Raw genomic sequence first — 57,458 nt, 5'->3', positions numbered from 1 at the left:
CCAAAACCAGCCAGGAACCCGCCGGGAATGCCGCACCGGCCGCTGCTCCGGGCTTTGCCGCATCCGAAACCGCCCGTGTCGCCGACCCTGCGCTGCGCCAGGAACTCTCCCAGGTCAGCCGGGAGTTTGCCGCCACGGTCACGGCCAAAACCATGGCCCGTTTCGGCAGCAAGGCCGGCAAACGCCGCCTTGACCTGCTGCACGCGCCGTCACAGTCCTACCGCGACGTCGTGCGCGCCGACGCCCTGGACCGCCTGAGAGCTGCCGGGGCTGACCTGTCCGTGAGCCAGTACTTTGTCTACGCCGACCGGAACCCCTCGACCCAGCTGATTCTCCTGGCCTTTTTCGACGCCGCCGGACAACATGTCGTCCTGCTCGGAGCCGACTTTATTTCCTCGGGCAAGCTGCGCCCCGGGGAAGACTCGTTTATTACCCCGGTCGGCGTCTTTGAACACCTGCCAGAGAACTGGGGCTATCGGGCCGAAGGGACCAAAAACAGCAAAGGCTGGCGCGGCCTTGGCGCACGCGGCAGCCGGGTCTGGGATTTCGGTTACCAGCAGGCCCCGCGCCAGTTTCGCCAAGGGGTCTACGACAGCCAGATGCGCCTTTTAATGCATGCAACCGACCCCGACCAGGGCGAACCCCGTCTGGGCGGACCGGACTCCAAGGGCTGCGTGCGGGTCTCGGCGGCGGCCAATGCCTTCCTCGACCAGCATTCCATCCTCGACCGGCATTATGAGTACATTGCCGCGACGGAGAAAGCCCGCGACATGTGGCTGTTGCGCCCGGATCGACGCCCGGTGTCGCTCCCCGGCAGTTATCTGGTGGTTGGCGACTCGGCCATGGGCAACGCCTCGCGCTGAGATCAGGCCTCAAACACCTCGCCCGGCTCCGGGAGCAAGGCCCGGATCGACGCCGCCGCCAACTGCCGGGCGATCTCCGCCCCTCGCTCCCGGCGAAGCTCCCGACGCACATGGACCACGGCCAGGGTGTTGGCCCAGGCCGCCTCGGCCATCTCCACCGCCTCAGCCACCGAGCCATGCCCGGCCATGCCCGGCAACATCCCATACCCTTCCTGGACCACCAGGGCGCAGCCCGAGGCCAGTTCCCGGCAGGCCGGCGTCGGCGCGCCGTCGCCGCCGTAATACAGAATCCCGAACTGCGTCTCCAAGCGCAGCCCCAGGCAGAGCGCACCATGCCCGGTCACAGCCGCCCGGGCCGAAAATCCGGCAATCACCAACGGCGCATCCGGTCGGGCCTCAAGACACACCACCTCGAAATCCAGCCTGTCCCGCAGATTCGGATAGGCTAGCTCGACAACCTGCCACACCCGGTTCGCCACGCCCTCGCCGCCATGGATGCAAAGCGGCTGCGCCCGCCCCTGCTCCTGCATCCGGGCCAGCAGATAGGGCAGACCGAAATAGTGGTCGCCATGAAAATGGGAAAGCCAGACCGCGTCCGGGCCGTCGCGGCGGTCGGCATCAGACAGGCTGGGACAACCGAAAAAGGCGGCCGCCGCCGTGAAGCCGCAGTCCAAAAGCACCGTTCGCCGCGACTCGCCGGTCATGCCGGCCACAAACAGACTCGTATTGGGCAAACACTCGTCAAATGCCTCGCCAACGCCCACAAACGTCACCCGCATGACCGATTTCCCTCCCGAACCTTGCAATATGTCCGGCTTTTCGCCACAACAAGAGCATTCCGGCGGCCAAAGGCGCATCTGATGCCGCCCGCGCCCAGCCCCACCCACAACCGACCAAAGGAATCCCCATGCAGCGCCGCGTCACCCAGATCGAGAGCATCCGGGTCCTGGCCATGTTCGGCATTTTTTTCTACCATCTCTGGACCGTGCTGCCCGACGGCGGCGCGCAAAACCCCTTTGGTCCCATTCTTGGCGACATCATGAGCCAGGGCTACCTCGGCGTGGTGGTCTTTAACGCCATCACCGGCTTCGTGCTCACCTTGCCCCACGCCAATCCCGGCGGCAAGCCGCCCCTGGCCTACTTTGACTTTTTCCGCCGCCGCTTCGGCCGCATCACCCCGCAATACTACCTCTCCCTGGCCCTGTGGAGCGTCGTGGCGCTGATCGCCGGGGCCATGCCCCTGGCCGCCCTGGGAGCCTGCGTGGCCGAAAAGCTCTTTTTCGTGCAAACCTTCGATCCGGCGCGCTTTTTCTGCCTCGAACCGGCCCTGTGGTGGATGGGACTCCTGGCCCAGTTCTACCTGACCTTCCCGCTGCTCCTGCGCCTTTTTACCAAGTACGGCCCGGCCCGGACCACCATTGGCTGCCTCGCCAGCGGCTGGGGCCTGTGGATCGTCCTGTCGCTTTTGGCCAAAGTCAGCACCACCGCCGCCCTGTTCGACTACATGCTCTACTTCAATCTGCCCTACCGGCTGCCCGAATTCGCCCTGGGCATGGCTTTTGCCCTGGTCTGGAAAGCCCGCGCCGCCGCACTCAGGGATGGCGACCCCGAAACCGGCATCCCGACCTCCTGGCTGGTCGGCTTCCTGGCCGCAACCTACCTCGCCCTGCCCCTGGCCATCGTCTTCAAGGCCCACCTGCCGGCCATCCTGGCCCATATTCTCCTCACCATCGTCTGCCTGGGACTGGCCGGTTCGCTCTTCTCCTGGCCGGCCATGGCCCGACTCGGGGCCAAACCCGTCGTCTCCCTGGCCGCTGCCACCTCGTACAGTTTCTACCTGCTCCACCAGCCCATCCTCGGCTACGGCGCAAACCTGCTCAAGAGCTTGCCCCCCTTTGCCGCCATGTGCCTGCTCGCCGTGGTCAGTCTGCCCGTCTCCTACACCCTGTCCCGCTGGCAGGACCGCATCGTGGCGAAATTCGAAGCGCGGGGGAAATAGGATTGGATGAGAAGAGGCCTCCGGCGGCCGGGGGCCTGAGGCCCCCGGACCCCCCAACGGGAAGAGGTTTTTTAAGGGGTTTTTGACGGGGAGTGTCAAACGGGTCAGTTGTGGTCAACCTGTCTGCCCGTTGGAATCCCCTCCTGGAGGGAGTTTGATTTGACCGAGTACGCTGCCAAATCGGCGGGCGGAAGTTCGGCAAGAGAAGAGGGGAAAAGAGGCGGGGCCGTACCATGCGGCGTTTGACCTTGACGAGAACCACCATTGCCCCGGCGACCGGGGGAGAGCCTCGCCCCGGGCAAGGCGAAGTGGAGTTGGAGTGGAAAAATGACCGACGGCAGGAAGCCGCTGATGGGACGCGCTGGGCAGCGATGCTGCCGCGTACTGCGCAGCAGGCCTAACGGCCTCGCCCCAACCCCCAACCGGCCCCCGGTTCCCGGGAGAACTCCCCGATTGTCTGCCCGACGCCGCTTTTCCCCCTACCCCAGCAGGTCGATCAGCCGATGCTTGCGCTCCAGGGCAAATTCACTGACGCGCGGGCTGATGCGGCCAAGATTCTCGGTTTCCGGCGTCAGAAAACTGGAGACTCCTGCCGTTTTAATGTCGCTGACAGCCGTTTTCCAGGCCGGGATAAGGCTGGTTGCCCCACCGACCAGAGTCCGGGTGGCGTCGCGCGGGTCGGTTGCCAGGTGTTGCCAGAAGCGGTCGTTTTGCACCCAGAGCTGGTCATTGCGCCTTGTCTTGGAAAATCCCAGGTCGGACAGACCGGACCAGTTGTCGGTAACGGGCCGCGACAGGGCGTCGGACAGCGATGTTGTAAAAAATCCATTATTTGCACTGAGATACTTGCGGACATCATTGTAGCTGGTCACCACGTCGCCCAGGCGCTGTTGCAGGCTGTCCAGGGCGCGGGTGACGGTCAGCGGCAAAACCGCGCCGGTATCGGCCGACGTTTCCAAGACCAGACGGCCGGAGTCCAGGGCGTAGGCATTATTCTCCGAGGCCAGGGACACGCCGTCTACCTGGATTTCCCCGTCCTGGCCCGGAAGCGTGGCATCAAGGCCCAGGCTGGCGAGCAGACCGGATGCGCCGTCGGTGAGGACGAGGCGCTCGCCCAGGCGGCGATTTACAAGCGTGAGCGTAGCGGCCCGGCCGGCCAGAGTCAGGCTTTTCCCCGGGACGGCCGCAGAGGGGAGTGTCTCGGTGATGACGCCGCCGGCCACCCGGCCGCTGGTCATGGGAATGGACCGGGCCACGGCCCCGAGGACATCGGCTGCGGTATCGTCCTTGCGCACGGCCACATTGACGGTGGTTCCCGTCAGCTTGGTAGTCAGGCCCAGGGCGGAAAGGATGCCGCCCTGGGTATCGGTGAGCGTCAGGGCCTGCCCTTCGGAACCGGCGGCGGTGGTCACGGTGAGTTGGCGCGCCCTGGTATTGGCCGTGGCCTCGGTGCTCGATGGCACGGACACCGCCCGGCTGACGGCGGTGACTCCGGGGATGGTGTAGCTCGGGGCACCGACGAGTTCCACGGCCGTCTTGGAGGCGTTCCAGGTGGACACCGCCTGGGCGTTAATTTGTCCGGCCACGGCATTTTGCACGTCGCCCCAGGTCCAGCCGGTTTTAACGGCCACGGACAGGTCGCGGACGGTTTCGCCCATGGCCACGCGAAAGCCGTACGTTCCAGCGGCGAGGGTGGTCGCGGCCTCCGGGTCGCGGGCCGTGGACACGTAGGAAGTCGGTTGAGCAGCGCTCCCCACGGCATAGGCGAAGGTATGCAAGCCGGTTGCCAGCGTGGCGGCCGCGCCGGGATCGTAGCCAGTGGTATGAAAAGAGGTCGGCTGGGCCTGCCGCGTTGCCCCCACCATGCGGGTGCGGGCCTCGGCCGGAGCATTGGGGACGGCGGCGGCGCGCATCCCCAGGGCGTGGAGCAGGTTGCCGGAGGTGTCGGCGACGCTGACGGCCTGGGCCGTGCGGGCCGGGTTGACCGACAGGGTCAGGGCCGAGCCGACGCCGGGCAGGGCGTCATCCAGGGCAAAGGGGGACTGCTGCAGGGCCACGTTGGCCTGGACGCTTAACGCCTTGGAGCCGTTGACAGCCTCGGCCACCTTGCCAAGCACCGTGCCCCAGGTGTCGCTTTTCCCCACCGAAACGGCAAAGGTCTCGTGCTGGCTGCTTTGCCCGCCCGGCCCTTGCTGGGTGACGCGGAAGGCATAGTCCCCCGCGGCGATGCCCGAGGCGGCAATGGAGGTTTTGGCGCTGGAGAGGAGCTTGTTGGGATTTATGGCCTGGCCGGAGGCGATGGTGCGGGCCGAAACCGCGTTTTCCAGGCTGCTGTCACGCACCACGAGGCGGGAGTTTTGCCAGGGCGCATCCACTGTCGGCCAGTTGAAACGGGACAGGGCGCGCTCGAAGCGCGACAGGCGAAGCGACAGACCGGCGGTGAGACCCTCCCCGGCATTTTCGCTGCTCGTCCAGGCGTCGCGGGCCAGATGGGTCGAGGCCCCGGGCACGCTTGGCACGGACGCAGCCGAAGATGCCTCGGCAACGGACTCACCCTTGGCCAGCCTCAGGCTGGTGAAATAGATGTCGCTTATGCCCCCGGCCATCCGATGCGTACTCCACCGCATGCAGGCAAAGCCCGCAAGCCGGAGCGGTCCCCGGCGCAAGGCTTCTTTGCCCTTTCGTCAGAACCGATCGGATATCTTCAGGGGAAACTTTACCGCGCCCCACGGCCACCAGCGCGCCCATGAGGTTTCTCACCATCTGCTTCAAAAAACCCTCGGCCCGAAACTGCCAAACCATCTCGTGCGCGCAGGCCTCCGGCAGCCGGGTCACGCCATGGACATGGCGTACCGTGGTGTTGACGATCGTGCCGATATTTTGAAAGGCCGCGAAATCGTGGCTGCCGGCAAAAAGCGCGGCGCACGCGTCCATGGCCGCCACATCAAACGGCCCAAAACGTCCCATGTCCCAGACGTAGGGCCGCCGCCAGGGCAGGACGTAACCGGCCCCGGTCCACAGGGTGTAGCGGTACTCCTTGCCCACGGCATCAAACCGGGAATGGAAATCCGGGGCAACCTCGCAGGCGTCAAGGACCGCCATGTCCTTGGGGAGCAAGGCGTTAAGCCCCTTTTGCCAGTGGAAGCCGAGGCGCGATTTGGGCACGTCGGCATGGGCCACCTGGCCCAAGGCATGCACCCCGGAGTCGGTGCGCCCGGCCCCGTGCACCCGCACAGGCGCGGCGCACAGGCGCGAAAGCGCCTCCTCCAGGCAGCCTTGGACCGTGCGGCCAAAACCGGGAGCCTGCACTTGCCAGCCGGCAAAGGCCGTGCCGTCATAGGCCAGGGTCAGACGCAGCCGGGGCATATTACATGGCGCCCGGGCCGGCCCCGTCCTGGGGCGGCAGCTGGATCTTGGTCAACATTTCGGTCAGTCCGGCCGCTTTCTTGGCTTCCATGTTGTTGAGCACGTCGCCGGCCTGACGACCGCGCATCCCTGCCAGAATTTTGACTGCGATGCCGTTGTCCAGGGTTTCAAGAACCTTGGCCGCCTGCTTGGCGTTCATGTTGGAATAGACGTCGATCAGGTGCTTGAGCTTCTGGTCTTTGACGCCCTTGGCCTCTTCGAGCATGCCCTTGATGCTCGTCTCCATCTCCTTGAGCTTGGCCACCCGGGAGTTGAGTTCGGCCTCAAGGCTTTTGAGCGCCTGTTCGCGCTGATCCAGCTCATCCTGGCGTTTGAGCAGGGCATTGGAATCGGGTGCGCCGGAGGTATTGGCCGGAGGCGTGGCACTTGGCGGCACGGTGGCCGGCGGCAGGGGATTGCCCGGCTTCTGCTGGGCCAACACCGGCGTCGGGCCGGCAAAGGGAGCCGGCAGGATGGAACGCTGGGCCACCTGGACCGGCGGATCGGGCAAGAGCAGATCCAGCCCCATAAAGACCAGGATGCCAAGCTTGATGGCCGCCAGCATGACGAAAATACCGAGCACCTTGGTGGCCCGGGGGGCAATGCGGCCGGAGACGCGCTCAAGCCACGACAACGCACCCTCGCCGATGTCAGAGAACCGGCGGCTGATAGCGGATGGACGCCATGTCGTCGTTTTCGTTTTGCTCGGCGAGACGTTCTTCCTGGGCATGGCGTTCGGCCTTATTGGATTTGAGTTTATCAAGGAGTTTCTTATCTTTGGCCCGAGTCACCAGGGTACGACGACAGCGTTCCCGGACCTCGTCCAGTTCGGCCAGCTGCACATGGGCTTGTCTGATGTCGTCCACCAGCCGGGTGCGGTAGGCCTGCCACAACCAAAGCTCCTCGGGAGTCACCACGGCTTTCTGGGACATGGAGGATTCCCGGGCGTTCTTCTCGTTTTCCAGGCGGTGGATCTGCTGCTTTTTCTCGGTGCAGGCAGCCATGGCCTTGCCAAACTCCATCTTGGCCCGCTCCTCCAATTGGGTGCGGACGTCCAGGACGCGCTCAAGATTGAATCGAAAAGGCTTGGCCATATGTCCCCTGCCGGTTTTCCGTCGGTCGCAGCCATACCAGCAAGACCCGGGCCACTTGTTACAGCAGTCCCCCGGCCAACACAGCCAGTTCGCCGCCGACAATGGCCGCGCCCAGAAAATCGCCGTTGACCCCGCCGTTTTGCCGGGCCAGCCGGGCCAGCCGCCAGACGACCAGGGCGCAAAGCCCCGTCCCCGTCACGGCCGCCCGCATTCCGCCCGCCGCCAGCAGGCAGGCCAGACCAAGACCGACCGCAAAGGCCGTGTTCCCCCAGGTCGCCCCCGGCAGACACAGCGACCCAAGGCCCGGCCGGGGAATATCAAAGCAGGCCCGCATGAGCGCCACTGCCGCCGACCGCCCAACCACGGGTGCGGCCGCCAACAGCCACACCGGCCCCCCCGAGAGCAGCTCAGCGCCAAAACAGGCCTGCCCGGCCACAGCCACCACCAAGGCCATGCCGCCAAATGCGCCGATACGGCTGTCCTTCATGATGGCAAAAAATCGGTCGCCCCGGGCCATACTGCCCCAGGCGTCGGCCACGTCGGCAAAGCCGTCGAGATGCAGCCCCCGGGTGAGGGCCAGATTGGCCACGGCGTAGGCAAACGAGCCGGCAAGCGGATGGCCGCCAAACAGGCCAAGCACCAGCGGCAGCGTCAGGACAAGGCCAAGGGTTGCCCCCACTGCCGGGAAAAGCGGCACACAGCCTGCCATGTCCGGATCAACCGCAACCGGTCCCAGGCGCGTCAAGAAACCCAGCGCCGCCAGATAATTCCTAATGATTTTCATGTAATCCCGCCGGCAACAACAATTCCAACCCCTCGCCCCGCGACAGACCCAAGACCGCCGCTGCCGATCCGCCGTTCACGGCCAACTCCAGATAGCCCTGGCTGCCGACCAACAGCCCGACCTCCCCAGGACCGATGTCCGCATAGGTCACGGCCCGGACAAGCCGCCGCGAAACCGGCACAACCAACTCCGTCCGCCCCCAGCCTCCGCCAACAGTCCCGTCGTCGCAACTCGTGACCACATTGCCAAACCCGTCCACGGACAACACCCGGGCCGAGACAAGATTCCCTTGCCGCTCGGCCGACAACCCCGGCAATACTGTTAACTCGCCAAGGGACAGGACATAGCCGAGCGCCGCAACCGTCTCGCCCATAGCCAGCCGAGCCGCCAGCGGCGCAAAGACGTCCCGGCCGTGAAACGTTGCGCTGGCCGGCGTCACCCGGGGCGTCACGTCATAGGCCCGCACCCCCTGCCCCCGGGCCAAGGCCAAGGTCAAAAGGCCATTGTCCGGAGCCACCACCAGCCGCGAGTCCATCTCTGCCACGACTGCCCGCCGCGACGTGCCCACCCCGGGGTCCACCACCGCCGCCACCACCGCCCCGGGCGGCAACCACGGCAGCGTCGCCGCCAGGAAAAACGACGCCTGCGCCACATCCCCCATGCCCACCCCATGGCTGATGTCCACCACAGGCACCCCGGGCGCGGCCGACAACAGAACCGATTTCATCTGGCCGACATACGGGTCGGCCAGGCCGAAGTCCGTTAGCAAGGCAATGAGCGGCGCGGTCTGCATGGCGGGGTTGGCTCCGGCTTGGGTGTGGGAGGACGACGGTTGGGGGAACGTCCAAACTTGGACAGGCAAGCTTAGAATTCAGGGCCAAGTTCGGTCAGCGTGACCACGGCAACACTGCTGTCGCGTTCCCTGGCCCAAACTTTCAGGGCTTCCAGGGTTTCGCCGTAGGGATGGCCTATGGCAATGGCCCGGCCGTTTTTGATGGCGTTTCGTTCGGCGGTTTTGAGCTGCCCCAGGATGGTCCGGACGTTGCGGACGTTGTCGAGGAACACGGCGCGGCGATAAAACGGCACGCCGGCCCTGCGGGCGGCCTCCGGAGCGGCGCTGACGGCAGAGGTGACGGAATCCAGAAAAAAAAGGCCCTTTTCCTTGAGCACATCCATGACGGCGGCCATGCCTTCGGGATAGCTGGTAAAGGTGGAGCCCATGTGGTTGTTGATGCCTTTGACGTGCGGCGCTTGGGCGAGATTGTCGCGCAGGATGGTTTTGATGTGTTCGGCGTCCATATCCGTGAAAAGCGCCCCGGGACCGGGGTTGACGCGCGGATAGCTGCCGGGCTGCATGGGCTGGTGCAGGATGATTTCCACACCCTGGGCCACGGCCATGGCTTCCACGGAGCGGGTTCTGGGCCGGTTGGGCAGGATGGCCAGGGTGACGGGAAACGGCAATTCCGTCAGGTTTTTGGCCATAACCGGGTGATCGCCAATATCGTCGATGATCACGACCATGCGGGGAGCCTTGCCGGCGTCACGGGCCAGGGGATGCGCCTGCGGGTCGGGCGGAGCAGGATCGGACGCGGCAAACTGGGCCGGTGGTTCGACCCGACCGCGCACTTCATGGCTGGAGCTCTCGTTTTCGGGCTGACCGGCCTGGGCCGGGAGATGTTCTTCGTAGTGGACAGCCGCCTGTGTTGCCGGCTGGGCCGCAGCCTGCGCCTGGGCTTTCGCCTGGGCCTGGGCCAGAGCCTCGGCGAGAATCTGTTCCGGGGTCTGCGCCTGGGCCTGTGACTGGGGCTGTGCCTGCGACTGGGGATGGGGCTGCGGCTGGAGATGGGGCTGCGGCTTAGCCACTTCGCGTTTCTTTTTCTCGGCCGCCTGTTTGGGCGCCGTTGCCTTGACCGCCGGAGCAACGATGCGTTCCCAGGGCGGCGACGGAAAAGGCCCGAAGAGCATGGACGCAAGCACGACGAGAGTGGCAGCCAGGGCCAGACCGGCCACGGCTGTCAAAACAGGTTTGCCGGAGAGAACAATATGTTTGTTCCCTCCGGCTCGTGAGCCCTTGGGAGCCTTGCCCGGTCCCTTGGCGGGTTTGGCGGCTCCCTTCTTGGCTGGGCGCTTCTTAGGGGACGTAGGTTTTGATGGGGAAATACTTCACCAATTCCAGAGCGAGTTTGAGCTGATTGTCCCGGGCAAGCTGATCGAGCATCTTCTGCTTGGGATCATCGGTTGCCTCGGACGCCTTCTTTTTCTTGTTTTCCAGGTGCCGGGTCAGGTCGCGCTCACGGAACTGGTGGTTGGCCGAGAGCTTGTCTCGATCAGACTCGGTATCCTGGATGGGGACCATGAAGTCGGGTTCGATGCCTTCGGCCTGGATGGAGCGGCCGCTTGGCGTGTAGTAGAGAGCCGTGGTCAGCTTGATGCCGGAGCCGTCGGAAAGCGGGATAACAGTCTGCACCGACCCCTTGCCAAAGGTCTTCTCGCCGACGAGCAGAGCGCGCTTGTGGTCCTTGAGCGCACCGGCCACGATCTCCGAAGCCGAAGCGGAACCGGAATTAATGAGCACCACTAGGGGCGACGCAACGTCAGCGCCGTCGCCCTTGGCCGAAAAAATCTTTTCCTGTTCCTGATTCTTGCCCTTGATGGAAACGATCTGGCCGCTGGGCAGGAACACGTCGGACACGTTGACGGCCTGTTCGAGCAGACCGCCGGGGTTGTTGCGCAGATCAAGGATGGTGCCTTTGAGCTGCTTGCCGCCCTTCTGATAATCGGCCAGGGCCTGTTTCAGCTCGGCGGTGGTATTCTCGTTGAAGCGATTGAGGCGAATGTAGAGGTAGCCCGGTTCGACTTCATTGGCTTTGACGCTGATAATCGGGATGGTGTCGCGCACCACCTTGACCTTGAAGGGCTTTTGCTGATCCTTGTGCAACAAGGTCAGGGACACGGCCTTGCCCTTGGGGCCGCGAATCTTCTGCACGGCGTCGACCAGGGTCATGTCCTGGGTGGACTCGCCTTCGATCTCCAAAATGACGTCGCCGGACTTGATGCCGGCCTTGTCGGCCGGCGTGTCGTCAATGGGGGAAATAACGGTCAGGCGGCCGTTTTCCATGCTGATCTCGATGCCGATGCCGCCAAATTCGCCAGAGGTGCTGACCTGCATCTCCTTGAATTCGTCTTTGGACAAAAAGCTCGAATGGGGATCGAGTTGTTGGAGCATCCCGACAATGGCCCCATCGATCAGTTCATTGCGGGTCACGGGCTTGACGTAATGATTTTCCACCAGATCCATGACCTGGCTGAAGCGCTTGAGCGGTGCAAACCGGTCTTCCTCAGGTTTCGCAGCGGCAAAGGCAGCGGAGCCAAGGGCCAGGCAGACGGCCAGGGAACACGACACTTTGGTCAAAAAACGCATACCATCTCCTCCACGAAACTGACGGACCTCGAAACGGCCGGAGCTGTGGGTAAATCCCACGCCGCCGGCCAGAAGCAAGCCCTAGCGCCTGACGGCAAGCCACTCCGCCGGATTAAGGGCTTTTTCCCGAAAACGCAATTCGAAATAGACGCCGGAAGCCCGCATCTGGTTGCAATAGCCGCTGCTCCCGAGGGAAGCCCCGCCGGACACGGCTTCGCCGACGGACACCGCGCTGCTGTCGAGGCAGGCGTAGACCGTATGGCAGCGATCGTCATGGGTCAGGATGACCACTCGGCCAAGACCGCGCAATGTGCCGGTAAAAACCACCCGGCCGGCCGCGGCGGCAACCACGGGCGAACCCTGTGGAGCTGCAAGAACCATACCCTGGCGGTAAGCCTGGTTGGCGGCGGCAAAGGGGACGAGCACCTTGCCGGGCGTTGGCCAGGACAAGCCGCCGGACGGCGGGGCAAAAACAGCCGGCCCGGCATCGCCCCCGGCCCCCGGGGCCTGCGGATCGCCTGGAGGGATCGTCGATTCCAGGGCCTGTCCGAGCAGGATCGCGCCATTGTCCACCCGATACCCTGGGGCGTTTTCCAGCTCGCGCACCCGGGTGGCCACGGCATCGGAAAAGGCCCGATCCGATTCCTTCTGGCCGGCCAGCAGGCGCAGGGCCGCATCGTCCCGGGCCAGACGCCCCTGCCGGGCCTTGGCCGCAGCCGCGTCGAAGGCCTGCCGGGCTGTGAGCGCTGCTTCATAGAGCGACCGGGTCCAGACGTAGCGGCGATCGGATGCGGCCCAGTCGCTGCCGGCAGGCCCGCCGGCGGCCAGACTCTCGGCCCGAAGGGGCCACAGGGCGGCCAGCAAAGAGGCCAGACGCCTGCCCTCGCCGTCGCGGGCCGCCTCCAAGGCCGCCAACTGCCGGGACAAGCGCCGGGTCTCGGCCTCGCTGGCCGCCACCCTGGCCCGGGCCTCGCCCAGGCGCGCCCGGGCCTCGGCCGGGTCGGGCGCAACCGGCTTGCGGGCCAGGGCCGGACCTGCGGTCAGAGTCAGGGTCAGGCCCAGGGCTCCAAGAAGCGCCAGACAAAAGCAGACGGCCCGGCGGGTCACGGCAAAAACCGGCCCAGGGGACAGGCGTCGCATTTGGGCGCGCGCGGGCGGCACCAGCCATTGCCCACCCGCACGAGCAGGGCATGGAATTCATTGTAGAGCCCGACGTCGACCGGCAGCGCGTCCATAAACAGTTCGCGCAATTCATCATAGGAGGCGTCTTCAGGGACAAGCGCGTGCCGGGAGCAAATACGCGCGGTGTAGGCATCCACCACAAAGCTCGGCAGACCCAGGCCATAGAGCAGGATACTGTCGGCGGTCTCCGGCCCCACCCCCTTGACGGCCAGCAGCCGCTCCCGGGCCGTCTCCAGCCCGGCGTCGGCCAGGGTGAGGATGTCGCCGCCCAGATCTTCGACAATGAGCGCCAGGAGATTTTTAAGTCGACCGGCCTTGAGCCGGAAATAGCCGGCCGGACGCAGCAATTCGGCCAGCTCGCCGTCCGGCAGTTCGTAGAGGGCCACAGGATCGAGCCGGCCGGACAAACGGATGTTGTCCATGGCCCGGGCAGCCCCCTGCCAGTTGGTATTCTGGGTGAGGATCGCGCCCACGGCCATCTCAAAGGGCGTCTTGGCCGGCCACCAGCCGCTGGGTCCCAGGGCGTCGAGCATGGCGCTGTACATATTGAGAAACAGGGTGTGGCGCTTCATGATCGGAAACGATGCATCCTTGGTTGCGGGACTGCTGCAACTCCCTAGCAAATTGTCTACCAGTGGCGCAACCATGCCTGCAACCAAGCCGCCCGGCAAAGGCCTCAGACGTACTGGCGAGGGTTGAGCCCGAGCAGGCAAAAGACCTCGTAGGGAATGGTCCCCCACCACAGGGCCAGTTCGTCGGCGGTAATCGCCCCCGGGCCGTCGCCGCCCAGCAGATGGATCTGGTCGCCGGGCGTGACGACGTCAAGGCCGGTGACGTCCACGGCGGTCAGCTGCATGCACACCCGGCCAAGGATGGGGACGCGCCGGCCGGCCAGACACATAAAACCCTTGTTGGAAAGGCCCCGGCTGTAGGCGTCGGCGTAGCCGGCAGCCACGATGGCAACCCGCATGTCGCGCTCGGCCACGTAGGTGCGACCGTAGCTGACGGACGCCCCGCGCGGCAGGTCGTGGACCGACACAATGCGGGTCGTGGTCTCCATGGCCGGCAACAGGCCCAGGCCCAGGCCCGCACGACTGGTGCCGGCAAAGGGATTGACGCCGTAGAGGGCAATACCCGCCCGGCGGGCATCAAAGCCGATGCTGCCGGCGTGGGCCAGGATGCCGGCGGAATTGCACAGCGAGGCCCGAAACGACAGCCCGCCGTGGCGCAGGGTCTGGCAGATGCGGGCAAAACGCGCCCCCTGCTCGGCCACGAAGTCAAAAGCGGCCGGATCATCCGCCGTGGCCAGATGGGAACTGACCATGGCCACTTCCAGGCAGGGCGTCTTGCCGAGCACCTCCGCGAGCCTTCCTGCGTCGGCCTCGGTAAAGCCCAGGCGAGCCATGCCGGTGTCGAATTTGAGCGCCACCCGGGCCGTGCGCGACAGGGCCGTGCAGGCGGCGGCCAGCCGATCGAGTTGGGCAAAGTCGTGGATAAAGGGGACGATGCCCTTTTCAATAGCCAGGGTGTCGTCTTCCGGGAGGACCGGCCCGAGCAGGGAGATGATCTCGGCGGTAAGGCCCGCCTCGCGCAGGGCCGCGCCCTCGGCCACCGAACCGATGGCAAAGGCCTGACACCCGGCGGCGGCCAGGGCCGCAGCAGTCTCCGCCAGCCCATGGCCGTAGGCGTCGGCCTTGACCACGGCAATGATCTGGCCGCCGTTTCGGCACAGCAATTCATAGTTCCGAACGATATTGGAGACCCGGACCAGGGTGCGCAGGTAGTTGTGTTCGATGGGCATAAAACGCTCCTTTACGGTGACGACCCGCCCGTACCTACGCCCATCGGCAGCGGTTTTCCAGCCGAATCAGCCGGCTGGCAGGGCGGGTTGAAAAGGCGTATAAACGGACCATGTCAAACGCCACGACCCATCGCACCATCCGCATCCTGCCGCCGGAACTGCAAAACCAGATCGCCGCCGGCGAGGTGGTGGAACGCCCGGCCAGCGTGCTCAAAGAGCTTATGGAAAACAGCCTTGATGCCGGAGCTTCCCGCATCGAGGCCAGCATCGAGGGCGGTGGCCGCACCGCCCTCATCGTCAGCGACGACGGCGGCGGCATGACGCCCGAAGAGCTGCCCCTGGCGCTCACGCGCCACGCCACAAGCAAGATCACCTCCATGGCCGAGCTGGAAACCATCGCCAGTTTCGGGTTTCGCGGCGAGGCCCTGCCAAGCATCGCCTCGGTGTCGCGCTTCCGCATTGCCTCGCGCCATGAGGCCTTTGAGGAAGGCGCGTTTGTGGCCGTGGAAAACGGCCGTATCCTGGAGCGCGGTCCGGCCGCGTTGGCCAAGGGGACACGCATCGAGGTGCGCGACCTGTTTGCCGCCGTGCCGGCCCGGCTCAAATTCCTCAAATCCGAGGCGGTCGAGACCAAACGGGCCACCGAACTTTTTGCCCGGGCGGCGCTCACCCGCCTGGACGTGGCCTTCAAGCTCACGGTCGGCGGCCGCACGGTCCTGCGTTTTCCGGCCGGCCAGACCCTGACCGCCCGGCTCGCCGGCCTGTGGCCGCCGGCCATCACCGAGGATCTTTTCGACGTGGCCTACGCTGCCGACGGCGTGAGCGTGACCGGGGTACTCGGCAAGCCGCTCAAGGCCCAAGGCAAGGCCGACCGCATGTATTTCTACGTCAACGGCCGCCCCGTCCTTGACCGGGTGCTCCTGGCTGCCGTGCGCGAGGCCTACAAAGGCCGGCTGCTGGCCCGGGAATACCCACAGGTGGTCATTTTCCTGACGATTGACCCGCAGGACCTCGACGTCAACGTCCACCCGGCCAAGACCGAGGTGCGCTTTCGGGACGAACAGACCATTTTTCTGCACTTGCGCCGGGCTGTTGGCGCGGCGTTGGACAAAGCGCTGGTCCTTCGCACCGTGCCGGCCCCCCAGCCGTGGGTCAAAGCCGACGGCGAAGCGCCGAAATTCGCCAGCCGCCGAGATTTTCTCGACGAGCTGGTGCGCGTCGACGCGCCGTCGCCCCATGAAACCACGCCGTCGGCCGCGTCCCTGCCCGACGGGTCAGGCTTTGGGCGCACCTCGTTTGCCGAAACCCTGCCGCCCCTGCCAGGGACCCCAGGAGCCGGCCGACCGGCTTCCGGGGTGGCGGAAGCCCCGGCCGCCCTGACCCGGCCCGGCCAGTTCGGACAGGCCGGGCAGCCCGGCTCGACCGGACAAGCGCGCCATTATGATCCACCGGCCGTGGCCCGCCGGGCAGCGGCCGCCCGGGACGCTGGCGACGCCGGCTATGCCGCTGAAGAAACGGCGTTGCGCGCCCGCACCCCTGAAGAACTGGAATCGGCCCTGCCCCCGGGGCTGCGCTATCTGGGCCAGTTCGACGACACCTATCTCATTGTGGATTTCGGCCGGGAGCTCGTGCTGGTGGACCAGCACGCCGCCCATGAGCGCGTCATCTACGCCGCCATGGAGGCCAGCGGCAGCCGGGGCCACAGCCGGCCGCTCGGGATGCCGGTGGAAATATCGCTCCATGCTTCGGAGCAGGCCCGGCTCCAGACGCTTTTTACCGAGCTTCGGGCCATGGGCTTTGTGGTGGAAACGCCGCGTCCGGGCATGGCCGCCATCACCGGCGCGCCGCCGGGGCTCACTGTTGGACAAGCCCGGGAATACCTTGGCGCGGCCCTGACCGGGCAGTCCAAGTCATTGCAGGATCTGTGGGTGCTCATGAGCTGCAAGACGGCCATCAAGGCCGGCACGCGGCTGACCGACGACGAGGCCGTCGCTCTGCTGGCCCAATGGGCCAAGGCTCCGGAACGCGACTACTGCCCCCATGGCCGGCCGGTGACGGTGCGTTTTGGCCGGCGCGAAATGGAAAAGATGTTCAAGCGCAAGTAACAGCCGGGAGCGGCTATGCCCCTCCCCGGCCCCAAAATCCGATTTCTTGGCAGAGGCTGGTGTCGTCTCCGCGAGATCCATGCCCGCAGAATGCAAGGCAACCACCCGGAAGACAACACTGTTTCTGGAAAAATGCCCGTACGTTGTCTTGTGAGGCACGCGGCCTAGAAAATCAGGATGCTGTAGCCCTCTTCGCTGTAGCGGGCCATGCCCGGATGACCATGCATATCGTCCAGAAGGACCATCCCCTCGGCCACGCAGGCTTCCTGGCTGCCAAGGACATGGGAGCAGGCCCGGCACACCCCGGCAAACAGCCCGAGCGCCTTGGTCTTTTCAAACAAGGCGTGCATGGGGTTGTCCGCCTTGGCCAATTGGGCCACAAGCTTCGTTGCCTCCCCTTCCAGCACCACTTTGGCTTCGTAGCCCTTCTCCCGGTAGTCAATGGCGTTTAGGAGCACGTGGACAAAGCACGACACGTCGCCCCGAAAGGCGAACAGCACGACTTTTTTCCCTGTTTTTTCTGCTTGTTCCATGGATTCTCCCTCCTTTGCCGGCCCTGTCGGCCGGTTTTTAGACCTTGCCCACCGGAGCCAGATAGATGGTGAATTCGCTCTCTCCATCCAGACCCAGAAGCGTATCGCAGGCTTCCTGGTCATAAGCGGCGATGGCGCAGGTCCCTGCCCCGATGGCCTCACAGGCCAGATAGAGGTTCTGGCAGACATGACCGGCGTCCAGGGCCATGACCTTGTAGGAGGCCTCGGCGTAACGCCATTCCATGCGCTCGGGCACGGCCGTCCAAAAAAACGTGACCGCGCCCCGGGACACAAAGCCCTGGTTGAAGGCGGCCAGGGCCACCTCCTCATCCAGATGTTCGATGCGGGCGGTTTCGACCAGGGCGTGCTCCACCGGCAGGTAGCGGTACAGGGCCGGCTCAAGCCCCCGCACCCTGTAGATGGCCAGATAAGTCTCAAAGGCGTGGCGGCAGCCGGCGGAGGGCACGGTGCGCAGTCCGCCGGCCAGCCCCGGAGCCTGGCGCAGCCCCTGGGTGGCCCACAGGAGAAAAGACAGTTCGTCCAGGGTCAAAAGCTCCCGGTGAAAACTGCGATGGGATTTGCGCCGGGCAATGGCCTCGGCCACCGACACGTCGCCAATGCCGGCCCACTCGCCGGGCCGGGGCAGGGCCAGCAAGGCCGCATCGGCCGGATACGGCTTTTGCAAGGGCGGGGGCGGCAGTCCCTGGTTCTGGGCGGTCTGAGAAAAGTCCACCATCTTGCGGATGCTGTCTTTCAAGAAAAACTTTAAGTCTCCGTCCATGCCCTGTACTCCCGGTCCGTTTCGCCCTCTTGCCCAGCGGCGATAGCGCCTGCGCCTCCCGGTCTGGTCTGACGCCCTGTCCGCCCGCCGCCTTGCAAGGCGCACCGTTCGATCAGACTTCCCCAGTCGGAACTCCAAAGAGCGCTGCCCGTTGGCTGCCGGAGCAGCCGTGGTTCCTGTCACGTCCCAACTGCGGCTGACTCCGTCGATCACCGACTCAATTGCCAGTCAGCCCCAGGAATCCCTTGAAACGAGTTTCCCATCAAGGGGGTCCGGGGGGGATTATCCCCCCCGGCCGCCGGAGGCATCTTTTCCTTCGTCCCCGGCCGCAGAGGCACTCTTCCCTCTTTTAACTACGCATAACTTTCCAAAATATCCCTTAAAACTGCCATATTCGGCTCGGCTGTGGCCAGGGGGGCCTTGGGTGTGGGGCCAAAGGGCGGCCGGTCGCTTTTCCAGAGGATGCCTATGGGGATTTTTTCACCCCACTCCAGGGCCTTTTCCAGGGCGGCGCGGCGGTCGGCGGGGTCATGGTCATTGCCGAGGCGGTAGCAGCGTTCCTTGTACCAGGCATACGTATTGACCTTGTTAAAGGAGACGCAGGGCTGGAGCACATCGATGAGCGCAAATCCGGGGTGGCTGACAGCGGCCGCGATCAATCCGGCCAGATGTTCGATATCGCCGGCAAAGCCCCGGGCCACGAAGCCCGCGCCCATGGTCACGGCCACGGCCAGGGGGTTAAACGGCTGGGAGGGCGCGCCGTGGGGCTGGGTCTTGGTTTTCTGGCCCAGGGGCGTAGTCGGGCTGGCTTGGCCTTTGGTCAGACCGTAGATCAGGTTGTCGTGGACGATGTAGGTCAAGTCGATATTGCGGCGGATGGCGGCCAGGAAGTGGTTGCCGCCTTCGCCGTAAGAGCAGCCGTCGCCGGATTCGGCAAAGACGGTCAAATCGGGATTGGCGAGCTTGATGCCGGTGGCGGCCGGCAGGGACCGGCCGTGCAGACCATTGAAGACATTGACCCGGATATAATGCGGGGCCTTGGCCGCCTGACCGATGCCGCTGGAAAAGACCACCTTGTGCGGCGGCAGTTTGAGTTCGGTCAGGGCCGCAACCACGGCCTTTCGGATGGAGAAATTGCCGCAGCCGGGACACCAGGCCGTTTCGAACTCGCCATACGGCGTTGCCGCGCTCATCGGGCCACCTCCAAAAGCTTGTCGACAATGAAACCCGCCGTAAACGGCAGCCCGTCGTAGCGGGCCACATGGGCGTCAAAGACATGGCCTGTTTCCCGACGGATGAGCTTGGCCAGCTGGCCGCCGAAATTGCCTTCCACCATGACCGTGCGCCGGGCCGCAGCTAAAAGCGGCACAAACGTGTCCGGCACGAGGGGATAGACCTGGCTGAAATGGAGCACGCTGGCCGGCTCGCCCCGCTCCCGCAGCATTTGCGCCGCTTCCAGGGCTGCCCCCAGGGTCGAGCCCCAACAGGTAAGCAGCATGGTCCCGGCCGCCTCGCCGTACAAGTCAGGCGGCAGGGCGGCCTGCATCATGCCGCCGAGTTTTCGCATCCGCTTGTCCTGCATGACCACGCGCACGCCCAGGTCTTCGGTCAGATGGCCGTCCGGGGTGTGTTCGTCGCTGTCGAGGACCACCGTCGTGGCGGCAAATCCCGGCACAAGGCGCGGCGAAACACCGGACGGGGTCACGGCGTACCGCTCGTAGCCGCCGACGTCAGCCACGGCAGTAAGCGGCCGGGGCACAGGCGGCAACTCGGCCAAAGCAAAGGGCTCGGTATCGCGAAACGAATCGGCCAGAAACTGATCGGTCAAAATGAAAACCGGCGACTGGAACTGCTCAGCCGTGGAGACCGCCCGGTGAGCCAGTTGAAAGCACTGGGACAGGTCGCCCGGGGCGAAGATGGCCCGGGGAAATTCGCCGTGTCCGGCGTAGAGGACCAGATCGAGGTCGGCCTGCTCGGTGCGGGTGGGCAGTCCTGTGGCCGGGCCGGGGCGCTGGGCCACGACAATGACCACCGGGGTTTCGAGCATCCCGGACAGGGACACGCCCTCGACCATGAGGGCGAACCCGCCGCCGGAGGTGGACACCAGGGCGCGTCCCCCGGCGTAGGCCGCGCCGAGGGCCATGATGACGGCGGCAATCTCGTCTTCGGCCTGTTCCACCACCACGCCCAGGGCGTCGGCATGGTCGATGACCGTCTGCACCACGGAGGTGCCGGGCGTCATGGGATAAAACGAACAGAAATTGATGCCGGCAGCCAGTGCGCCCAGGGCAATGGCTTCGTTGCCGTGAAGCAGAAGGCGTTTGCCCTGGTGCGTCGGCGGAGCCAGACAGGCAAAAGCGGCCTGCTGGCTGGCGGTCCAGTCCATGGCCGCAGCAAAAACCGCCAGATTGGCGGCCACGACGTCCTCGCCCTTCCTGGCGAATTTTTCCCGGACAAGGCCGGTGATCCAGGCCGGATCGAGACACAACAGTGCGCCGAGCACGCCCAGGGCGGCCATGTTCTCGTAAAGCGGCTTGGGACAAAGATCCTTGTAGGGGATGGCCAGTCCGGGCAAGCCGTCCAGGCCGGCGGCGGCATCGGCCAGGACCAGAGCCCGGGGCGTCAGGCGGTCTTTGTGGATAGCCAGGGTGTCGGCGGACAGGGCCACCAGCAGATCAATGGAATCGGTCGGGGCTAACACGCCCTTGGCATCCACGCGGATGGCGAAGGTGTTATGCCCGCCCCGGATACGCGACTGGTAGTCCTGGGTGACGACGAGGGCGTAACCGGCCCGTGCCAACGCCCGGGCCAGAAACTCGCCCACCGTGACCAGCCCCTGGCCGGCCTCGCCCCCAATGACAATGTTGACGGATGACGCAGCCATGAAAAACTCCCTTGGACGAAAGGAGGGCCGCCCACGACGGGCGCGGGCGGCCTGAAGCGTTGGTGCGCCGGGCATGGCGCAGGGGCTAGGCGTTGACCGGCGGCGTGAAGACCCGGGTGGCCAAGTCTTTGTCGAGCATGAAGGCGCCGCCCGAGGTCTGGTCCACGAGCTTGAGCTTGGAAATCACATCGGCCACGTTGGCTTCTTCTTCCACCTGCTCGTCGATAAACCACTTGAGGAAGGAAGCCGTGCCGTGGTCGCGTTCCTCCAAGGCCAGATCCATGAGCTTATAGATGCGCGCCGTCACCCCTTCTTCGTGTGCCAGGGCGTCCTCAAAGACGGCCAGAGGCGAGGCCCAGTCATGGGGTGGAGCTTCTATGGCCTGCAGGATGACCCGGCCGCCGCGTTCCACGATGTAGTTATAGAACTTCTGGGCGTGAAACTTCTCTTCCTGGTCCTGTACATGCATCCAGTTGGCAAAGCCCATCAGCCCCTTGTCCTCAAAATAGGTGGCCATGGATACGTACAGGTACGCGGAATAGAGTTCCCAATGGACCTGATCGTTGATGGCCTTTTCCATGGTCTTGGACAGCATACGTTAATCCTTCTTCCACAGACCGTGAAGATTGCAGTACTCACGCGCACTGACCGTGGCCGCCTCGATGCAGAACCTGGCCTCGGGAGCCTGCCCGGGTTTGAGGAACTGGCGATACGCCTTGCCGTCGGCGACAAGCTCAATCCACTCGATATAATGCTTTTCTTCCATGGGGTGGGCCACGGCCCCGACCTTGACCAGATAGCCGCCGTCGATTTTCTCGATCACCGGGACATGCTTTTCCTTGGCCGCGTCCACGGTGTTCTCGGTCATAAGCTTCATGGGCGCGCCGCAGCACACCAGTTCGCCGCCGCCGGCATGGAGGACTTCAACGATATTGCCGCACAGTTCGCACTTGTAGATTTCCAGTTGCTCAGCCATGTCTTATACTCCTTTATAGGTCCCCGATGGATCTGACCGCTGACGGCCGGGTCGGGGAGACCCAAGCCGGCGGGGACAAGCAACACCTTGTATTTCCATAAAACACTTCTTGGGCTGTTAGGCAACCCCCGGACGCAAATGGAGAGGAAAGGACCGTAAAGATTTCGCCGGATCGACCGATGATCCTGGCACGGGGAGAGTCCCGGGGAGGAAATCGCCATGTCCGCTATCCGCCTGTTTCCGGCCGTCCTGGCCGTCTGTTTTCTGACTGCGGCAGCCGATCCCGGGCTGCCCGGCGAGGCCATGGCCGGCACTTCCGCTCCCATTCCGACCACACTGACCATCCGTGACGTGAGCGAGCCGCCGACCCCGTCCACGCCGGCCAAGCCCTTTGTTCCCCGGCCGGCCAAACGCAAATCGCGCCGGGCCAAGCCGCACAGACGGCAGCCTGCGCCGCCCAAGGCCCAGGCCCCGGCTCCCACGAGCCGCAATCCGGCCGCTCCCAGGCTTGAGCAGCGCTACGAGGCGCCGACCGAATCCATCTATCCCCTGGACCCGGAACCGGCCAAGGCCCCGGCCCAGACACAGGGCCAGACTCCGGGCAAGACGCCGGAACCCAAGCCCGCGCCGGCGACCTTCCCGCCCGAACCGGCCCCGAAACCGGCGCCGACTCCGGCCCCGGCCGCCAAATAAGGAGACCATCATGAAGACCAGTCGCTTAATGGGCCTTATGCCCCTTCTCCTGGCGGCAGTTTTCTCGCCGCTGCTCATGGGAGCCTTGTGCGGTTCGGGCAAAACCCCGCCGCCGATACAGTATCCCGACGTGGCCATGGCCATGGCCGCCGATCTCGACCGCCAGCTTGGGCCGCGCCTGGGCATGGGCAGCCCGGACAACAGTCGGGGCCTTTACTGGCTGGTCATCACCACCCCGGCCGATCTCAACAATCTGGAACGGGCCTCGCCGCTTTCGCGGCTCATGGGCCAGGAACTCTATGCCGCCTTTGTCGGCATGGGCTACAATGTCCAGGAAATCCGCAAGGCCAGCGACATCATCTTCAATCGCAGCCAGGGCGAGTTCGTGCTCACCCGGGACACCAAGGCCCTGGCCACCAAGCGGGCCACGGCCACCCTGGTCCTGGCCGGCACCTACGCCGTGACCCCGGCCGGGGTACGCTTTTCCCTTGAGGTCATCGACGCCCGCAACAACAACATCATCGCCGCCGCAAGCCGAACCCTGCCCATGGACGCCACCGTCGGGGCCATGGCCGGGGTGAGTCCCACGGCCTTTGTCGCGCCGACGGTCTCCACCACCGACCCGGCCACGTTTGAACGGGAAATGACCCCGTATATGACCCGCCACTGGTAGCCACCCGGCCGGATGGGGCGACCCGTCCGGCCTTCTTGCCAGGATCGTCGCCATCCCCTATTGAGCAGGCATCACCTCAAAGAGATAAGGATGGCAGCATGACCGATCACCGCCACGTCCTCGTTGTGGAGGACAGCCGCGTCCAGGCCAAGATCATCTCCCAGCATATCGCCGGCTGTACGCCCTTCCCCACCATCGTGGCTCACTCCCTGGCCGAAGCCGAGCAGGCCATGACGGCCCGGCGCGAGTCGATTTTCGTGGCCATCCTGGATCGAAATCTCCCCGACGACCCGGACGGGCGCATCGTCCCCCTGGCCAAGTCGCTCGGCATTCCCTCGGTGGTCATGACGGCCAGTTTCTCCGAGGAGGTGCGAAAACTGCTTCTCGAAGACAATGTCGTGGATTATTTCATCAAGACCATGGCCGAAATGGAGGCCATGGAACGGTTGATCGAACGGTTGTACAAAAACCAGTTCGTGCGCGCCCTGGTGGCTGACGACTCCAAACTCTTCCGGGCCCGGCTCTCGGGGCTGCTTACAAATCTCAACATCCAGGTGCTGGAAGCCGAAGACGGCCGCCAGGCCCTGGATGTCCTGGCCGCAAACGACGACATCCGGCTGGTCATCACCGATTACAACATGCCAAATCTCGACGGGTTCGGGCTGATCGAGGAGATTCGGGCCGGCAAACCCAAGGATAAATTGGCCATCATCGGCGTCTCGGCCGAAGGCGGCCACCAGACCGTGCGGTTTCTCAAGGTCGGGGCCAACGATTTCCTGGTCAAGCCTGTGGAGGTCGAGGAATTCACCTGCCGGGTGCACATGCAGCTCGACATCCTCGACTTGCTGCAGCATTGCCGGGAGTTGGTCGCCAAAGCCAACGCCTAGTCATGGTATTCGGTTCAGTGGTCGGTCTGTCGCTTCGCCGCTGGCTGGCGGCCCTGGCCTGTGCGGCAGGTCTCGCAGCGGCCGGGCTTGTGGCCGCCCGGTACGCCCCCCTGCCCTTTCCCCTGTCCGCGCTGACGCCCCCTCCCTCCACGGTGGTTGCGGCCCGAAATGGCCAGCCCCTTCGCCTGTTTCTGGCCCCGGATGAGGCCTGGCGCTTTCCGGTGCGCCTGCCGACGGTGTCCCCCATCCTGCCGCAGCTGGTCATTGCCGCCGAGGACCGCCATTTCTACAGCCACCCCGGGATCAACCCCCTGGCCCTCTTCCGGGCTGCGGCAGCCAACCTCGCGGCCGGGCGGGTGGTCTCCGGCGGCTCGACGATCACCATGCAGCTGGCCCGGCTGGCCCGGCCCCGGGAACGCACCCTGGCCGCCAAGTTGGACGAGAGTCTGGCCGCCTTGGCCCTGGAACGCCGGCTCTCCAAGGACGCCATCCTGGAGCGCTACCTCAACATGGCTCCCTACGGCGGCAACATTGTGGGCGTCGGCGCGGCCAGCACGCTCTATTTCGGCAAAACGCCCGACCGGCTGTCCCTGGCCGAGGCCGCGCTGTTGACTGTTCTGCCCCGCTCGCCCCTGCGCCTGGACCCCGTGCGCCATCCCGAGGCGGCCAAGGCGGCCCGCAACCGGCTCTTGGCCGCCATGGCTCGCCTGGGGATCGTGACCGACGCAGCCGCCCGGGAGGCAGCCCAGGCGCCGGTGCCCCACGCCCTTGTGCGCCTGCCTTTTGACGCGCCGCACTTCAGCCAGATGGCCCGGGAGCTTGGCGGCGACGCCGCGCGCATCGACACGACCCTGGACCCGGGCGCGCAAAAGACCGCCACGGACATTCTGCGGTCCAGGTCGCGCTGGCTGGCCGGCCAGGGCATCGGCAGCGTGGCCGCCGTGGTCCTCGATCCGGGCAGCCGCGAGGTCCGGGCCATGGTCGGCGGCACGGACTGGTTCGGCGACGCCCGCTTTGGCCAGATCAACGGCGCAACCATCCGCCGTTCTCCCGGCTCGACGCTCAAGCCCTTTCTCTACGCCCTGGCTATGGACCAGGGGTTGATTTTTCCCCAGAGCCAGCTGCTCGACATTCCCACCAGCTTTGCCGGGTATACCCCGAAAAACTACGACGGACTTTTCCTTGGCCGGGTCAGTGCCGAGCAGGCCCTTATCACCTCGCGCAACATTCCGGCCGTGCGGCTGTTAAACGAGGTCGGGCCGACCCCATTTTTGGAGCTGCTGCGCCGGGGGGGGCTTGCCACGCTGGATAAGCCGGCGGCCCATTACGGCCTGTCGCTGATCCTTGGCGGCGGTGAAACCACGCTCCTGGCCCTGACCAATTGCTACGCCGCCCTGGCCGACGACGGCCGCGCCCTGCCGCCGGCCATCCTGGCCAAACGGCCGGCCGTGCGCGGCGACCGGCTCTTTTCGCCTGAAGCCTGCGCCTTCGTGACGGGCATCCTCACCCGCCTGGAACGCCCGGATCTGCCCACCTCCTGGGAACGCGCCCTGGCAGTGCCGTCGGTGGCCTGGAAGACCGGCACATCCTTTGGCCACCGCGACGCCTGGGCTATCGGCGTAAGCGCCGAACACGTCATCGGCGTGTGGGTCGGCAACATGGACGGCACGCCCATTGCCGGCATTTCCGGCGCGGTCCAGGCCGGGCCGATTCTCTTTGAACTGTTTCGGGCCTTGGAACCGCGCGGGTCCAAACCAGCCGTCAAAGCGGGCCTCAACATCACCGAAATCGAGGTCTGCGCCGACAGCCGGCAGCTGCCAGGCCCGGACTGCCCCAGGCGCGTCACGGCGACCATCATCCCAGGCCGCACCCGCCTTGGCCCCTGCCCGGTTCACCGACGAATGCTGGTCGATGCGGCCACGGGCGAACGCCTCGGCCCCGACTGCCTAGCCGGGCGTGAGGCCAAAACCGTGGCTGTAGCCGAATATCCGGCCGAATTGGTCAGCTGGTGGCGAAGCGTGGGCATCCCCTTCGAGACGCCCCCGCCGCCGGCCCCCGACTGCGCAGCTGCCGCCGGCGACGGATTGCAGATCATTTCGCCCAGTCCGGCCACGGTCTATGCGGTGCGCCCGGACATCCCGGATACGTTCCAGCAGATTGCCCTCACCGCCGACACCCCGGCAGCGGCCACTCGGCTGTCGTGGTACGTGGACGGGGTGCTGGCCGCCCAGGGCGCTCCCGGACAACGGCTTTTCTGGCATCCAACCCCTGGCGCGCACCGCGTAGCCGTGGCCGACGATCAGGGCCGCAGCCACGCCGTCACCGTGCACGTCGAAACATTCGCCGCGGAGAACCAACCATGAGCACTATTCTGGATTTTTCGATCTTCCCGCTGGATAAGGGCGAAAATCTGTCGGCCTATGTGGCCAGGGCCATCCGCATCGTGCGCGCCTCCGGCCTGCCCTACGTCTTTTCCCCCATGTCCACGAGCATCGAGGGCGAATGGGACGAGGTCCTGGCCGTTGTCACTCGCTGCAAGGAGGAACTGGAGAAAGATTGCGGCCGCATCCATATCGCCATCCGCATCGACTGGCGCTCCGGTCCGGCCGGAAGGATCACGGCCAAAATCGAAGCCGTGGAGGAAAAACTGCGCCAGGATTGACGACGCCTGCCGATCAGGTGCGGAATTGCTGTGCGGCAAAACGGTTCCACCCGTTGCCAAGCAACGTCCCCAAAGGTACAAGGTAGACCGATCACAACGGTTCCCGACCCCCCGGACCGAGAGTCGGCCCGGGGGGTCGGCCACCACGCATGCACCGAAACGCCGAGGAGTGGACCATGCTCGACCAGCTCGCCCAGATCAACATGAGCATATATTTCCAGACTGTCGTCTTTATTGCCCTCATGGCGATCATCATCCGCCTGCACTGGAAAATTGGTTCCGTCGCCCATATGATCCTGTTCGCCGTCAAATACTTCGTCTTCATCCTTATCTTCATCTATCTGTTTCTCAACTGGGCCAGCGACGTCAATCCGTCGCTTCGCAACAGCAGCATTCTCATCATGACTTTGATCAATCTCTATATGCTCTGGCAGGTTGTCATCGCCGCCGTGGAACTGCCCTATCGCCGCGCCCTCAACAGCTGTGTCGAAGGCGTGTGCACGGCTTCGGATATGGAACAGGCCTTCATTACGGGCAAGCGGTTCTACAAGGTCCGCTACCTCTTCGCCTCTCTGACCAGCGGCACGGCTCCCTGGCATTTCCTGCGCGGCATCGCGGCCGAGCGCACCCGGGACGATCTGCACCGCGTCTTTATCGGCGTCGATACCACAGCCTCAGTGTTCGGCTCCAAGCTCTATTACCATTTCCTGCGCAACCAGATCGCTGCCGATAAATCCATGCCGGCCGACAAGCGTTCCGAGCGCCTGCGCGCCGTGGACACCCTGGCCCGGGACCAGTGGCTGACGGAAAAGACCAGTGTTTTCCTGAACAATCTGTTGACTGCCCCGGAAGATCTCCTCGACGCCGGGCTCAAGGATTCACTGATTGACGAAGGCAAGATGGTCTGATCCGCCCTCCTTCGGCTTGAGCCTTGTCCTGATCCGGGACCGGCTTCATGGCCCCGGGCCAGGGCCGGGACAGCCCGCTCCTTCGTTGCGACCAGCTTGTCACCGGCCGCCGACCATCCCCGTTTTGCCCGGAGCGCCGGGCAAAACGGGATAAGGACGCCGCGCCATGCCCCTTCGCCGCCTGACGCCATTGCCCCGGCTTCTCCTGATCCTTCTGGCCGTTGTCCTGGCCGAGAGCGGAATACTTTGGGCCGGCTGCTTGCCGGCCACTCTGGGCATTGCCGTCGACGCCGGACACGGCCCCAGGCTCCCAGGGGCCACCAGCGCCTCCGGCGTGGCCGAATATCGCTTCAACGACCGGCTGGCCGGCAACGTCGTGGCCGCCCTCAGGGCGGCCGGCTTTCCCAAGGCCTTTCGCATTGACCCGACCGGACTTGATCTGTCCCCGGCCGGCCGGGCCAAGCAGGCCAACGCGGCCAAGGCCGGCCTGCTCATCTCCATCCACCATGACTCGGCCCAGCCGCAGTTTTTCACCAGCCACACGGAAAACGGCAAGACCATGCGCTTTTGCGACCTCTTTGCCGGCTATTCAATTTTCTATTCCGGCCGCAACCGACACCCCGACGACAGCCTGGCCCTGGCCCGGCTCATCGGCCGGCAGATGCGCCGGGAGGGCTTGCCCTTTACCCGCCACCACGCTGCCGACATCCCGGGTGAGCGCCGGCCTCTGGTGGATGATCAGGTGGGTGTCTACCGCTACGACGGATTGGCCGTGCTCCACGCCGCAGCCATGCCGGCGGTGCTGGTGGAGGCCGGGGTCATCGTCAATCGGGCTGAGGAAACGGCCCTGGCCGGCGAGGAGCGCCAAACGCAAACAGCCCGGGCGATTGCCCGGGCTGTGGTCAACTGGTGTGCGGGCTTGCGCCCGTAATCAGGCGCTGATGGCGGCCAGACGTTCCCAGGCCAAGGCCCGGGCCTTCTCGGCCAGTTGGAGCATTTCCGGCTTGGACACCTGATCGTCGGCTCCGACGGCCTCGCCCTTGTGGCGCAGGCTGTCGGTGATAAGCGAGGAGAAAAGGATCACCGGCAACTGCTTGAGCACCGGGTCTTCCTTGACTTTCCTGGTCAGGCTGTGGCCATCCATGGCCGGCATCTCGATGTCGGACACAAGGACATGCACAAAATCGGTGATGGGCCGATTCTCGGTGGCCGCCGCCGTCTTCCACTCGAGCAATTGATCCCAGGCGATGCGGCCGTTTATGGTGCGCGTCACCTCAAAGCCGGCCTTTTCCAGCGACGTGCCGATCATGCGGCGGATGGTGGTCGAGTCGTCGGCAATAAGCGCCTTGAAGATCATGTCCTTGTCCGGCAGCTCTTTTTGCCGCTCGACAAAGACTTCCTCGTCAAGTTCCTTGAGCGCCAGTTCCGGATTGAGATCGGCCACGATCTTTTCCATGTCCAAAATAAAGACCACCCGGGTATCGAGCTGGACCACGCCGGTCACGGAATTGCCGGAATAGGTCTGGACCTGGATGCTTGGCGGCTCGATCTGCTCCCAGCTCAGACGATGGATACGGGTGACGCCGGACACCCGGAAGGCGCTGACCACCCGGTTAAATTCCGTCACCACCACCTTGTCCGAGGCATTGTGCGAACGGTCCTTGCCAAGCCACAGACTGAGGTCCACCAACGGCACGACCTTGTTGCGCAAGTTAAACGTCCCCAAAACGCAAGGATGCGGCGTCTGCGGCATCTCTGTGACCTTGGGCAACCTGATGATCTCCAGCACCTTGGCAACGTTGACCCCGTAATAGCCAACGTAAGTCTTGCCCGACGACGTCGGCTCCTCCAGATAAAATTCAACGATTTCGAGTTCGTTGGTACCGGATTCAAGGAGGATATTGGTATTGCTGCTCATGCGGGCGGATCTCCCCTTCGCACTCAGGGCTGGGTGGAATTGACGATCAGTGTCACTTTGTTGATGTATGCCGTTCGTTTCAAAAAAAGCAAGAGCTCCGTCGGGGATGCGGCTATTTGACAGCAGATTATTTTTCCGCGATACAAAGAAAAATGGAGTGCCCTTCCCTCTGTGTAACAGCGCGTCGACGCGGGAACATGCCATGTCCAGACGTCTGTTGTGTGCCATTTTGGCTTCATTGGCCGCCTTGGCCTTCCAGTCGTGGCCGGGGCCGGTCCTGGCCGGTGAATCAATCCATCCTGTGACAGTGCTCGTATTCCATCGCCCACCCTATTATCTGCTCAACGAAGGCAAGGCTGCTGGGGGTTTTCTCCTCTTGGCCGCCCTGGAGGTCTTTGACCGGGCCAGGATTCCCGTCACGGTGCGGGAAATGCCGCCGGGGCGCATCGTCGCTACCGTCGCCGACGGCAAAAGCCAGGTCTGCGCCGTGGGCTGGATCAAAACCCCGGAGCGCGAGGCATTTGCCCGCTTCAGCCTGCCGCTGTACCGCAACCAGCCGGTGGCAGTGGCCATCAGCCGTACCCTGCCTATGGCGTCGGCCCCGCCGCCGAACCTGGCCGACCTACTTCGCACGGAACTGCACTGGGGGCTTCGCGAGGGATTTTCCTATGGGAAGCATTTCGACAAGGCCTTTGCAGAACACCCCCCACGCTCCGTCAAACGCTTTTCCGACACCACCCATCTGGTGGAGCTTGTCGCTCAGGGCCGCCTTGACGCCATGCTGGTCGATCCTGAAGAACTGGCCTGGATAATCAGCCAAAAGCCGGAGCTTGGCGCCCACATCCGGCTGCTCCAGTTGGCTGATGCGCCGCCCGGGGTTGAGCGCTCCATCATGTGCAGCACGGCCGTCCCGCCCGAAACAATCGCCCGCCTCGACGGCGCCGTCACCGAATTCCTCGCCACGGACCAATACCGCGACATGACCAGCCTGTCCCTGCCGCACTGAGGCCGAGGCCGGGAGTCCCCGGTCAGAACTTGCGGTCAAGCAGCAGATGGGAAAAGTAGCCGAGCACCGTGGCTACATAGTAGGGAATAAACGGCTTCCAGGGCAGCCCGAGCAGGAGCATGGGGGCCAGCAGGACGGAGCTGGGGATTAAAAGGGCCGCCCACCAGGAATGGGTCCAGCCTCGATGGGAGCCTATGGCCGGCAGCAAAGCGCAAAAACCCAGTACCGCCGCATAGCGGTACTGCTCACGAAAGATGAGGAATCCGTCCACGACCAGGGCTGCGCCGTAAAAAAAACGCCGCCCCTTGGAGTCGGTGTCCACATCGGGGAACAGCCCGCCCAAAACGGAAAAAAGCCCGAGGCAAATCGAGGTCTCAAACCCGGGGCGGTAAAACCCAAGCCATGACGCCCCGGCTACGGCCGCCCCGGTGACCGCAGCCGCACCGGCAATGTGCATCTTGTATCCCGGCATGGGAGGCTCCCTAGCATCGCCGGCCCGACCAGGCAACCGCCGGAGACGGGCAATTGTCGTCTTGACGCGGCCTGCTTCCCCCGGCTAGGACCAGTGATTGCCAACTCTCAAACCGGAAGCACGCCATGCCCCGTACTCGTTCCCTGACCACCCGCACCCTTCCCCTGGCCCTGGCCATTGCCCTGCTCCTGGCCGTCGCCCAATTCGCCGCCGCTGGTCCCGTCGTGGAGCTTTATGTCACCAGCTGGTGCCCCTACTGCACCAAAACCAAAGCCTACTTTGACGGCAAGGGTATCCCCTACACCGTCTACGACATCGACAAGGACCCGGCCGCCAATATGCGCTTCAAGCGCTATGGCGGGCGCGGCGTGCCGCTGGTCATGATCGACGGCGCCGCCATTGCCGGCTATTCCGTGGCGGAATTTGAAAAGGCCCTGGCCGCCCCCAAAACGGCCCAGTCCCATCCCAAAATCGCCACCCCGTAGGGCTCACTCCGGTTCTTCCCGTTCTGGTTTGCCGGGAACTGCTCCTTTATAATGGAATGTTTCATTGCATGAAAAACTGCGTTGTTTTTGATGCATCCGACATACATTTTTTGTTCCCGTTTCCTGCCGCCACGGGTCTGGTCTTTGCACAGACCCGACCTTTTCCCTTGGAGTTGCCGTGACCAGCCTGCCATATTGTTTCAGCCAACGTGCCCACAACATCAAGATTTCCGCCACCAAGCTCATGCCCATGCTGGCCAGCGAGATCGGGGGCTGCGTCTCCCTTGGCCAGGGCGTGCCGTCCTTTGCCACCCCGCCCCACGTGGTCGAGGCCGTGTGCCAGGCGCTAACCGATCTGCCCTCGGCCGGGAAATATTCCCTCCAGCCCGGAACCGTGGAACTGCGCCGGGCCGTGGCCGATTTGCTGGCCGCCGAAAAACAGCTGCTGGCCGATCCGGAACGGGAAATCGCCATCACCGTGGGCGGGATGGAAGCACTGTTGTGCGCTGTCTTGTGCCTATGCGAACGCGGCGACGAGGTTATCGTCCCGGAGCCGTTTTATCCCTCCCATGTGGAGCAGGTGCTGTTGGCCGAAGCCCGTCCGGTTTTTGTTCCCCTTCGCCGCCACGACTGGAGCCTTGACCCCGAGGCCGTGGCCGCTGCCGTCACCCCGCGCACCCGGGCAATTATCATCAATTCGCCGCACAACCCCACCGGCTCGGTCTTTGCCAAGGCCGATCTGCTGGCCGTGGCCGAGATTGCCCTGCGCCACGGTCTGTATGTCGTCTGCGACGACACCTACGACGCCCTGGCCTATGACGAACCGGCCTTTTCCCTGGCCAGCCTGCCCGAGCTTCGGCCCTGGCTCGTGGCCGTGGGCAGCTTTTCCAAACGCTTTGCCCTGACCGGCTGGCGCGTGGGCTACGCCTTTGCCCCGGAACCGATCATGGCCCAAATGCTCAAGGTCCACGACTGCACGGCCATTTGCGCCCCCACCCCGTCGCAGATCGCCGCCCTGGCCTCGCTGACCGGCCCCCAGCACATCTACACCGGGTTCCTCAACGCCCTGCGGGACAGACGCCGGCGCATCATGGAGCGCCTCGACGCCATCCCCGGCATCGCCTACAATGCCCCGGGCGGGGCTTTTTACATCATGGCCCGCTACGAGCTGCCGGGCGCGCCCATGGATGTGGCCACCCGGCTGATCCGGGAAGCCCGGGTGATCACCATTCCGGGCGACAGCTTCGGTCCGGGCGGGGCACAGAGCCTGCGGCTGTCCTTTGGCGGCGACATGGCCGAAATCGACACGGCCTGCGACCGCCTGGACGCATGGCTGCGAGGGCAATGAGCCGACCCGAAGCCCGTGCAGCCCGTGCCCGTATTCCCAACCGCCGCAAAGGACAGGACATGACCACCGGGGATGACGCCGGCATAGGCTACAGCGACGGCTCGGAAGCCTGGCTGCACACATTTTTTACAGACCACGCCGTCAACGAATACGAGCTCTATCCCAAGGATGCCTCCTGGGCCGTGCGCTACCATCTCTCGCCGCGCCGAAAGACCTTGCTCTCCTGGATCGATTTCGGTCCGGGCGGCCGCATCCTGGAACTCGGAGCCGGCTGCGGGGCGCTGACCGCCCATCTGGCCAGCCTGCCCCATCGCATAACGGCCGTGGAAGGCTCCCCGGACCGGGCGGCCGTCATCCGCGCCCGCCTTCCAAACGCTCCCAATCTGGAGATCATCGCCGCCAACGCCGTGGGTCTGCCCTACGACGGCCTCTTCGATGTGGTGACTCTGGTCGGCGTTCTGGAATACGCCGGGGCCTTTGTGGACGGCCCCGAGCCGTATGCCAGGCTCCTGGCCGAAGCCCGGCGCTATCTCGCCCCGGACGGCTGCTTGATCCTGGCCCTGGAAAACCGCCTGGGACACAAATACCTGGCCGGGTTGCCCGAAGACCACACCGGCCGGCCCTATGACGGCATAAACGGCTATCCCGGCGGACCCGGGGTGCGCACCTTTGACCGGCCGACCCTGGAGGCCATGCTGGGTCGGGCCGGTTTTGCCGCCACCCGCTGGCACTATCCGTCTCCGGACTACAAAATGCCCGACGCCGTCGTCAGCCAGGCGGCGCTCACCCGTGACGGCTTTTCCGTTTTGCCGCTCCTGGAATTGCCCACGTCCGACCCGGGCGGCCGGGCCGTGCCGGCCTTTGGCGAACGCCAGTTTTTGCGTTCGACCCTGTCCGGCGGTGTGGCCGGCCATTTCATGAACTCATTTCTTGTCCTGGCCGCTGCCCGGGAGGACGCCCCCCTGCTTGCCGCCAACGCCGGGACCCTGGCCGTGGCGGTCAATGCCGACTCCTGCCCGCCGCATTTCCAGACCATGACCCGGTTTGTGGACAAAGGACCGGACGGCGTGGTCGTGACCCGGCGAAACCTCCACCATCTCCCGCCCCTGTCCTTTGCCGCCGGCCGCCAGCAGATAAAGGCCAGCGAACCGTATCACCTCGGCTACGCCAGCTTTCTGGAGATGATTGTGGATGCGGTGGAAGACGGCGACCCGGCCCGGGCCGGCCGGCTGCTGATCCAGTGGATGGAACGGGTCGCCTCCCGGGCCAGACCCGGCAACCCGGCGTTGGCGGCTGATTTTGGCGCCTTTGGCCGCAACCAGCTTGGCGCGGACCTCTACCCGGGCCACGACAACGAACACTGGCTGCCCGGCAGTCTCCTGGACGCCCATCCCGGCAACGTGCTGCGCCATCCTGGCACGGGCGATGTGCGCTATATCGACCTCGAATGGCAGCTCGCCTGCCACATCCCCCTGCAACTGCTCATTGACCGGGGCGTCAATCTCGTCGGGCAAAAACTTAAGGCCCAGGCCCGCTACCTGGGGCTGTCCGAGACGGCCGGCCTGCCCCCGGCCATGGACCGAATGCTCGCCCGCCATCCCCTGTCGCGCCGGGCCGACACCGACTCCCTGGCCCGCTTTACCCACTGGCTCTTTGCCGCCGTGACCAGCGGCAGCCTGGACCACCGCCTCCCGGGCGTTGCCCCATAAATTCCTTCCCCGTCGCCGCCCAGTGGCGTACACGGTGACCGGCATCACGCCGCTCAAGGATTACACGCCTATGATACAGTCAACCACCCCAGCCGGGCCGCAGCCGGTTGCGCGTCCGGCCTTGGCCATGATCGGGGTCAACCTCATGGTTTTTATGGCCACGCTGGATATGAGCATCGTCAACGTGGCCCTGCCCACCCTGACGGAGAGCCTGGACACGGATTTCGCCACCATCCAGTGGGTCATTTTAAGCTACGTGCTGGTCATTGCCAGCCTGCTGCTCCTGATCTCGCGCCTGGGCGACATGCGCGACAAGAAACGCATTTTCTCCGCCGGGCTGGTTCTTTTCATCCTGGCCTCGCTGTGCTGCGGCCTGTCCCCGTCGGTGTACTGGCTGATCGGCTTTCGGGCGCTCCAGGGCATCGGCGCGGCCATGAGCCAGTCCCTTGGCATGGCCATCGTGACCCAGATCGCCCCCCCGGCCAGCCGGGGCCGGGCCTTGGGCTTCATCGGCGGCACCGTGGCCATGGGCCTCATGATCGGGCCGCCCCTTGGCGGGGTTATCATCGGTCTGGCCGGCTGGCGGGCTCTGTTTCTCTTAAACGTCCCGCTCGGCATCCTGGCCTTTGTGGCCGTTCGCCGCTACATGCCCTCGCTCCCTCCGGTACGCCAGGGGGAGCAGTTCGATGTGCCCGGGGCCATTCTCGCCTGCCTGACCCTGGCCTGCTACTGCCTGGGCATGACCTTCATGCAACGCCACGGGCTGACTGATCCGCTCGCCTTGGGCCTGCTTGGCATAAGCGCCGCCGGTATGGCCGCCTTTATCGTTGTGGAGCGCCAAAGCGCCTCCCCCATGCTCGACCTGTCGCTTTTTTCCAATCCTCTGGTATCGCTGCCCCTGGCCATGTCCGTCCTGGTGTTCATCACCGGGGCCAGCGGCTTTATCATGCCGTTTTTCCTGCAATCCGCCCAAGGCCATAGCGTCACCCAGGTGGGTCTTATGCTGATGATCCTGCCGGCCTCCATGGCCATCACGGCCCCACTCTCCGGCTCCCTGGCCGACCGCTACGGCACGCGGGTCATAAGCCTCGTAGGGCTTCTCGTGCTCCTTGGCGGCTGTCTGGCCCTGGGGACGCTGACCGAGCACACGCCCTGGTGGGGTTACCTGCTGCGTTCCATGCCGGTGGGCCTTGGCATCGGCATCTTCCAGGCCCCCAACAACTCCACCATCATGGGCCAGATGCCGCCCCACCGCCTGGGCGTCGGGTCGGGACTGGCCAACTACGCCCGGGTGTTTGGCCAATCAACCGGCCTGCCGCTGGTGGGGACGATCTTTTCCGGACTGGTGGCGGCTTCCGGAACGGTGGCCAGCCACGCTGATTTCACCAACGCCCCGCCAGCCGCTCTGGCAGCCGGCGTGGCCGGCGTGTTCCACGCCCTGTCTGGCATGTTGGTGCTGGCCATCGCCCTGGCGGCCTGGGCCTGGAAATTGGAAACCGCCAAGGCCCGCAAGGCGCGTTCCTGATCCCCGGCTTCAGGCTGCGACCGGACTGTCTGGCTCCACCGGACTGACCGGCTCGAAAAGCTCCCGGCGCACCCGTTCGCGCTCGCGGTCGATCTGCTCGTCTGTGGCCCCGAGTTCGTGGAGCAGATAGGCGGTCATGGACAGGGCGATCTCGCCCTCCCCGGAAAAGACCGCCTGGGCTCCGGCCCGGCGCTGAGCGGCGGCGTCGCGCAGATAGCCGGCCCGGCTGACGATGCGAAGGCCCGGCTGCAGGTCCAGGGCTGCGGCCACGATCTCGGCGGCCGCCACTTCCGACGCGGTAATGAGCAGGCTTTGGGCGGACAGAATGCCGGCATGGAGCAAAATCTCCCGGCTCGCGGCATCGCCGTGGACAACGGGCAATTCCGAGGCCGCCAGCGCCCGCACGGTTTCGATGTTCATCTCCACCACCACCGGCTCGATGTCGTTGTCGCGCAATATGCGGCACAACGTCGCTCCCACCGGTCCATACCCCACTACGACGGCCCGGTGCCTGACGGCGTCAGGCGCAAAACCTTCCCCCTCTGGCGGCGCTTGCGCCCGGATAAACCCCTTCCGCGAAAGCCAGGCCACAACCGGGGCCACGGCCTGATAAAGCCAGGGATTGACAATGATCGACACCACCGAGGCCAGGACCAGGGCATTGGTGGCTTCCGCCGGCAAAATACCCAGGCCTCCAGCCAACGCGGCCAGAATGAAGGAAAATTCACCAATCTGGGCCAGGGCCACGGCCACGGACAGGGCGACCGCCAGGGGCCGGCGAAGGAGCAGCACGACCACCAGCGCCGCCAGGGGCTTGCCGATGAGTACAATACCGATGGTGGCCAGCTCCAGACGCCACTGGGCCGCCACTGTGGTCGGATCGAGCAGCATGCCCACGGAAACGAAAAACAGCACGGCAAAGGCGTCGCGCATGGGCAATGCGTCAGACGCGGCCCTGGCCCCGAACTCCGACTGGCCAACGATCATGCCGGCCAGAAAGGCTCCAAGGGCCATGGACGCGCCAAAAAAGAGCGCCGAACCGACAGCCAGCCCCAAGGCGGCGGCCAGCACGGCCAGGGTGAAAAGCTCCCGGGAACCGGTGCCGGCCACATGGCCGAAAAAGCGCGGCAACAGCCACCGTCCGGCCACGGCTGTGACCGCGACCAGGGCGGCCAGTTTGGCCAGGGCAAGCCCCAGGGTCAGGCCCAGGCCGTCGCCGCTGCTGGTTGGGCCATAGAGGGCCGGCAGGAGCACCAGCACCACAATCGTGAAGAGATCCTCGACAATGAGCCACCCCACGGCAATGTGCCCAGTCGGGGTATGCAAGGCGCGATTATCGGCCAAAACCCGCGTCAGGACCACGGTACTGGCCACGGAGATGGCCACGCCAAAGACGATCCCGGCCGTCCAGGACCAGCCCAGGGCATGGCTGACCACGGCGCCCAGGGCGGCCGAAGCGGCTATCTGGGCCACGGCCCCAGGGACGGCCACGCCGCGCACGGCCACCAGATCCTTGAGATGAAAGTGCAGGCCCACGCCGAACATGAGCAAAATGACGCCCAATTCGGCGAACTGGTTGGCCATACCGCCATGGGCTACAAAACCCGGGGTAAACGGGCCAATGAGAAACCCGGCGGCCAGGTAACCGACTATGGGCGAGAGCGACAGTCGGCGGGCGGTCAGCCCCAGAATCAGGGCGGCCACCAGACCGGCGGTCAGGGTCAGAATCAGGTCAATATCATGGGGCACGCCGCCTCCTCGCGGCACCAGCTTGGCTCTTGCGCCGGCCAGTGCGTCCTTTCGATGGAACAAGCGGCCGCAGGGGCCGGACGAACCGCAAATCAGAGTTGCAAAAACTCCTGGCTGCCGCACAGCGGACAACAACTGCCGCCCGGATGCTTTGTGCCGCAACTGGCGCAGGCCACTTCAACTGGCGGCGCATCAGGATGTTTTTCGCCGCACAAGCGGCAATGCGTGAAATCCGGGTCGTTTTCGGCCTGGCACTTCTGACAAATCCACGGAGCCTTGGGCTGGGACATGTGCGCCTCCCGGAACCGGCCGCCGGCTGGCAGCCCTGGTGTTTTGCGGCAGTCTACACCACGGTCCGGCCAATCGCCACAGGCACACCGGTCAATTTACGTCTTTTCGCACATTGACAGCCCTGCCCAGGCTCCCTTAGGTGTGGACATGATGTCTGACGCTCCCTCATCGCCCGACGCTGCTATCGCCGCCCGACAGGCCAAACGACTGCAGGAAGCGGTGGAAAACCTTTTTGCCTGTTGCCAGGCCCGCATTGCCATGCAAAGCGAACGCTTCGGCCTGCCGCCGGCTGCCCTTCGGGCGCTTCTTGCCCTGGGCGAAAACCGCTATCTGGCTCCCGGCGAACTTGGTCGCCGTCTGGGCGTGACCAAAAGCCGGGTTACGGCGGTCGCCACCCAGTTATTGCGCCATGGGCTGATCGACAAGCATCCCGATCCCGCCGATGCCCGGGTCACCCTGCTCAGCCTCACCCCTACCGGGCGACGCGCCCGCGAAGAGATTCGCACCTTCATGGCCGATTTGTTCCAGAGCATGGTGGAGCGGGTCGAACCGGCCCAACGCGAGGCTGTTCTGGCCTCCTTGGACGTCCTTCGCCACTGTATGGAAGCCGCGCGTCAGGAAAGCAGCGCTTAAGCCACACAACAAGGACGTTCCCCAAGGCAGCGCCCTCCACCTGCCCCGAGGCACATCCCAGAAGCTCCTTTTTGAGGCCTACAAACCGTATGGATATCCCCGTCCTTCCTGATATCACCGTCGTCTTCGGCCTGGCCGTACTGGTCATCTTGGTGTGCCACCGCATGAAAATTCCGGCCCTGGTCGGACTGCTCTTGACCGGCATCTTGTGCGGTCCCCACGGCCTGGGGCTGGTGCGCTCGGCCCACGACGTTGAAATCCTCTCGGAAATCGGCGTCATCATGCTGCTTTTCACCATCGGCCTGGAACTGTCCCTGGCCGATCTCTCACGGCTCAAGCGACCGGTCTTTATTGGCGGCACGGCCCAGATGCTTCTGACCTGGCTGGTCTTTTTCTCCCTGTCCTATTTTGGCGTGGAGTTCTCCAGCGGATCATCGGTGCTGATGGGCATGCTGGCCGCCCTGTCCAGTACGGCCATCGTGCTCAAAACGCTCCAGGAACGGGCCGAGATGGAGGCGCCCCACGGCCGGGTGAGCCTTGGCATCCTCATCTTCCAGGATCTGCTGGCCGTGCCCATGATGTTGGCCGTGCCGCTGCTGGCCGGTCGCACCTTCGGGTTCACCAACTCCATTGTCTTTACCATCGGAAAAGGCGCGTTCATCCTGATTTTGCTGGTCGTCTTGTCGCGCAAACTCATGCCGCGGCTGCTCCTTTCCATTGTGCGCACCCGCAGCCGGGAGCTGTTTCTCCTGACGGCCCTTGGTATCTGTCTGGCCGTCAGCCTGCTGACCGCCTCCATTGGCCTGTCGTTATCCCTGGGCGCGTTCCTGGCCGGCCTGCTTCTGTCCGGGTCGGACTACCGGGAAAACCTCCACGAAGCCGTCCTGCCCTTCAAGGACGTCTTCACGTCGCTCTTTTTCATTTCCATCGGTATGTTGCTCAACATCTCGGCCGCCGCTGTCCATGTCTGGGAAATCCTGGCCGCCGCGTTGCTGCTCCTTGCCATCAAGGCCGTCGTGGCCGGTATTGCCACACGCATCCTGGGCTACCCCACCCGCATCGCCGTGCTGGTCGGTCTGGCCCTGTGCCAGGTGGGAGAATTTTCCTTTATTCTGGCCAAGGCCGGTTTTTCCCAGGGCGTCATTTCCGAGCATCTCTACCAGAAGTTCCTGGCCGCCAGCATCTTAACCATGGTCCTGGCCCCGTTTCTGATCGCTCTGGCCCCGCGCGCCGCCGTACTCGTGTGCCGGCTGCTTCGGGTCTGTGAAACGCCTGACGACGCGCCCACAGCCGCGTACTGCAATCACTTGATCATCCTCGGCTTCGGGGCCGGCGGCCGACAGCTGGCCCGGGCAGCCAAGGCGGCCGGCATCGCCTATGTCATTTTGGAGATGAACCCGGACACGGTGCGAAACGAAGCCAAAAAAGGCGAACCCATCATCTTTGGCGACGCCTCCAAACCCGGGGTGCTGACCCACATCTGCGTGCAGGAGGCCAAGGCCCTGGCCGTAGTCGTCTCCGATGCCGCCGCCGCCCGTCGGGCCGTGGAAATCGCCCGGTTCGAGAACCCGGCCATCTATATCGTGGCCCGCACCCGGTTTAACACCGAGATCAAGGCCCTGCTCGACCTTGGGGCCAACGACGTTATTGCCGAGGAATTCGAGGCCTCCCTGGCCGTTTTCACCCGGGTGATGGACAAATTCATGCTGCCCCACGACGACATTGAACGCATGGTCCAGGACATCCGGCGCGAGGGGTACAAGGCCATGCTGCCGGGGTCCCTCGACGAGATGGTGGGCTTTGTGCCGGACAAGTCCCTGGCCGGGCTGCATGTGTCGGTCTTTACCGTGGACACGGCCTCGCCCCTGGCCGGCCGGTCGCTTATGGACGTGCACCTGCGCCGGGAACACGACCTGACCGTGGCCGCCGCCCGGCGCGGCGACGAATTCGTGCCCAACCCCGACGGCCCCTTTGTCCTGGCCGCCGGCGACCGGCTCTACGTCATGGGCACGGCCGAGGCGCTCAAAAAAGGCGCGGGGTTGTTTCGGGGTGCGGTTTAGTTGAGGAGGGGAAAGAAAGAATGCCTCTGGCGGCCAAAGGGCTGAGCCCTTTGGAATCCCACCTGGGGTTCGTTTGTTTTGACCGGGTGCGTTGCCAGGTCGTTGCGCGAAAGTTGCACAAGAGAAGACGAGAAGAGTCCGGCGTTGCTCCGTCGGCCCTGCACAGGGGGAAGAGCTTCGACGTCGAGGCCATGATTCCCAGAGGCCGCTCCCCTGCCGCCAGAACAAGGGGAACTACGACGAAGCAATACTCCCGGCAAAGGCTTGCCGCGCCGCCGCAAGATCAAACAGGGCATGCCCAACCGTCTTAAAGACCACCGGACCAGCCGGACGCGGCGGCACGCCGTCGAGCACCGCCTCAAGCGGCGTCACCCTCTCCCAGTGAACGCCCGCGCGCAGATAATCGCCGGCCTCGACCTTGGCCGACTCCATATCGTCGACATAGAGGATCGCCCGCTGCACCAGCGCGGCCGGCAACTCGGCCGCCTCCGGGGTGAATGACCCGACAGCCGAGACAAACACGTCGCCCCGCACCACATCGGCCAGCACCGGCTCGCAGCTGGTGGTGGCTGTCACGATCATGGCCGCCTGCTGCACGGCCTGCTCCACTGCCGCTTTATCCGTCGCCACCTGTACCGTGACGCCTGCCTCGGCCAGGGAGGCTGCCAGGGCCTCGGCCCGCTCCTGCGTGCGACCGACAAGGGTGATGGCGCGTACGCCAAGCCCCTGCCAAAACGCCTCCACATGCGCCCTGGCCTGGACCCCGACCCCGATGACCAGAAGCGGGCCGGCCGTGTCTGCCGCCAGGATTCGGGCTGCCAGCAGGCTGACGGCCGCCGTACGCCGGGCCGTCACGGTCGGGCCGTCAAGCGTCCCCAGACGCCGGCCCGTGGCCGCCTCGATCACCGTCACCTCGCCCTGAATGACCGGCCGCTCCCGGTTGCCCGGATGTACGGTGATGGTCTTGACCACGGCTATCTGGTCGTCAGCCGCCGGCATGCACAGAAGCACCCCGCCCGGCACCGGCACGGACAGACGTTCCGGGGCCGTAGCCACTCCGGCCAACCGGGCGCGCAGCACATCGGCCACGGCATCGGACAACGAAAGATAATCGTACATGGCAACTCCTGGGTTCTTCCCGACCGGCCGCACCGGTAATACGCCCGTCATCTTCCCGCGCCAACGGCCGCAGGGTCACGGCACGCAATTGTACACGATCCGGTCGGAGACGGCAGCCCGCCAAAGCCCGACGCACCCAAAAAACAGGGCCGGAGCGCCTTTCGACGCCCGGCCCCGTGCAGCAACACAATGCGGCATACTGCCCGCCCCTGCCGTTTTCCCAACCAGACGGCAGTAGCCCGGGCTGGCCGGCCCCTACCCTTCTTCCTTGTCGGCCTTGTGCCCGACCAGCCAGGTCTGCAACTGATCCATGTAGGTATAGAAACACGGCGTCAGATAAAGCGTGACCACCTGGGAGATGATCAGTCCGCCGGCCACGACGAGGCCAAGCGGCTGTCTGGCGTCGCCGCCGGCGCCCATGCCGAGGGCAATGGGGAAGATGCCGGCAATGGCCGCAACCGTGGTCATCATGATGGGGCGGAAACGCACGATGCAGCCTTCGAACACGGCCTCAAAAGGCGACTTCCCCTCTCTCTCCGCCTCAATGGCAAAGTCGATGACCATGATGGAGTTCTTTTTGACGATACCGATCAGCATGATGATGCCGATGAATCCATACAAGTCGAGCTGTCGGCCAAAAACCAGCAAGGTTATCAGGCCGCCAAGCGCGGCCGAGGGCAGACCCGAAAGAATGGTGATGGGATGGATGAAACTTTCATAGAGGATACCCAAGATCAGGTAGATGATCATGATGGCCAAAAAGAGCAGGAACGGCACACTGGCCAGGGACTGCTTAAAGGCCGTGGCCTGGCCTTCGAAGATGTAGCTGATGTTGCTCGGCAGCTCTTTCTTGGACAGCGTCTCGATGGCGGCCACGGCCTCGCCGATGGAGTAGTTGCCGGCCGTATTGTAGGAAATGGTGACCGACGTGAGCTGGCCGGTATGGTTGACCACCAGCGGTCCCACGCCCTCGGTCATCTTGACGAGGCCGTTTAAAGGCACAAGCACGGTGTTGCCGTTCGTGTCGACCTGGGAGGACCGCACGTAGAGCTTGTTGAGCAGATCCGGCCGGCGCTGGAACTCGGGCTGCACCTCGACGATGACCTTGTAGGTGTCGGTTGCGCCGTAGAGGTTGGTCAACTGCCGGGCAGCGTAGGCCGTCATCAAAGCCGTCTCGATAGCCGAAGCCGTAACGCCCAGGGCTTGCGCCTTGTCGCGGTCGATCTCGATCTGGACCTGGGGACCGTCGATCTGCATATCGGTGTTGACGTCGGTGATTTCCTTAATCTTGCGCATATCCGCAGCCATCTTGCGAGCTATGGGATACAGTTCGCCCGGATCGGGCGAGAGCAGCGTGTACTGATACAGTGCCTTGGTCTGCTTGCCGCCGATCTGGATCGAGGGCGGGTTGTACATGAAGACAAAGAGGTCCGGCAGCTGGGCCATTTTGGGGCGCAGATCGTCGATGATCTGCTGGGCGCTGCGTTTGCGAGTCTTCATGGGACCAAGCAGCGGGAACATGGCGGCGTTATTCATGGACGTGTTGGGTCCGCCGACGCCGACAACGCCAATGAACTTGAACACGTCCGGATCGGACATGAAAATGCGTCCGACCTTGAGGACCCGGTCCTTCATGGTATCATAGGAGGCGGATTGTTCGGCCATGCCGAAGGCGTAGAAGATGCCGGAGTCCGTGGCCGGAATAAAGCCCGTGGGCACGACCGTAAACAGCCAGAAGGTCAGGGCCAGGACGCCCACGGACAAAAGCATGACGAAGAAACGAAACCGCAGGGCAAAGTGCAGGGATTTTTCGTAGCCCCGCTCGAACCATTTGAAAATTTTGCCGGACTCGGAAATCTTTCCCGAGAGAAAACGGCTGCAAAGCATAGGGGTCAGCGACAGGGTGACGAAACCCGAAACAAGAATGCAAAGCGTAATGGTAATGGCCATCTCGTTTAGGACGCGGCCCAGGATGCCGGCCATGAACATGATGGGGATAAAGACCGCAACCAGGGACAGGGTCATGGAAATGATGGTGAAGCCGATCTGGCGCGCCCCGTCCAGAGAGGCCTGCATCATTTTTTTACCCATCTCGGTGTGGCGTACAATGTTTTCGATCATGACGATGGCGTCATCCACCACGAACCCGACCGCCAGGATGATGGCCATGGCTGAAAGGTTGTCGATGGAAAAGTGGAAAAACACCATGAGCGAAAGTGTGCCGATAAGGGCGGTCGGCAGGGCCAGACTGGCAATGATGGTGGCGGGCAGGTTGTTGAGGAACAGATAGACCACGAGCACGACCAACCCAATGGAAAGCATCAGGGTGAACTGGACGTCGTCGATGGCTTCCTTGATGGAGATGGACCGGTCGTAGAGGAATTCAAGATTGACCGACGGCGGCAGCGTGGCCTCGATATTGGGGATCATGGCCCGGATGGAGTCCACGAGCTGGATGGTGTTGGTGCCGGCCGCGCGTTTGACGGCGATGACGATGCCTTGCTGCTGGTCGAAAAAGGCGGCGTTTCGGTTGTTGACCGTAGAGTCGATGGCTGCTCCCACGTCCTGGAGGCGCACCGGGCTGCCGTTTCTGTAGGCGATGATCTGGCGGTTGTAGGCCGTGGCGCTGGTCAACTGGCCCTGGGCCTTGATGGTGAAGAGCTTGTCCACGCCGTAGAGCGAACCGGTGGGCTGGAGCACGGTTTCACTGTTGAAGGCATTGGCGACTTCATCAATGCCGATCGACAGCGCCGCGAGCTTGTCTGGGTTGACCTGGACCCGGGGCGAATAGGTCTGGTCGCCGTAGACCGCCACCTGGGCCACACCGTTGATCATGGAAATACGCTGGGCGATGTAGACCTTGGCGTAGTTGGTGACCTTGTACAGCGGCATGGTGTCGCTGGAGACGCGGATATAGATGATGGGCATGTCCGCCGGGTTGACCTTCTGGAAGGTCGGGGGACTCGGCATATTGGTGGGGAGGCTGCCCTGGGCGGCGTTGATGTAGGTCAGGACGTCCGTGCCGGCGCCGTCGATGTTGCGCGACAGGTCGAACTGGAGGGTAATGGTGGTTGTGCCCAGGGAGTTGGACGAACTCATGGACTGCAGGCCGGAAATGGACGTGAACTGCCGCTCCAGCGGCGTGGCCACGGCCGAGGCCATGGTTTCGGGGTCAGCGCCGGGCAGCGAGGCCGTCACCTGGATGGTGGGGAAGTCGATGCTCGGCATTTCGCTGATGGGCAGCGAGAAATAGGAGACAATGCCAAAGAAGATAAGCGCGGCCATCAGCAGCGTTGTGGCTACCGGCCGCTTGATGAAAAGGTCGGTCATGGCTAGTTCCCCTGACCTTCCCCGGAAGGCTTGGCCTTGTTTTTATCCCTGTCGGCCACGGCAGCCGGAGACACCGGGCCTTCCTTGTAGGCGGCCGACTGGACAATGGTCAGCGGCACGCCCGGGAAAAGCTTGATCTGTCCCGAGGTGATCACCCGCTCGCCAGGAGCCAGGCCTTTCTCGATGACCGTTTCGGCCCCGATTTTGCGGCCTGCCGTCACCGGACGGATTTCCACCGTGTTGTCCGGCTTGGCAATAAAAAGCGAAACGCCGCTTTGGGTGTTGGCCACGGCGCTTGAGGGCACAAGCAGCGTGTCCACGGTGTCGGCCAGAACCACGGTGGCGTCCACAAACTGGCCCGGCCACAGGGCGCGGTCGGTATTGGGGAACACGCCCTGCAACGTGATGGTGCCGGTGCTGGTGTCCACGGTGTTGTTGATCACGTTGAGCGTGCCCTTGGCAGCCACTTCCTGTTGGCCGGGATAGTGGGCCTCCACGGCCAGTGTGGCCTTGGCGGCGTGGCTGCGGATGTCGGGCAGATACTTTTCCGCCACCGAGAACTGGACGTTGATTGGTTCGATCTGATTGAGGCTGACGATGATGTCTTTGTTGGCCTCGATCAGGTTGCCGGTCTTGTACTGCTGTAACCCGACAACGCCGGTGCAGGGGGCGTAAATATAGCAGTAGTCGAGATTGACCTTGGCATTGACCACGGCCGCCTCGTCAACTTTCACCTGCTCTTCGTCCTGCTGCCAAGCCGTGCGCTTTTGCTCATAGTCTTCCTGGCTGATGACGGCCTTGGCCACGAGATCTTTATAGCGCAGCCACTCGCGCTTGGCCTGGGCGGCCGTGGCCTTGTCGCGAGCCAGGGTGCTCTTGGCCTCGTCGAGCTTGGCCTTGTAGGAATCGGGATTGATAATGAGGAGCAGCTGACCTTCCTTGACCACGTCGCCTTCGGCAAAGAGCGTCTTTTGCAGGACGCCCGTGACCTGTGACCGCACGCTCACCGTGCGTACGGCAAAGACGTGGCCGATGCCGTCAACATTGAGCGGCGCCGTGACGGGTTTGGCCTCAATGACGGTCACTTCAACCGGAGTGGGCTTTTGGGCCTGGGGTTTGGGGCGATCGCATCCGGCCACGGTCGTCAGCAAGGCCAGAGCCAGGGGAACGGCAAGGGAGGCTACGGACCGGGCGGCTGGACGAAAATTGAAAAAAGGCATGGATGCGGTCTCCTCTCGTTTGAAACACACTCCTGACGCGAGACGCCAAGCAGCGCATCCGTCATGAAGGCACTCGGCAAATACCGTTTCTATCCACCCATTATCACTAAAAGTCAAGATGTTAACGACCTTCACGCCAAGATGTAACGTCGACACGCCCAACACTGGCCACAAGCGCCCTCTGCCCGAGAAAAGACTATTGAACGGCCTGTTTGCCAAGATACGGCCCGAACAGCCGGGCACGGTAGCCGGTGTTTTCCAGCCGCCTTAGAAGAGCGACATTGACGGATTTGCGGAGCTCAGACCCACGCGGGAAGGCGAAGCCATAGAGTTGCGGGTCGAAAAAACCGGGCAGAATGTGAACGTCGCCGGTGTAATCCTTATGCTGGTAATAGTGGAGAATGGGCTGGTCGTGGACGAAGGCGTCGAGATTGCCAGCCACAAGGGCCGCCAGGCCCTCTTCCACCGATGGATAGCGCCGGATGCCGATGTGGCCGGCGATGAGTTCCTCTTCGCCGGAACTGTCCGCCACAACACCGGTGCGGACCTTGTGTAGGTCAGCTGGCCCCTGCACCCGACCAAGCAGGTTGTTCAAGGTCAAAGAGGAGGTGATGCCGGCAGTAAAGGAGGCGAGCAATACCACGGAGGCGAACATCCAGACCATGCCCATCACTCGGCCAACCAGGGTCTTGGGTGTGGCGTCTCCATAGCCGACAGAAGTCATGGTGACTGCCGACCACCACATACCGTCGCCAATGCCCTTGCCGCCCGGTCGGAAATGGGCGGGGTTGCGACGGCGCTCAACCACCCAGATCAAGACGCCGACAACCAGTAAAAGCGCCGCCAGCGACCCGACATAGAGCAACAACTGCTCGGAAAAGATCGCCTCGATAATGCGCAGGGCCACGCTCTCCGACTTTACCGGCACGGCTATGCCCAGGCCCGAATAGTAAAACGGCTGGGAAAAATCCATCACCGTTTCACGCTCGGGCGTCAGCGACAGGGCTGAAATACCCACATCGATCGTACCCAGGCGTACAGCCTCAAGCAGCCCTTCCAGATCAAATTCCTGAAGCGTATAGGTGACGCCGATATCCCGGGCCACATCAGCCCATAGATCATAGGCCAGGCCGAAATAGCGGCCATTGGCGTCCTTTTCCAGAAACGGCGGGGCAATGAACACGCCCACGGCCAGCTTCCTGCCGGCCAGAGAGGGATCGGGCAACGGCAACGCCGTCGCCCCCCCCCCCGGTTGGGCCAGCAGTCCGAAAAAAAGCATCCCGCACAAAAGCAGCGTTCCGACCAATCGCCGCATCACTCCTCCCCTCCGGCCACTGCCGTCGGCGTCGGCCAGCGGCGTCTGGCATGTACCCGGCGAAGCAGACGCACCCGGCCAAAAACCTGTCCGCGCTTTTGTCGCAAAGCCTCCCGACTGGCTTCCAGCTGCATTTCCTCGGTTCCCATGGGCTTGTATTTCACCTTGACGCCCTGGAACGGTACGAGGATCTTATTCTCTTGAAAAGATTGATCAATAATGATTGCAAGCTCTGACTGGACATTGAATTTTTTGATGAAGTTGTCAATCCACACTTGCAAATCGAACTCCAGTCCATAACGGCCAAAGGAACGCAGCAACACTTCCGGACCTGGCTGCTTGAGCACGTCTTTGTGTTCCTTGGCAATGGCTAGCAGGAGTTTTTTAATTTTTTTGATCTTTGTGCCAGGAGCCACCGTTACCGGAATGGTCAGGCGCATGGTGGTGCCATGATAAGACAGGTTGACAATTTCGCCGCGCAGGAAGCTTGAATTGGGAATGATGACCGTCGTGTTGTCGAGTGTGCGCACAATGGTGTTTCGCACCGACAAATCGACCACTTCGCCGAGGTTTTTGCCCTGCTGGATGATGTCGCCCTTCTTGACCGTCCCGCCGAACATGATGATCAGCCCGCTTATGAAGTTGTTGACGATGTCCTTGAGGCCAAAGCCGATGCCGACCGACAGGCCGCTGGCAATCCAGGTCAAGGCCCCAAGCGGCACTTCGAACAGACGCAGGGCGAAAAGCATGTACCCCGTCCAGGTCACATAGGAAAAGGCCGCACCCACGGTATGGGCCAGTCCTGGATCCATGGGTTTGCCCCGAAAATTGACCAGGATCAGCACTTCTTGGAACCAAGCCTGAACGAGCCGCAGCAGAAAGAAACTGATGATCAGCCAGGAGACGGCCTCCAAAGAGATGACGGCCTTGCCGAGGACAACGTCCAGGCCAAAGACATGTTCCACAAGCCCCGGCCCCCCCATGAACACCAGTACCCAGGCGATGAAGAGAGCCGCCAGCACGGTGGCGGCCAGGGGTTGGGCCAGCTGGGCCAGGGAACGTTCCCGGCCGCCGGCCAGGGCGCTCAAACCTCGTTGCACCGTGCCGGAGATGTAGACAGCCAGATGCAGCATGAAAAAGGCCTGGACCACAAAGAGCGCCTGTGGCCCGAAACCGCACAGGCTGGCCACGGCCGCGCCGGCAAGCAGCCACAACGTCAGACAGCGGCACGATCCACACCGGCCCAGCCGCCAGGCGCCAAGCCCGGCAATCACTGTCCACAGCGCACACACCACTGAGCCCGGCAGATTGAACATGTCCAGAGCGACGCCAGCCAGAAAGCAAGCGAACAGCACCGGTAAAACGCGGCCGCCCCTGGCGAGTAAAAACAGGCCATAGGCCATGACCGCAGCCCAGGTCAGCGCAACAAACTGGCTGGCGATAAACAGCAGCGTACAGCGGGCCGCAAACAGTCCGAGACCAAGAGCCAGCCAGATGAATCCCAGCCGCAGGGCCTGCCACGTTTCCGGCCGACGGCGCAGGAGCAATCGGAGAAGCCCCAACGCCACGGCGCTATCGAGGAGCGTCAGGCCAAGAAACGCACCCCAGGGCATGACCGCCAGTATCGGCCCCCAGAAACGTGGACCGGCATCGGCCCACTCCTGGAGATCATCAAGCATCGCGCTCAAATTGGCCGGACGCAGCAGCGAACCCGACGAGGCAAAATAGGTCTGGCCAAAAACCTCGATAAAGCGGGCGACCTCATCGGTGTGGGCGGCCTGGATATCACTCGACAAGGCCGTAGCCTGGCCCAGGGCGTCGTCCACCTCGGTCTTGACCGTGTCCACATCGTGTTTGAGTTCCTTGAAGTCATGCCCCGGACCGGCCAACTCCTCATTCACAAGCTCGGCATACTCCCGGCTGGCATTCTGGGCGCGGATCTGGCGCAGGGTGGTATACTCCTGCTTGGTGCGGGCCAAGGTGTCCTGCACGTCCTCCAGCGGACTGCGGGCGGCACTGACGGCATGGGACAATTCGGCAAATTGGAGGAGCAGTGTTCTGGAGGCCCAGGGAGTCTCCCCGGCCACGCCCCGCAGCAGGAGCAACTGGTCCAGACGGCTGCTGATCCGAGACAAATCGCCTGCCAACTGGGCCTTCCGTTCTGGCAGATGCTGTCGTATCCGGGTGAGTTCCTGGCGCTTGATGGCGATGCTCTGGCTGAGCCCCTCGGCAATGGAACGCCAAAGGCCATCCTCTTCCGGCGTTGCGGCGACGGTTCCCTGTCCGGAAACAAGGACCAGAAACAGAGCCAGAACGCCTCCACTGATCCAGTTCGACCATATTCGCCCCATTGGTATGCTCCTGATCTTGTGATCATTTCAATGAACGAATCCTAGCCCGTCCGGCGCATCAAGGGCAAGTCCCTCCGTAACACCCCGCGCCGGGCTTGCGCTGCCAAGACCGGGTCGGTATGGAGTGACCTGCCCAATCATGGGGAGGCTAAAGATGAAGAGACTTGTTTTCGGCGTTTTCCTGATTCTGGCCCTGGCCGGCGGCGCAGCCGGCTATCTGCTGCTCACCGACAGAGTCAAACCGGAGATCACCCTGGCTCCGGAAAGCGATGTGGCCGCGCCCAAGCGCGAATTCACCCTGACCCTGCGCGATGCCGGCTCGGGACTGAAAAGCGCCAAAGTCGTGGTCACCCAGTCCGACAAGCAGATCACCCTGCTTGATACCACCTACGCCAATCCTGTGCGCGAAGCCGTGGAAAAATTCACCCTCGAGCCGGCCGGGCTGCGCGACGGTCCCTTTACCCTGACCATCACCGCCACGGACCGTTCCATTGCCAATTTCAGCGCAGGCAACATCGCCGCCGTGACCCGGCAATACACCCTGGACACCATCCCGCCCCGCGTCGACGTGACCAGTCTGGCCCACAATGTCCGCCAGGGCGGGGTCGGGGCCGTCTCCTTCTCGGTCAACGAAGCTCCGGAAAGCGCCGGCGTCGTGGTCGGCAACGATTTCTATCCGGCCTACAAACTCGACAACGGCAAATACTTCGGCCTCTACGTCTTCCCCTACAACATGGACCCCAAAGACTTCGTGCCCAAGGTCAAGGTCACGGACAAGGCCGGCAACATCGGCGTGGCCTCTTTTCGCTATCAGGCCATTCCAAGAAAGTTTCGCCAGGACAAGCTCAACATCTCTGACAATTTCCTCGAGTCGAAGATGCCGCAATACTACGACATCATAACCGACACCCGTGACAACCTGCAGATCTATCTCAAGGTCAACAACGATATCCGCCGGCAGAACGGCGTGTTTCTCAAAGAACTGGCCCAGAAAAGCGCCCCGACCATGCTCTGGGATAAAAAGGCCTTCCTGCGCCTGCCCAATGCCGCGCCCCGGGCCGGTTTCGGCGATCATCGGACCTATTATTATCAGAACAAGGAAATCGACCAGCAGACCCACATGGGCGTGGATCTGGCCTCCCTTGAAGGAGCGCCGGTGCCGGCCGCCAATTCCGGCAAGGTCGTCTTTACCGGATTTCTCGGTATCTACGGGGAAACCGTGATCATTGACCACGGCCTGGGACTCCAGACCCTCTACGCCCACTTGCGCCAGATCGACGCCAAGGTCGGCCAGGATATCAAGAAAGGGGAAATCCTCGGCAAGACCGGCGTCTCCGGCCTGGCCGGCGGCGACCACCTGCACTTTGGCGTCCTGCTCGATGGCCAGGAAACCTCGCCCATCGAATGGTGGGACCAGCACTGGATCGACGACAACATTTTAAGCAAGCTGTAATCGGGCCCGTCCGCAGCCCTCGCTGCCTCTAAAAACTGGCTGCTCCCCGCCGGACCGGAGTCCCGGCTTCCGCCAGACAAGCAAAGAAAAGCGGCCTCCGGGCAGATGCCGGAGGCCGCTTTGCATTGACAGGCAACGTCAGGGCAGCCTTGGTTGGAAGACCGCAAGGAGCACGCTAGCCCGCTCCCCGGTTCCCCGCGCCAGGGGAACCTACCAAATCTTGGCGCGCTGGCCGGCCAGGGCCACGGCTTGTTCCTCATAGTTGTCGAAACCGGCCTGGCGCAAGGCGTCAAACACCGTGGCAGGCCAGTCCCAGGTGGCATAGAGGGCCGGCTTGTGGAACAGACGACGAAACGTCTCCATCTCCTGGCGATAGAAATTGGCCTTGGCGGTTTCCAGATTTTCGCGCAGCTGTTCGCCGAGACGCATCAATTCGCCATCGTACCAATCCTTGATGTCGGCGGCGGTGTCGTACTTCTTGGCAATGTGCTCGTACTTGTTTTCCTGGAGCACGACCTTGAGCCGGGCCAGATGCTGCTCGCCAAGCCACTGGCCAAGACCGCTGACCGGAATGCCCTCGGCCTCGACATGAGCCATGTCGAACTTGGTGCGGTAGTAGGTGTCGGGCACGACCGAGGCGCACACGATGCCGGCAATGGCGACCAGCCCCCGCAAAATGATGCTGTTGGACACGCCCTGGCCGCAGAAGCCGACCTTCTTGCCGTACTTCTGGCCGGCAAAGATGGTGACCAAAAGCGCCCAGACCACGGCCGGATCTTCTTCGTCATAGATGTGGCGCAGGGCCGGGTTGTCGCGGTCGGTGCCGAGCACCATCTGCGTCATGTCGTTGGAGCCGATGGAGAACCCGTCGAACTCCTGAATGAACTGCTTGGCCAGGATGGCGTTGCTCGGAATCTCCGACATGATGAACATCTTGAGCCCGTCATCGCCGGACTGGAGCTTGTGCACCCGCTCAAGATACCGCTTCATGGAGGTGGCTTCCTCCACCGTGCGCACGAAGGGCAGCATGATGTGCAGGTTCTTGCCGCCGAAAATGCCGCGCGCCAGCTTGAACGACTCGATTTCCCAGTCGTGGATGTTGCGCGACACGCCCCGGTAGCCGAGCATGGGATTGTCTTCCAGGGCTTCAAACAGGTTGCCGCCAAGCAGGTTTCGGTACTCGTTGGATTTGAAATCCGTGGTGCGGTACAAAATCGGCTTGCCGTGGAAGGCCATGGCAAAAAGGCCCAGGCCCTGGGACAGGGTCTGGACGTAGAGTTCCTTGCCGCTGCGGAACCCGCGTGAGGTCAGCTGCTTGCGAATTTTACCAAGCAAGGCGGTCAAATCGTCGATTTGTCCCTTGATGCCGATCTGGCGGGCCACTTCCTGGCGCATGGCCGCAATCTTGGCCAGGGTGTCCTTGACCATGGGTTCATCGGCCACGGCGGCCACGCGGTCTGCGATGCGGGCCTTGATCTCGTAGCGGCGTTTGACGGCGTCAGGATCGACGGCCTTGGTCTGCAACTCGTCCCAATAGCCGAGAATAATGGCCACGTGGGTTTCCAGATCGGCTGAGGTTTTGAGCAGATCCAGGCGGCGGGTGACCTCTTCGAGATGGTGGTCGAGTTTCTTCTCAAATTCGCGAATGCGGCGATGCACGGCCATGACTTCGTCGGTGCCGCGCGCGCCGGAATGATCGGCCAGGGTATCCAGTTCGGCGGACAGGCCGGTGACAAGCCCGACGTAGCTGCGCAGCTTGAGCTGGACGTTGATATACCCGGCTCCAAGCTGATCCCGCACGATTTTGGTCAGCTTGGCGTCGAATTCCTTGACCTTGGTGTCAATGAGGTTCGGCAATGTGCCGTTGTCGTAGGCTTCCAGGGCCTGGGGGTGGACGCCGATGTTGCCGAGCATGAACTCGGCCCGAAGCAGCCCCACTTCGAAATCCGGGACATTGCGCAGACGGGACAGAAAAAGCGCCTGGCCCACGTCGGCCAGGATCAGGCCGACCTTGGTCTTGGTGGTCGGCAGCTTGGACAGATCCATCTCGCCGCCGACTTCCTCCAGGGGAAGCAGGCCCCGGTAGACGCAGCCGCGCGAACCGTCGACGGTGACGTACTGGCCGTCGAGGGCACGCAGGGTTTCGGCCCGCTGGATACCGATGATGGCCGGTATGCCCAGTTCCCGGGAGGTAATGGCGGCATGGCTGGTGTCGCCGCCGGCATCGGCCAAAATGGCCGAGGCCACGCGCATTCCGGGCACCATGTCGGGGTCGGTGCGCTCGGCAGCCAGGACGTCGCCCTTCTGGATCTTATTGAGCTCCAGGGCCGAACGCAAAAAGCGCACCATGCCCTGCCCGGCCCCGCGTGACGCGCCGTTGCCTTCGAGGATGACCTCGGCCGTGGCCACAGCCCGTTTCTCCACTTCCATGCGGCGCATGAAAATGGTGTGGGGGTGCAGCTCCAGCTCGTCGTTCCAGCGGGTTTCCGGCCGGGCCTGGACAAACCACAGGCGATCGGACTCGTCAATGCAAAATTCCGTGTCCATAATGCAGTTGCCGTAGGCAACCGAGATGGCGCGCACGCCCCGGGCCACTTCCTCGGCCTGGGCCAGAGACAACGCCCAGCGGTAGGCCTCCTCTTCGGAGACCTTGACCAGCTTGGTGCCGCCTTCCTTGTCGTCGTAGACGATCTTTTTATCCTTGTAGCCCATATTGCGGATAACGACTTCGGAGCCGTCGTCGCGCTGAAACACGTAGAGCTTGTCCGGAGTGACCATGCCGCCGACCACGGCTTCGCCCAGGCCATAGCTGGCGTCGATGGAGACGAGGTCGTGGCGCGAGGTGCCCCGGCAGCCGGTGGCGGTGTCGGCGGCAAAGGCCGTGCCGGAAATCACCGGGTTGATCATACGCATGATGCACACGGACAGCGAGGTGTTTTCAATGGCCCATTCGAGCTTGGCCTGTTCGGCAATGGCGTCGTCGCCGGTGCGCTCGGCCAGGGCCACGGCGTCGAGAATGGCTTCGCGGCGATAGGTCATGGAGCGCAGGTTATAGGCCGAGGCGCAGTCCCACTGGTAGGCGCGCACGCACTGGGCCGCGCCGACGATATTGAGATAGGTGTCTTGCAAGCCGGCAAAGGCCTTCTTGCGGCTATCCTCGCCGGCGGCCGAGGAACGCACGGCCACGGGCACGTCTTCGAGACCGGCCTCGCGGCAGATGTCGTTGTAGGCGTTGGACACGGCCTCGCGGACGCCGGCCGGCATGTCCACGGACAAAATGGCCACCTGAACCAGGACGGAACGCTTGCGCAGCTGGTCGATGCCTTCGGGAGAGGTGGCGAACCCCTCGACCACATTATTAATCAGGGTGCGCAGTTTTATCGACGATCCTGGAGCGTCTGCGGCCTTGGCCCGGGCTTCCTCGGCCAGATCGCGCACAAGGTTTTTCATGTATTCCGGGTCGCTGTTGACGTCCTCGTCGGACCAGTTGACCCGGCGATAACCATCGTTGACGACTTCCCGTATGAGCGCCGCATTGACCTTGGTCTCGTCGAGAACGCGGTGGAAGGCCACCGACGAAACCGCCCGGAACTGGGGAGCACGGATGCCCTGGATCTGGCTGATAAGCGCCGTATTATAGTTCTTCCCGCCGACGAGGATTTCGGCTTCTTCGCCGATGCCGACAATGTCGGCTCCCGTCAGAATGAGTGTCGTGGCAGTATCAAAAACCGCATCCTGTCCCGAAGCGGACGGCATATCGTCCTGACGCGGCGTATCATTGGCTTTGGTCTTGGCCATTGTCCCCTCCTTGTCTCTCCAGGCTCGGTGGTCCGGATCGTCTTGGCCGGCCACCGTTAACACGTTCGTGGTGAAATTTACACCTGCTGGCCGCAGTTGGGACAGAATTTGTAATGATCTTCGCCTACAGGTTGACGGCAGGTTGGGCAGTCCTTGGTGACGGGACCCAGTTCGACCAGAAGCTCCCCTTCCTTGACCGGAACCATCTTGCGGTCATTGGCGTAATCAGCGTTCTTGATCACCCGTTTGATAATGCCGTCCATGGGCGCAGCCACGGTTTTTTCCTGCTTCATAACGGAGATGTTAAACAGCTCCTCGCCGGTTTTGACGTAGTCGTTGGGCGAGACGTGCATGACCCACAGGTCGCCGGAAACCGGGGCGCCCACGTGATAGGGATTATTGGGATCGGCCATTTCGACCTTGCTGGCCGGACCGCCCTGGGCCGCTGCGACCTGGACCTGATGGCTCAGGATTTCCGAATCCAGGACATAGCGTACCGTTGCCAAGCCGCTGGCTTCAGGCCGCGAGATGTCAAGCAGCGAGAGGTGATGGGGCTTGTCCTGGCTGTCAAGGAAGGTCAATTCTTCGCCCGGCTCCAGACCCTCGAACCAGACATCCAGGGGCAGGTTGTTGGCGTCGCCGAATTTCTTGCGAAATTCCATGGTCTTGAGCGCATCGCCCGGATGATTGAGATAGAGCACGAACTCCTCGTTGGAGGGTTCACGGCCAAGCTGCTTGGTGAGCGCCGTCATCTCGGCGTCCATATCGATCTCGCCCAGGGCGTCCAGCGGCGAATCCTCGGTGCGCGTCTCAATCGCCCGCTTCCAGTCGGCCCCGAAAGCGCTCTCGTAGACCCAGTTCGGCGGGAACCCGAGCGGCATCTTGCCGAACTTGCCCAAAAGCAGGTTGCGGAAGGCGTCGTTGCAGTTGGCGTACAGCAGAAGCCGGTCTTCCTTGGCCGCCGGGGTCAGGCATTCTTCGGCGTGCTCAGCCACGACCTCCAGCACCTCAAGCAAGTCCTTGACGGCCCGTTCGCCGCCGGCCTTGTAGGCGCTGGTGACCGCCAGGAACGCGGTATTCCAGGTGATTTGCGAGCCGGGCGTGACATCGTGGTAGCGCACGATCTTGCGGGTTCCGGCCAGGAATTTGAGCATATAGGGCAGCAAGTGGATATAGCCCTGCTTCATGGCCCCTTCCTGGGACGAACTGGTGGCCCCGCCGGGCATGGCGTGCTCCACGACATCGTAATCAATGCCCTGGAAGTACGGGGCGGCATAGCGGTCGTAGTACGGCATGATCTGCTTGAGCACGAAGTTGGCGGCCCGGATCATGTCCTTGTTTTCCTTGGTCAGGACCACGGGCACGCCGAGGTCTTCCTCGATGTAGGCCGCGGTGGAGAGCACCTCGCCCTGGCCGTACCAGCGCACCGAAGCGCCGATGGCCGTGTCCACGATGTGGCATCCAGCCTCGGCCGCCGCGCCCACGGCCGGAACGAACAGGCCGTCGGTGTAGTGGCGATGGTAGTCGATGACCAAGTCCGGATAGGCCTTGCGGATGGCGGTGACGAGCGCCTTGACAAACCGCGGCGGACACATGCCGGCCATGTCTTTGAGGCACAGGATGATGCTTCGGGCGGCCTTGGCCTTGGTCATGCCGCCAGCCTTGGCGATCTGGTCGAGAATGGCCTCGAGCACGCCCAAGTAATGGGGCACGTCAAAGCCCCGGGCGTAGGACAGGGAGATGGCCGGCTCGAAGATGATGCCGGGACGCGACAGCGCGACCTCGGCAAACGGATACATATTGTCGATGTGATTTAAGAAATCAAAGCAGCGGATGATGTCGTAGTGTTCGCAGATCATCTCGCCCGTCAGCCGCATCAGGTTTCGCGGCTGGGGCTTGTAGCCAAGCACGTTGGTCGAGCGGATCAAGAGCTGCTTCATGGTCTTGGGCGCAAACTCGTTCCACTTGGCCGCCTCGGTGAAGGGGTAGGTCATGTTGGCCATCATGGCCACGTGGAAGTGGGCG

Annotated in this window: 47 protein-coding genes (1 of these 47 only partly in view); 18 read left to right on the top strand and 29 right to left on the bottom strand. The window is 63.7% G+C overall.

Annotated elements, in window-relative coordinates; genetic code table 11:
* Positions 1–863: L,D-transpeptidase (locus NY78_RS16525; protein ID WP_043638260.1), on the top strand; the 863-nt coding region annotated here is incomplete at its 5' end.
* Between the two features lie 2 nt (positions 864–865).
* Here NY78_RS16525 and NY78_RS16520 read toward each other — a convergent pair.
* A complete protein-coding gene (locus tag NY78_RS16520; protein WP_043638252.1) occupies positions 866–1,642 on the bottom strand; it encodes an MBL fold metallo-hydrolase in 777 nt (258 codons plus the stop codon).
* A gap of 128 nt (positions 1,643–1,770) precedes the next feature.
* On the opposite strand from NY78_RS16520, the gene NY78_RS16515 reads away from it, so the two are divergent.
* Entirely contained in the window at positions 1,771–2,862 is a 1,092-nt protein-coding gene (locus tag NY78_RS16515) for an acyltransferase family protein (protein WP_043638247.1), read from the top strand.
* A gap of 479 nt (positions 2,863–3,341) precedes the next feature.
* Here NY78_RS16515 and NY78_RS16510 read toward each other — a convergent pair whose 3' ends face one another.
* The 11 genes from NY78_RS16510 to alr all read right to left on the bottom strand — a co-directional run bounded on the left by NY78_RS16510 (position 3,342) and on the right by alr (position 14,549).
* Positions 3,342–5,468 (bottom strand): hypothetical protein, encoded by a 2,127-nt coding sequence (locus NY78_RS16510; protein ID WP_043638237.1) that lies wholly within the window; start codon positions 5,466–5,468, stop codon positions 3,342–3,344.
* A complete protein-coding gene (gene truA / locus NY78_RS16505; RefSeq protein WP_043638235.1) occupies positions 5,413–6,228 on the bottom strand; it encodes a tRNA pseudouridine(38-40) synthase TruA in 816 nt (271 codons plus the stop codon). The genes NY78_RS16510 and truA overlap by 56 nt, the downstream gene beginning before the upstream one ends.
* A 1-nt stretch (position 6,229) precedes the next feature.
* A complete protein-coding gene (locus NY78_RS16500; protein ID WP_231584024.1) occupies positions 6,230–6,901 on the bottom strand; it encodes a MotE family protein in 672 nt (223 codons plus the stop codon).
* Between the two features lie 16 nt (positions 6,902–6,917).
* Positions 6,918–7,361 (bottom strand): flagellar export protein FliJ, encoded by a 444-nt coding sequence (gene fliJ, locus NY78_RS16495; RefSeq protein WP_043638233.1) that lies wholly within the window; start codon positions 7,359–7,361, stop codon positions 6,918–6,920.
* A 58-nt stretch (positions 7,362–7,419) separates the two neighbouring features.
* Positions 7,420–8,145, bottom strand: a complete 726-nt coding sequence (locus NY78_RS16490) for an adenosylcobinamide-GDP ribazoletransferase (protein ID WP_043638230.1) — start codon at positions 8,143–8,145, stop codon at positions 7,420–7,422.
* Entirely contained in the window at positions 8,132–8,938 is an 807-nt protein-coding gene (locus NY78_RS16485; protein ID WP_043638227.1) for an SAM hydrolase/SAM-dependent halogenase family protein, read from the bottom strand. Before NY78_RS16485 ends, NY78_RS16490 begins: the two co-directional genes overlap by 14 nt.
* A gap of 71 nt (positions 8,939–9,009) precedes the next feature.
* A complete protein-coding gene (locus NY78_RS16480) occupies positions 9,010–10,155 on the bottom strand; it encodes a divergent polysaccharide deacetylase family protein (protein WP_231584025.1) in 1,146 nt (381 codons plus the stop codon).
* Between the two features lie 121 nt (positions 10,156–10,276).
* Positions 10,277–11,566 carry a S41 family peptidase gene (locus tag NY78_RS16475; RefSeq protein WP_043638222.1) on the bottom strand — a complete coding sequence of 430 codons (1,290 nt, stop codon included), beginning with the start codon at positions 11,564–11,566 and terminating at the stop codon, positions 10,277–10,279.
* 81 nt (positions 11,567–11,647) lie between these two features.
* Complete coding sequence (locus NY78_RS16470) at positions 11,648–12,706, bottom strand: murein hydrolase activator EnvC family protein (RefSeq protein WP_043638221.1); 1,059 nt, start codon at positions 12,704–12,706, stop codon at positions 11,648–11,650.
* Positions 12,670–13,320, bottom strand: coding sequence for an endonuclease III domain-containing protein (locus tag NY78_RS16465; RefSeq protein WP_043638220.1), 651 nt, complete (start codon positions 13,318–13,320; stop codon positions 12,670–12,672). Before NY78_RS16465 ends, NY78_RS16470 begins: the two co-directional genes overlap by 37 nt.
* Positions 13,321–13,424: 104 nt before the next feature.
* A complete protein-coding gene (alr, locus tag NY78_RS16460; protein ID WP_043638219.1) occupies positions 13,425–14,549 on the bottom strand; it encodes an alanine racemase in 1,125 nt (374 codons plus the stop codon).
* Positions 14,550–14,659: 110 nt separating this feature from the next.
* Here alr and mutL point away from each other — a divergent pair, with 110 nt between their 5' ends.
* On the top strand, positions 14,660–16,654 hold the full coding sequence (gene mutL, locus NY78_RS16455; RefSeq protein WP_043638216.1) for a DNA mismatch repair endonuclease MutL: 1,995 nt from the start codon (positions 14,660–14,662) through the stop codon (positions 16,652–16,654).
* Positions 16,655–16,818: 164 nt separating this feature from the next.
* Here mutL and NY78_RS16450 read toward each other — a convergent pair whose 3' ends face one another.
* From NY78_RS16450 to NY78_RS16425, 6 genes are all read right to left on the bottom strand, one after another.
* A complete protein-coding gene (locus NY78_RS16450; RefSeq protein ID WP_043638215.1) occupies positions 16,819–17,187 on the bottom strand; it encodes a hypothetical protein in 369 nt (122 codons plus the stop codon).
* 37 nt (positions 17,188–17,224) lie between these two features.
* Positions 17,225–17,968: a SagB/ThcOx family dehydrogenase gene (locus tag NY78_RS16445; protein ID WP_043638212.1), complete on the bottom strand. Its 744-nt coding sequence runs from the start codon at positions 17,966–17,968 to the stop codon at positions 17,225–17,227.
* 353 nt (positions 17,969–18,321) lie between these two features.
* Positions 18,322–19,161: a 2-oxoacid:ferredoxin oxidoreductase subunit beta gene (locus NY78_RS16440; RefSeq protein WP_043638210.1), complete on the bottom strand. Its 840-nt coding sequence runs from the start codon at positions 19,159–19,161 to the stop codon at positions 18,322–18,324.
* Entirely contained in the window at positions 19,158–20,852 is a 1,695-nt protein-coding gene (locus NY78_RS16435; RefSeq protein WP_043638207.1) for a 2-oxoacid:acceptor oxidoreductase subunit alpha, read from the bottom strand. Before NY78_RS16435 ends, NY78_RS16440 begins: the two co-directional genes overlap by 4 nt.
* Positions 20,853–20,937: 85 nt before the next feature.
* Positions 20,938–21,447 carry a ferritin gene (locus NY78_RS16430; RefSeq protein WP_043638204.1) on the bottom strand — a complete coding sequence of 170 codons (510 nt, stop codon included), beginning with the start codon at positions 21,445–21,447 and terminating at the stop codon, positions 20,938–20,940.
* Positions 21,448–21,450: 3 nt separating this feature from the next.
* The gene (locus NY78_RS16425; protein WP_043638201.1) at positions 21,451–21,828 is read right to left on the bottom strand and encodes a desulfoferrodoxin; all 378 of its coding nucleotides are present in this window, start codon (positions 21,826–21,828) and stop codon (positions 21,451–21,453) included.
* A 219-nt stretch (positions 21,829–22,047) separates the two neighbouring features.
* Here NY78_RS16425 and NY78_RS16420 point away from each other — a divergent pair, with 219 nt between their 5' ends.
* The 7 genes from NY78_RS16420 (at position 22,048) to NY78_RS16390 (ending at position 28,582) form a co-directional block, all read left to right on the top strand.
* On the top strand, positions 22,048–22,521 hold the full coding sequence (locus NY78_RS16420) for a hypothetical protein (RefSeq protein WP_043638198.1): 474 nt from the start codon (positions 22,048–22,050) through the stop codon (positions 22,519–22,521).
* A gap of 10 nt (positions 22,522–22,531) precedes the next feature.
* Complete coding sequence (locus NY78_RS16415) at positions 22,532–23,194, top strand: FlgO family outer membrane protein (protein ID WP_043638196.1); 663 nt, start codon at positions 22,532–22,534, stop codon at positions 23,192–23,194.
* Positions 23,195–23,292: 98 nt separating this feature from the next.
* The gene (locus NY78_RS16410) at positions 23,293–24,081 is read left to right on the top strand and encodes a response regulator (protein ID WP_043638194.1); all 789 of its coding nucleotides are present in this window, start codon (positions 23,293–23,295) and stop codon (positions 24,079–24,081) included.
* Positions 24,082–24,083: 2 nt separating this feature from the next.
* Positions 24,084–26,444: a penicillin-binding protein 1C gene (gene pbpC / locus NY78_RS16405; protein WP_043638191.1), complete on the top strand. Its 2,361-nt coding sequence runs from the start codon at positions 24,084–24,086 to the stop codon at positions 26,442–26,444.
* Entirely contained in the window at positions 26,441–26,743 is a 303-nt protein-coding gene (locus NY78_RS16400; RefSeq protein ID WP_043638190.1) for an MTH1187 family thiamine-binding protein, read from the top strand. Before pbpC ends, NY78_RS16400 begins: the two co-directional genes overlap by 4 nt.
* Positions 26,744–26,919: 176 nt before the next feature.
* Positions 26,920–27,651, top strand: a complete 732-nt coding sequence (locus tag NY78_RS16395; protein ID WP_043638187.1) for a hypothetical protein — start codon at positions 26,920–26,922, stop codon at positions 27,649–27,651.
* A 166-nt stretch (positions 27,652–27,817) separates the two neighbouring features.
* Positions 27,818–28,582, top strand: a complete 765-nt coding sequence (locus tag NY78_RS16390) for an N-acetylmuramoyl-L-alanine amidase family protein (RefSeq protein ID WP_043638184.1) — start codon at positions 27,818–27,820, stop codon at positions 28,580–28,582.
* On the opposite strand, the gene NY78_RS16385 is transcribed toward NY78_RS16390, so the two are convergent.
* A complete protein-coding gene (locus NY78_RS16385) occupies positions 28,583–29,569 on the bottom strand; it encodes a chemotaxis protein (RefSeq protein WP_043638182.1) in 987 nt (328 codons plus the stop codon). It lies immediately after the preceding gene.
* A gap of 202 nt (positions 29,570–29,771) precedes the next feature.
* Here NY78_RS16385 and NY78_RS16380 point away from each other — a divergent pair, with 202 nt between their 5' ends.
* Positions 29,772–30,575 carry a substrate-binding periplasmic protein gene (locus tag NY78_RS16380; protein WP_053062250.1) on the top strand — a complete coding sequence of 268 codons (804 nt, stop codon included), beginning with the start codon at positions 29,772–29,774 and terminating at the stop codon, positions 30,573–30,575.
* A gap of 22 nt (positions 30,576–30,597) precedes the next feature.
* Here NY78_RS16380 and NY78_RS16375 read toward each other — a convergent pair whose 3' ends face one another.
* The gene (locus NY78_RS16375; protein WP_043638179.1) at positions 30,598–31,047 is read right to left on the bottom strand and encodes a metal-dependent hydrolase; all 450 of its coding nucleotides are present in this window, start codon (positions 31,045–31,047) and stop codon (positions 30,598–30,600) included.
* Between the two features lie 125 nt (positions 31,048–31,172).
* On the opposite strand from NY78_RS16375, the gene NY78_RS16370 reads away from it, so the two are divergent.
* The 4 genes from NY78_RS16370 to NY78_RS16355 all read left to right on the top strand — a co-directional run bounded on the left by NY78_RS16370 (position 31,173) and on the right by NY78_RS16355 (position 36,114).
* On the top strand, positions 31,173–31,532 hold the full coding sequence (locus tag NY78_RS16370) for a glutaredoxin family protein (RefSeq protein ID WP_047960239.1): 360 nt from the start codon (positions 31,173–31,175) through the stop codon (positions 31,530–31,532).
* A 178-nt stretch (positions 31,533–31,710) separates the two neighbouring features.
* Entirely contained in the window at positions 31,711–32,880 is a 1,170-nt protein-coding gene (locus NY78_RS16365; protein WP_043638176.1) for a pyridoxal phosphate-dependent aminotransferase, read from the top strand.
* Between the two features lie 59 nt (positions 32,881–32,939).
* Complete coding sequence (locus tag NY78_RS16360; RefSeq protein ID WP_043638173.1) at positions 32,940–34,589, top strand: class I SAM-dependent methyltransferase; 1,650 nt, start codon at positions 32,940–32,942, stop codon at positions 34,587–34,589.
* A gap of 70 nt (positions 34,590–34,659) precedes the next feature.
* Positions 34,660–36,114 (top strand): MFS transporter, encoded by a 1,455-nt coding sequence (locus NY78_RS16355; protein WP_043638170.1) that lies wholly within the window; start codon positions 34,660–34,662, stop codon positions 36,112–36,114.
* A 9-nt stretch (positions 36,115–36,123) separates the two neighbouring features.
* Here NY78_RS16355 and NY78_RS16350 read toward each other — a convergent pair whose 3' ends face one another.
* The gene (locus NY78_RS16350) at positions 36,124–37,863 is read right to left on the bottom strand and encodes a cation:proton antiporter (RefSeq protein WP_043638167.1); all 1,740 of its coding nucleotides are present in this window, start codon (positions 37,861–37,863) and stop codon (positions 36,124–36,126) included.
* 92 nt (positions 37,864–37,955) lie between these two features.
* Positions 37,956–38,153, bottom strand: coding sequence for a hypothetical protein (locus tag NY78_RS16345; RefSeq protein ID WP_043638164.1), 198 nt, complete (start codon positions 38,151–38,153; stop codon positions 37,956–37,958).
* A 148-nt stretch (positions 38,154–38,301) separates the two neighbouring features.
* Here NY78_RS16345 and NY78_RS16340 point away from each other — a divergent pair, with 148 nt between their 5' ends.
* Both NY78_RS16340 and NY78_RS16335 read left to right on the top strand, forming a co-directional pair.
* Complete coding sequence (locus NY78_RS16340) at positions 38,302–38,787, top strand: MarR family winged helix-turn-helix transcriptional regulator (RefSeq protein WP_231584023.1); 486 nt, start codon at positions 38,302–38,304, stop codon at positions 38,785–38,787.
* Between the two features lie 89 nt (positions 38,788–38,876).
* On the top strand, positions 38,877–40,847 hold the full coding sequence (locus tag NY78_RS16335) for a cation:proton antiporter domain-containing protein (protein ID WP_043638161.1): 1,971 nt from the start codon (positions 38,877–38,879) through the stop codon (positions 40,845–40,847).
* A gap of 234 nt (positions 40,848–41,081) precedes the next feature.
* Here the strand turns inward: NY78_RS16335 and NY78_RS16330 are convergent, their stop codons facing one another.
* The 5 genes from NY78_RS16330 to NY78_RS16310 form a co-directional block, all read right to left on the bottom strand.
* Positions 41,082–41,966 (bottom strand): delta(1)-pyrroline-2-carboxylate reductase family protein, encoded by an 885-nt coding sequence (locus NY78_RS16330; RefSeq protein WP_043638158.1) that lies wholly within the window; start codon positions 41,964–41,966, stop codon positions 41,082–41,084.
* A 255-nt stretch (positions 41,967–42,221) separates the two neighbouring features.
* Positions 42,222–45,296, bottom strand: coding sequence for an efflux RND transporter permease subunit (locus NY78_RS16325; protein WP_043638156.1), 3,075 nt, complete (start codon positions 45,294–45,296; stop codon positions 42,222–42,224).
* 2 nt (positions 45,297–45,298) lie between these two features.
* Positions 45,299–46,516, bottom strand: a complete 1,218-nt coding sequence (locus NY78_RS16320) for an efflux RND transporter periplasmic adaptor subunit (protein WP_043638154.1) — start codon at positions 46,514–46,516, stop codon at positions 45,299–45,301.
* A gap of 196 nt (positions 46,517–46,712) precedes the next feature.
* Positions 46,713–47,831, bottom strand: a complete 1,119-nt coding sequence (locus tag NY78_RS16315; RefSeq protein ID WP_043638152.1) for a transporter substrate-binding domain-containing protein — start codon at positions 47,829–47,831, stop codon at positions 46,713–46,715.
* On the bottom strand, positions 47,831–50,182 hold the full coding sequence (locus NY78_RS16310) for a mechanosensitive ion channel domain-containing protein (protein WP_043638149.1): 2,352 nt from the start codon (positions 50,180–50,182) through the stop codon (positions 47,831–47,833). The genes NY78_RS16315 and NY78_RS16310 overlap by 1 nt, the downstream gene beginning before the upstream one ends.
* A 154-nt stretch (positions 50,183–50,336) precedes the next feature.
* Here NY78_RS16310 and NY78_RS16305 point away from each other — a divergent pair, with 154 nt between their 5' ends.
* Positions 50,337–51,635, top strand: a complete 1,299-nt coding sequence (locus NY78_RS16305; RefSeq protein ID WP_043638147.1) for a peptidoglycan DD-metalloendopeptidase family protein — start codon at positions 50,337–50,339, stop codon at positions 51,633–51,635.
* 210 nt (positions 51,636–51,845) lie between these two features.
* On the opposite strand, the gene NY78_RS16300 is transcribed toward NY78_RS16305, so the two are convergent.
* Positions 51,846–55,433 carry a PEP/pyruvate-binding domain-containing protein gene (locus NY78_RS16300; protein WP_043638144.1) on the bottom strand — a complete coding sequence of 1,196 codons (3,588 nt, stop codon included), beginning with the start codon at positions 55,431–55,433 and terminating at the stop codon, positions 51,846–51,848.
* Positions 55,434–55,510: 77 nt separating this feature from the next.
* A protein-coding gene (locus NY78_RS16295; protein WP_043638141.1) for a pyruvate carboxylase crosses the window boundary here: on the bottom strand, positions 55,511–57,458 show its 3' portion. Its footprint extends 1,748 nt past the window's final position; the window shows 1,948 of its 3,696 coding nt (coding positions 1,749–3,696); its start codon lies beyond the right edge, outside the window; it ends in the stop codon at positions 55,511–55,513.

The organism is Desulfovibrio sp. TomC, from assembly GCF_000801335.2.
Lineage (GTDB): Bacteria > Desulfobacterota > Desulfovibrionia > Desulfovibrionales > Desulfovibrionaceae > Solidesulfovibrio.
This window is presented reverse-complemented; position numbering and strand designations above follow the sequence as displayed.

What these genes read in the sequence shown, in the direction of transcription:
- NY78_RS16520 (WP_043638252.1), bottom strand. Translation starts at nt 1,642, where the DNA reads ATGCGGGTGACGTTTGTGGGCGTTGGCGAGGCATTTGACGAGTGTTTG.
- NY78_RS16515 (WP_043638247.1), top strand. Translation starts at nt 1,771, where the DNA reads ATGCAGCGCCGCGTCACCCAGATCGAGAGCATCCGGGTCCTGGCCATG.
- NY78_RS16510 (WP_043638237.1), bottom strand. Translation starts at nt 5,468, where the DNA reads ATGGCCGGGGGCATAAGCGACATCTATTTCACCAGCCTGAGGCTGGCC.
- truA (WP_043638235.1), bottom strand. Translation starts at nt 6,228, where the DNA reads ATGCCCCGGCTGCGTCTGACCCTGGCCTATGACGGCACGGCCTTTGCC.
- fliJ (WP_043638233.1), bottom strand. Translation starts at nt 7,361, where the DNA reads ATGGCCAAGCCTTTTCGATTCAATCTTGAGCGCGTCCTGGACGTCCGC.
- NY78_RS16490 (WP_043638230.1), bottom strand. Translation starts at nt 8,145, where the DNA reads ATGAAAATCATTAGGAATTATCTGGCGGCGCTGGGTTTCTTGACGCGC.
- NY78_RS16485 (WP_043638227.1), bottom strand. Translation starts at nt 8,938, where the DNA reads ATGCAGACCGCGCCGCTCATTGCCTTGCTAACGGACTTCGGCCTGGCC.
- NY78_RS16475 (WP_043638222.1), bottom strand. Translation starts at nt 11,566, where the DNA reads ATGCGTTTTTTGACCAAAGTGTCGTGTTCCCTGGCCGTCTGCCTGGCC.
- NY78_RS16470 (WP_043638221.1), bottom strand. Translation starts at nt 12,706, where the DNA reads ATGCGACGCCTGTCCCCTGGGCCGGTTTTTGCCGTGACCCGCCGGGCC.
- NY78_RS16465 (WP_043638220.1), bottom strand. Translation starts at nt 13,320, where the DNA reads ATGAAGCGCCACACCCTGTTTCTCAATATGTACAGCGCCATGCTCGAC.
- alr (WP_043638219.1), bottom strand. Translation starts at nt 14,549, where the DNA reads ATGCCCATCGAACACAACTACCTGCGCACCCTGGTCCGGGTCTCCAAT.
- mutL (WP_043638216.1), top strand. Translation starts at nt 14,660, where the DNA reads ATGTCAAACGCCACGACCCATCGCACCATCCGCATCCTGCCGCCGGAA.
- NY78_RS16450 (WP_043638215.1), bottom strand. Translation starts at nt 17,187, where the DNA reads ATGGAACAAGCAGAAAAAACAGGGAAAAAAGTCGTGCTGTTCGCCTTT.
- NY78_RS16445 (WP_043638212.1), bottom strand. Translation starts at nt 17,968, where the DNA reads ATGGACGGAGACTTAAAGTTTTTCTTGAAAGACAGCATCCGCAAGATG.
- NY78_RS16440 (WP_043638210.1), bottom strand. Translation starts at nt 19,161, where the DNA reads ATGAGCGCGGCAACGCCGTATGGCGAGTTCGAAACGGCCTGGTGTCCC.
- NY78_RS16435 (WP_043638207.1), bottom strand. Translation starts at nt 20,852, where the DNA reads ATGGCTGCGTCATCCGTCAACATTGTCATTGGGGGCGAGGCCGGCCAG.
- NY78_RS16430 (WP_043638204.1), bottom strand. Translation starts at nt 21,447, where the DNA reads ATGCTGTCCAAGACCATGGAAAAGGCCATCAACGATCAGGTCCATTGG.
- NY78_RS16425 (WP_043638201.1), bottom strand. Translation starts at nt 21,828, where the DNA reads ATGGCTGAGCAACTGGAAATCTACAAGTGCGAACTGTGCGGCAATATC.
- NY78_RS16420 (WP_043638198.1), top strand. Translation starts at nt 22,048, where the DNA reads ATGTCCGCTATCCGCCTGTTTCCGGCCGTCCTGGCCGTCTGTTTTCTG.
- NY78_RS16415 (WP_043638196.1), top strand. Translation starts at nt 22,532, where the DNA reads ATGAAGACCAGTCGCTTAATGGGCCTTATGCCCCTTCTCCTGGCGGCA.
- NY78_RS16410 (WP_043638194.1), top strand. Translation starts at nt 23,293, where the DNA reads ATGACCGATCACCGCCACGTCCTCGTTGTGGAGGACAGCCGCGTCCAG.
- pbpC (WP_043638191.1), top strand. Translation starts at nt 24,084, where the DNA reads ATGGTATTCGGTTCAGTGGTCGGTCTGTCGCTTCGCCGCTGGCTGGCG.
- NY78_RS16400 (WP_043638190.1), top strand. Translation starts at nt 26,441, where the DNA reads ATGAGCACTATTCTGGATTTTTCGATCTTCCCGCTGGATAAGGGCGAA.
- NY78_RS16395 (WP_043638187.1), top strand. Translation starts at nt 26,920, where the DNA reads ATGCTCGACCAGCTCGCCCAGATCAACATGAGCATATATTTCCAGACT.
- NY78_RS16390 (WP_043638184.1), top strand. Translation starts at nt 27,818, where the DNA reads ATGCCCCTTCGCCGCCTGACGCCATTGCCCCGGCTTCTCCTGATCCTT.
- NY78_RS16385 (WP_043638182.1), bottom strand. Translation starts at nt 29,569, where the DNA reads ATGAGCAGCAATACCAATATCCTCCTTGAATCCGGTACCAACGAACTC.
- NY78_RS16380 (WP_053062250.1), top strand. Translation starts at nt 29,772, where the DNA reads ATGTCCAGACGTCTGTTGTGTGCCATTTTGGCTTCATTGGCCGCCTTG.
- NY78_RS16375 (WP_043638179.1), bottom strand. Translation starts at nt 31,047, where the DNA reads ATGCCGGGATACAAGATGCACATTGCCGGTGCGGCTGCGGTCACCGGG.
- NY78_RS16370 (WP_047960239.1), top strand. Translation starts at nt 31,173, where the DNA reads ATGCCCCGTACTCGTTCCCTGACCACCCGCACCCTTCCCCTGGCCCTG.
- NY78_RS16360 (WP_043638173.1), top strand. Translation starts at nt 32,940, where the DNA reads ATGACCACCGGGGATGACGCCGGCATAGGCTACAGCGACGGCTCGGAA.
- NY78_RS16355 (WP_043638170.1), top strand. Translation starts at nt 34,660, where the DNA reads ATGATACAGTCAACCACCCCAGCCGGGCCGCAGCCGGTTGCGCGTCCG.
- NY78_RS16345 (WP_043638164.1), bottom strand. Translation starts at nt 38,153, where the DNA reads ATGTCCCAGCCCAAGGCTCCGTGGATTTGTCAGAAGTGCCAGGCCGAA.
- NY78_RS16340 (WP_231584023.1), top strand. Translation starts at nt 38,302, where the DNA reads ATGATGTCTGACGCTCCCTCATCGCCCGACGCTGCTATCGCCGCCCGA.
- NY78_RS16335 (WP_043638161.1), top strand. Translation starts at nt 38,877, where the DNA reads ATGGATATCCCCGTCCTTCCTGATATCACCGTCGTCTTCGGCCTGGCC.
- NY78_RS16330 (WP_043638158.1), bottom strand. Translation starts at nt 41,966, where the DNA reads ATGTACGATTATCTTTCGTTGTCCGATGCCGTGGCCGATGTGCTGCGC.
- NY78_RS16325 (WP_043638156.1), bottom strand. Translation starts at nt 45,296, where the DNA reads ATGACCGACCTTTTCATCAAGCGGCCGGTAGCCACAACGCTGCTGATG.
- NY78_RS16320 (WP_043638154.1), bottom strand. Translation starts at nt 46,516, where the DNA reads ATGCCTTTTTTCAATTTTCGTCCAGCCGCCCGGTCCGTAGCCTCCCTT.
- NY78_RS16315 (WP_043638152.1), bottom strand. Translation starts at nt 47,831, where the DNA reads ATGCGGCGATTGGTCGGAACGCTGCTTTTGTGCGGGATGCTTTTTTTC.
- NY78_RS16310 (WP_043638149.1), bottom strand. Translation starts at nt 50,182, where the DNA reads ATGGGGCGAATATGGTCGAACTGGATCAGTGGAGGCGTTCTGGCTCTG.
- NY78_RS16305 (WP_043638147.1), top strand. Translation starts at nt 50,337, where the DNA reads ATGAAGAGACTTGTTTTCGGCGTTTTCCTGATTCTGGCCCTGGCCGGC.
- NY78_RS16300 (WP_043638144.1), bottom strand. Translation starts at nt 55,433, where the DNA reads ATGGCCAAGACCAAAGCCAATGATACGCCGCGTCAGGACGATATGCCG.